General features: G+C 55.7%; 57 protein-coding genes, 1 pseudogene and 2 riboswitches (2 of these 60 running past the window's edge). Of the genes and pseudogenes, 35 read left to right on the top strand and 23 right to left on the bottom strand.

What is annotated here, in order from left to right; all coding sequences use genetic code 11:
- Positions 1-299: the final stretch of a peptidase MA family metallohydrolase gene (locus BMX91_RS04910; RefSeq protein ID WP_092050543.1), read on the top strand. 1,042 nt of this gene lie to the left of the window's left edge; the window shows 299 of its 1,341 coding nt (coding positions 1,043-1,341); its start codon lies beyond the left edge, outside the window; its stop codon occupies positions 297-299.
- Positions 299-703, top strand: a complete 405-nt coding sequence (locus BMX91_RS04905; protein WP_092050541.1) for an NUDIX hydrolase — start codon at positions 299-301, stop codon at positions 701-703. The genes BMX91_RS04910 and BMX91_RS04905 overlap by 1 nt, the downstream gene beginning before the upstream one ends.
- A gap of 180 nt (positions 704-883) precedes the next feature.
- Here BMX91_RS04905 and pepT read toward each other — a convergent pair whose 3' ends face one another.
- The 3 genes from pepT to BMX91_RS04890 all read right to left on the bottom strand — a co-directional run bounded on the left by pepT (position 884) and on the right by BMX91_RS04890 (position 3,832).
- Entirely contained in the window at positions 884-2,110 is a 1,227-nt protein-coding gene (gene pepT / locus BMX91_RS04900) for a peptidase T (RefSeq protein WP_092050539.1), read from the bottom strand.
- Positions 2,111-2,241: 131 nt separating this feature from the next.
- The gene (locus tag BMX91_RS04895; RefSeq protein WP_092050537.1) at positions 2,242-2,907 is read right to left on the bottom strand and encodes a lysoplasmalogenase; all 666 of its coding nucleotides are present in this window, start codon (positions 2,905-2,907) and stop codon (positions 2,242-2,244) included.
- Between the two features lie 43 nt (positions 2,908-2,950).
- Positions 2,951-3,832: a LysR family transcriptional regulator gene (locus BMX91_RS04890; RefSeq protein ID WP_092050535.1), complete on the bottom strand. Its 882-nt coding sequence runs from the start codon at positions 3,830-3,832 to the stop codon at positions 2,951-2,953.
- Positions 3,833-3,938: 106 nt separating this feature from the next.
- On the opposite strand from BMX91_RS04890, the gene BMX91_RS04885 reads away from it, so the two are divergent.
- Complete coding sequence (locus BMX91_RS04885) at positions 3,939-4,937, top strand: YeiH family protein (protein ID WP_245744250.1); 999 nt, start codon at positions 3,939-3,941, stop codon at positions 4,935-4,937.
- A 59-nt stretch (positions 4,938-4,996) separates the two neighbouring features.
- On the opposite strand, the gene BMX91_RS04880 is transcribed toward BMX91_RS04885, so the two are convergent.
- A complete protein-coding gene (locus BMX91_RS04880; protein WP_092050531.1) occupies positions 4,997-5,221 on the bottom strand; it encodes a DUF2187 family protein in 225 nt (74 codons plus the stop codon).
- Positions 5,222-5,619: 398 nt separating this feature from the next.
- Here BMX91_RS04880 and BMX91_RS04875 point away from each other — a divergent pair, with 398 nt between their 5' ends.
- The 6 genes from BMX91_RS04875 to BMX91_RS04850 all read left to right on the top strand — a co-directional run bounded on the left by BMX91_RS04875 (position 5,620) and on the right by BMX91_RS04850 (position 12,237).
- The gene (locus BMX91_RS04875; RefSeq protein ID WP_092050529.1) at positions 5,620-5,898 is read left to right on the top strand and encodes a YhdT family protein; all 279 of its coding nucleotides are present in this window, start codon (positions 5,620-5,622) and stop codon (positions 5,896-5,898) included.
- A complete protein-coding gene (gene panF / locus BMX91_RS04870) occupies positions 5,895-7,370 on the top strand; it encodes a sodium/pantothenate symporter (RefSeq protein ID WP_092050528.1) in 1,476 nt (491 codons plus the stop codon). Before BMX91_RS04875 ends, panF begins: the two co-directional genes overlap by 4 nt.
- Entirely contained in the window at positions 7,367-8,602 is a 1,236-nt protein-coding gene (locus BMX91_RS04865; protein ID WP_092050526.1) for a M20 family metallopeptidase, read from the top strand. The genes panF and BMX91_RS04865 overlap by 4 nt, the downstream gene beginning before the upstream one ends.
- Positions 8,599-9,684, top strand: a complete 1,086-nt coding sequence (locus BMX91_RS04860) for a tartrate dehydrogenase (protein WP_092050524.1) — start codon at positions 8,599-8,601, stop codon at positions 9,682-9,684. The genes BMX91_RS04865 and BMX91_RS04860 overlap by 4 nt, the downstream gene beginning before the upstream one ends.
- 3 nt (positions 9,685-9,687) lie before the next feature.
- Positions 9,688-10,434, top strand: a complete 747-nt coding sequence (locus BMX91_RS04855) for an SDR family NAD(P)-dependent oxidoreductase (RefSeq protein ID WP_092050521.1) — start codon at positions 9,688-9,690, stop codon at positions 10,432-10,434.
- A gap of 357 nt (positions 10,435-10,791) precedes the next feature.
- Positions 10,792-12,237 (top strand): aldehyde dehydrogenase family protein, encoded by a 1,446-nt coding sequence (locus BMX91_RS04850; protein WP_092050518.1) that lies wholly within the window; start codon positions 10,792-10,794, stop codon positions 12,235-12,237.
- A 161-nt stretch (positions 12,238-12,398) separates the two neighbouring features.
- Here the strand turns inward: BMX91_RS04850 and BMX91_RS04845 are convergent, their stop codons facing one another.
- On the bottom strand, positions 12,399-13,829 hold the full coding sequence (locus tag BMX91_RS04845) for an amino acid permease (protein WP_092050516.1): 1,431 nt from the start codon (positions 13,827-13,829) through the stop codon (positions 12,399-12,401).
- Positions 13,830-14,215: 386 nt separating this feature from the next.
- On the opposite strand from BMX91_RS04845, the gene BMX91_RS04840 reads away from it, so the two are divergent.
- The 6 genes from BMX91_RS04840 to BMX91_RS04815 are packed head-to-tail and all read left to right on the top strand — an operon-like array spanning position 14,216 to position 20,594.
- Positions 14,216-14,434: a hypothetical protein gene (locus BMX91_RS04840; protein WP_092050513.1), complete on the top strand. Its 219-nt coding sequence runs from the start codon at positions 14,216-14,218 to the stop codon at positions 14,432-14,434.
- Positions 14,431-15,939 (top strand): sodium:solute symporter family protein, encoded by a 1,509-nt coding sequence (locus BMX91_RS04835; RefSeq protein WP_245744248.1) that lies wholly within the window; start codon positions 14,431-14,433, stop codon positions 15,937-15,939. The genes BMX91_RS04840 and BMX91_RS04835 overlap by 4 nt, the downstream gene beginning before the upstream one ends.
- Before the next feature lie 23 nt (positions 15,940-15,962).
- Positions 15,963-17,582, top strand: a complete 1,620-nt coding sequence (locus BMX91_RS04830; RefSeq protein ID WP_092050511.1) for an amidohydrolase — start codon at positions 15,963-15,965, stop codon at positions 17,580-17,582.
- On the top strand, positions 17,579-18,631 hold the full coding sequence (locus BMX91_RS04825) for a C45 family autoproteolytic acyltransferase/hydolase (protein ID WP_092050508.1): 1,053 nt from the start codon (positions 17,579-17,581) through the stop codon (positions 18,629-18,631). Before BMX91_RS04830 ends, BMX91_RS04825 begins: the two co-directional genes overlap by 4 nt.
- Positions 18,632-18,690: 59 nt before the next feature.
- Entirely contained in the window at positions 18,691-19,320 is a 630-nt protein-coding gene (locus BMX91_RS04820; protein WP_092050506.1) for an FMN-binding negative transcriptional regulator, read from the top strand.
- Between the two features lie 17 nt (positions 19,321-19,337).
- On the top strand, positions 19,338-20,594 hold the full coding sequence (locus tag BMX91_RS04815) for a Zn-dependent hydrolase (protein ID WP_092050503.1): 1,257 nt from the start codon (positions 19,338-19,340) through the stop codon (positions 20,592-20,594).
- A gap of 75 nt (positions 20,595-20,669) precedes the next feature.
- Here BMX91_RS04815 and BMX91_RS04810 read toward each other — a convergent pair whose 3' ends face one another.
- A complete protein-coding gene (locus tag BMX91_RS04810; protein ID WP_092050501.1) occupies positions 20,670-22,310 on the bottom strand; it encodes a PucR family transcriptional regulator in 1,641 nt (546 codons plus the stop codon).
- A gap of 146 nt (positions 22,311-22,456) precedes the next feature.
- Here BMX91_RS04810 and BMX91_RS04805 point away from each other — a divergent pair, with 146 nt between their 5' ends.
- The 3 genes from BMX91_RS04805 to ald all read left to right on the top strand — a co-directional run bounded on the left by BMX91_RS04805 (position 22,457) and on the right by ald (position 26,710).
- Entirely contained in the window at positions 22,457-23,920 is a 1,464-nt protein-coding gene (locus BMX91_RS04805) for a CoA-acylating methylmalonate-semialdehyde dehydrogenase (protein WP_092050499.1), read from the top strand.
- 230 nt (positions 23,921-24,150) lie between these two features.
- On the top strand, positions 24,151-25,509 hold the full coding sequence (locus BMX91_RS04800; RefSeq protein WP_092050497.1) for an aspartate aminotransferase family protein: 1,359 nt from the start codon (positions 24,151-24,153) through the stop codon (positions 25,507-25,509).
- Positions 25,510-25,576: 67 nt separating this feature from the next.
- Positions 25,577-26,710: an alanine dehydrogenase gene (gene ald, locus BMX91_RS04795; RefSeq protein WP_092050495.1), complete on the top strand. Its 1,134-nt coding sequence runs from the start codon at positions 25,577-25,579 to the stop codon at positions 26,708-26,710.
- Positions 26,711-27,040: 330 nt separating this feature from the next.
- On the opposite strand, the gene BMX91_RS04790 is transcribed toward ald, so the two are convergent.
- Both BMX91_RS04790 and BMX91_RS04785 read right to left on the bottom strand, forming a co-directional pair.
- A complete protein-coding gene (locus tag BMX91_RS04790) occupies positions 27,041-27,691 on the bottom strand; it encodes a glycerol-3-phosphate acyltransferase (RefSeq protein ID WP_092050493.1) in 651 nt (216 codons plus the stop codon).
- Between the two features lie 73 nt (positions 27,692-27,764).
- A complete protein-coding gene (locus BMX91_RS04785) occupies positions 27,765-28,547 on the bottom strand; it encodes a YwqG family protein (RefSeq protein ID WP_092050489.1) in 783 nt (260 codons plus the stop codon).
- A gap of 140 nt (positions 28,548-28,687) precedes the next feature.
- A riboswitch (SAM riboswitch) is annotated at positions 28,688-28,800 on the top strand.
- A 128-nt stretch (positions 28,801-28,928) separates the two neighbouring features.
- On the opposite strand from BMX91_RS04785, the gene BMX91_RS04780 reads away from it, so the two are divergent.
- The 3 genes and pseudogenes from BMX91_RS04780 to BMX91_RS04770 form a co-directional block, all read left to right on the top strand.
- Entirely contained in the window at positions 28,929-30,218 is a 1,290-nt protein-coding gene (locus BMX91_RS04780) for an O-acetylhomoserine aminocarboxypropyltransferase/cysteine synthase family protein (RefSeq protein WP_092050487.1), read from the top strand.
- A 108-nt stretch (positions 30,219-30,326) separates the two neighbouring features.
- Positions 30,327-31,322 (top strand): homoserine dehydrogenase, encoded by a 996-nt coding sequence (locus tag BMX91_RS04775; RefSeq protein ID WP_092050485.1) that lies wholly within the window; start codon positions 30,327-30,329, stop codon positions 31,320-31,322.
- 93 nt (positions 31,323-31,415) lie between these two features.
- Positions 31,416-31,577 (top strand): annotated as a pseudogene (locus BMX91_RS04770) (SDR family oxidoreductase); the annotation flags it as partial.
- A gap of 370 nt (positions 31,578-31,947) precedes the next feature.
- Here the strand turns inward: BMX91_RS04770 and cysK are convergent.
- The gene (gene cysK, locus BMX91_RS04765) at positions 31,948-32,871 is read right to left on the bottom strand and encodes a cysteine synthase A (RefSeq protein WP_092050481.1); all 924 of its coding nucleotides are present in this window, start codon (positions 32,869-32,871) and stop codon (positions 31,948-31,950) included.
- A 193-nt stretch (positions 32,872-33,064) separates the two neighbouring features.
- Here cysK and BMX91_RS04760 point away from each other — a divergent pair, with 193 nt between their 5' ends.
- From BMX91_RS04760 to BMX91_RS04750, 3 genes are all read left to right on the top strand, one after another.
- Positions 33,065-33,847, top strand: a complete 783-nt coding sequence (locus tag BMX91_RS04760; protein WP_092050799.1) for an ABC transporter ATP-binding protein — start codon at positions 33,065-33,067, stop codon at positions 33,845-33,847.
- Positions 33,831-34,592, top strand: coding sequence for an ABC transporter permease (locus BMX91_RS04755; protein ID WP_092050479.1), 762 nt, complete (start codon positions 33,831-33,833; stop codon positions 34,590-34,592). The genes BMX91_RS04760 and BMX91_RS04755 overlap by 17 nt, the downstream gene beginning before the upstream one ends.
- A gap of 64 nt (positions 34,593-34,656) precedes the next feature.
- Positions 34,657-35,658, top strand: a complete 1,002-nt coding sequence (locus BMX91_RS04750) for an ABC transporter substrate-binding protein (protein WP_092050477.1) — start codon at positions 34,657-34,659, stop codon at positions 35,656-35,658.
- 58 nt (positions 35,659-35,716) lie between these two features.
- Here the strand turns inward: BMX91_RS04750 and BMX91_RS04745 are convergent, their stop codons facing one another.
- Together BMX91_RS04745 and BMX91_RS04740 are read right to left on the bottom strand one after the other, a co-directional pair.
- Positions 35,717-35,911 (bottom strand): PspC domain-containing protein, encoded by a 195-nt coding sequence (locus BMX91_RS04745; protein WP_092050475.1) that lies wholly within the window; start codon positions 35,909-35,911, stop codon positions 35,717-35,719.
- A 95-nt stretch (positions 35,912-36,006) separates the two neighbouring features.
- Positions 36,007-36,498: a QueT transporter family protein gene (locus BMX91_RS04740; RefSeq protein ID WP_092050472.1), complete on the bottom strand. Its 492-nt coding sequence runs from the start codon at positions 36,496-36,498 to the stop codon at positions 36,007-36,009.
- A gap of 8 nt (positions 36,499-36,506) precedes the next feature.
- A riboswitch (PreQ1 riboswitch) is annotated at positions 36,507-36,552 on the bottom strand.
- 169 nt (positions 36,553-36,721) lie between these two features.
- On the opposite strand from BMX91_RS04740, the gene BMX91_RS04735 reads away from it, so the two are divergent.
- Together BMX91_RS04735 and BMX91_RS04730 are read left to right on the top strand one after the other, a co-directional pair.
- A complete protein-coding gene (locus BMX91_RS04735) occupies positions 36,722-37,324 on the top strand; it encodes a copper resistance CopC family protein (protein WP_092050470.1) in 603 nt (200 codons plus the stop codon).
- On the top strand, positions 37,321-38,382 hold the full coding sequence (locus BMX91_RS04730; protein WP_092050468.1) for a copper resistance D family protein: 1,062 nt from the start codon (positions 37,321-37,323) through the stop codon (positions 38,380-38,382). The genes BMX91_RS04735 and BMX91_RS04730 overlap by 4 nt, the downstream gene beginning before the upstream one ends.
- 103 nt (positions 38,383-38,485) lie before the next feature.
- Here the strand turns inward: BMX91_RS04730 and BMX91_RS04725 are convergent, their stop codons facing one another.
- Together BMX91_RS04725 and BMX91_RS04720 are read right to left on the bottom strand one after the other, a co-directional pair.
- Positions 38,486-39,985, bottom strand: a complete 1,500-nt coding sequence (locus tag BMX91_RS04725) for a BCCT family transporter (protein ID WP_092050466.1) — start codon at positions 39,983-39,985, stop codon at positions 38,486-38,488.
- A 158-nt stretch (positions 39,986-40,143) separates the two neighbouring features.
- Positions 40,144-41,658, bottom strand: coding sequence for a BCCT family transporter (locus tag BMX91_RS04720; protein ID WP_092050464.1), 1,515 nt, complete (start codon positions 41,656-41,658; stop codon positions 40,144-40,146).
- A 159-nt stretch (positions 41,659-41,817) separates the two neighbouring features.
- Here BMX91_RS04720 and BMX91_RS04715 point away from each other — a divergent pair, with 159 nt between their 5' ends.
- A complete protein-coding gene (locus BMX91_RS04715) occupies positions 41,818-42,729 on the top strand; it encodes a DMT family transporter (RefSeq protein WP_092050462.1) in 912 nt (303 codons plus the stop codon).
- A gap of 41 nt (positions 42,730-42,770) precedes the next feature.
- On the opposite strand, the gene BMX91_RS15715 is transcribed toward BMX91_RS04715, so the two are convergent.
- Complete coding sequence (locus tag BMX91_RS15715; protein ID WP_177168271.1) at positions 42,771-42,932, bottom strand: hypothetical protein; 162 nt, start codon at positions 42,930-42,932, stop codon at positions 42,771-42,773.
- A 169-nt stretch (positions 42,933-43,101) separates the two neighbouring features.
- Here BMX91_RS15715 and BMX91_RS04710 point away from each other — a divergent pair, with 169 nt between their 5' ends.
- The 4 genes from BMX91_RS04710 to BMX91_RS04700 are packed head-to-tail and all read left to right on the top strand — an operon-like array spanning position 43,102 to position 46,372.
- Positions 43,102-43,794, top strand: a complete 693-nt coding sequence (locus BMX91_RS04710) for a response regulator transcription factor (RefSeq protein ID WP_092050459.1) — start codon at positions 43,102-43,104, stop codon at positions 43,792-43,794.
- On the top strand, positions 43,772-43,945 hold the full coding sequence (locus BMX91_RS15710) for a hypothetical protein (protein ID WP_177168270.1): 174 nt from the start codon (positions 43,772-43,774) through the stop codon (positions 43,943-43,945). The genes BMX91_RS04710 and BMX91_RS15710 overlap by 23 nt, the downstream gene beginning before the upstream one ends.
- Positions 43,945-46,188: an MFS domain-containing histidine kinase gene (locus BMX91_RS04705; protein ID WP_092050457.1), complete on the top strand. Its 2,244-nt coding sequence runs from the start codon at positions 43,945-43,947 to the stop codon at positions 46,186-46,188. The genes BMX91_RS15710 and BMX91_RS04705 overlap by 1 nt, the downstream gene beginning before the upstream one ends.
- Before the next feature lie 4 nt (positions 46,189-46,192).
- Positions 46,193-46,372 carry a hypothetical protein gene (locus tag BMX91_RS04700; RefSeq protein ID WP_092050454.1) on the top strand — a complete coding sequence of 60 codons (180 nt, stop codon included), beginning with the start codon at positions 46,193-46,195 and terminating at the stop codon, positions 46,370-46,372.
- Here BMX91_RS04700 and BMX91_RS04695 read toward each other — a convergent pair.
- The 3 genes from BMX91_RS04695 to BMX91_RS04685 form a co-directional block, all read right to left on the bottom strand.
- Positions 46,369-47,163 (bottom strand): alpha/beta fold hydrolase, encoded by a 795-nt coding sequence (locus BMX91_RS04695; RefSeq protein WP_092050451.1) that lies wholly within the window; start codon positions 47,161-47,163, stop codon positions 46,369-46,371. The two genes, BMX91_RS04700 and BMX91_RS04695, sit on opposite strands and share 4 nt — an antisense overlap.
- Before the next feature lie 250 nt (positions 47,164-47,413).
- Positions 47,414-47,926, bottom strand: a complete 513-nt coding sequence (locus tag BMX91_RS04690) for a hypothetical protein (protein ID WP_092050449.1) — start codon at positions 47,924-47,926, stop codon at positions 47,414-47,416.
- Complete coding sequence (locus BMX91_RS04685; RefSeq protein ID WP_092050446.1) at positions 47,923-48,324, bottom strand: hypothetical protein; 402 nt, start codon at positions 48,322-48,324, stop codon at positions 47,923-47,925. Before BMX91_RS04685 ends, BMX91_RS04690 begins: the two co-directional genes overlap by 4 nt.
- A gap of 123 nt (positions 48,325-48,447) precedes the next feature.
- On the opposite strand from BMX91_RS04685, the gene BMX91_RS04680 reads away from it, so the two are divergent.
- From BMX91_RS04680 to BMX91_RS04670, 3 genes are all read left to right on the top strand, one after another.
- The gene (locus tag BMX91_RS04680; RefSeq protein WP_092050444.1) at positions 48,448-49,485 is read left to right on the top strand and encodes a potassium channel family protein; all 1,038 of its coding nucleotides are present in this window, start codon (positions 48,448-48,450) and stop codon (positions 49,483-49,485) included.
- A gap of 354 nt (positions 49,486-49,839) precedes the next feature.
- Entirely contained in the window at positions 49,840-50,076 is a 237-nt protein-coding gene (locus tag BMX91_RS04675) for a hypothetical protein (RefSeq protein WP_092050441.1), read from the top strand.
- Between the two features lie 104 nt (positions 50,077-50,180).
- The gene (locus BMX91_RS04670; RefSeq protein ID WP_092050438.1) at positions 50,181-50,642 is read left to right on the top strand and encodes a DinB family protein; all 462 of its coding nucleotides are present in this window, start codon (positions 50,181-50,183) and stop codon (positions 50,640-50,642) included.
- A 221-nt stretch (positions 50,643-50,863) separates the two neighbouring features.
- Here the strand turns inward: BMX91_RS04670 and BMX91_RS04665 are convergent, their stop codons facing one another.
- The 6 genes from BMX91_RS04665 to BMX91_RS04640 all read right to left on the bottom strand — a co-directional run bounded on the left by BMX91_RS04665 (position 50,864) and on the right by BMX91_RS04640 (position 54,687).
- Positions 50,864-51,061 carry a hypothetical protein gene (locus BMX91_RS04665; RefSeq protein ID WP_092050435.1) on the bottom strand — a complete coding sequence of 66 codons (198 nt, stop codon included), beginning with the start codon at positions 51,059-51,061 and terminating at the stop codon, positions 50,864-50,866.
- Positions 51,062-51,109: 48 nt separating this feature from the next.
- Positions 51,110-51,739, bottom strand: coding sequence for a response regulator (locus BMX91_RS04660; RefSeq protein WP_092050433.1), 630 nt, complete (start codon positions 51,737-51,739; stop codon positions 51,110-51,112).
- Positions 51,736-52,854 carry a sensor histidine kinase gene (locus BMX91_RS04655; RefSeq protein WP_092050430.1) on the bottom strand — a complete coding sequence of 373 codons (1,119 nt, stop codon included), beginning with the start codon at positions 52,852-52,854 and terminating at the stop codon, positions 51,736-51,738. The genes BMX91_RS04660 and BMX91_RS04655 overlap by 4 nt, the downstream gene beginning before the upstream one ends.
- Positions 52,851-53,549 (bottom strand): cell wall-active antibiotics response protein LiaF, encoded by a 699-nt coding sequence (gene liaF, locus BMX91_RS04650; protein WP_092050428.1) that lies wholly within the window; start codon positions 53,547-53,549, stop codon positions 52,851-52,853. The genes BMX91_RS04655 and liaF overlap by 4 nt, the downstream gene beginning before the upstream one ends.
- A 118-nt stretch (positions 53,550-53,667) precedes the next feature.
- On the bottom strand, positions 53,668-54,318 hold the full coding sequence (locus BMX91_RS04645) for a PspA/IM30 family protein (protein ID WP_092050425.1): 651 nt from the start codon (positions 54,316-54,318) through the stop codon (positions 53,668-53,670).
- 24 nt (positions 54,319-54,342) lie between these two features.
- Entirely contained in the window at positions 54,343-54,687 is a 345-nt protein-coding gene (locus BMX91_RS04640; protein WP_092050423.1) for a lmo0954 family membrane protein, read from the bottom strand.
- Positions 54,688-54,900: 213 nt separating this feature from the next.
- On the opposite strand from BMX91_RS04640, the gene BMX91_RS04635 reads away from it, so the two are divergent.
- Positions 54,901-55,809, top strand: partial view of a thiolase family protein gene (locus BMX91_RS04635; protein ID WP_092050420.1) — the 5' portion only. The gene runs 231 nt beyond the window's last position; only the first 909 of its 1,140 coding nucleotides appear in the window; the start codon lies at positions 54,901-54,903; its stop codon lies off the right edge, out of view.

Here is a 55,809-nt window from a genome sequence, read left to right as displayed (position 1 = left end):
TGAGATTCTTCGACTATGCGCTGCTGGCCGAGCTGACTTTGTTGTTTCACCCTGAACAGGCGTCTGGCCTGGTTAAAGAAGCACTGAGCAACCTGCCGGAGGATGTCAACTCTTCTCATTTCATCAATCAGGTGGCAGAACCCTATGAATGGATCGCCGGCAATAACCCGGGTGAGGGTTACAGGATGCTGATCGGGGACGATCTTTTTTTCAATCAGGAGATCAAGGAAGCGCTTTTCGGGAAATGGCAGGAAGACTTTCAGGACGAGACATGGTGGGAGAGGAGCGGTGAGCAGTAATGTGGCAGGGAGCGGCGGCGATCTGTTTGGATGAAGAAGGACGGCTCCTGATGGTGCTTCAGGGAACACCTGAAGAGGAGAAGAAGTGGGCTGTGCCATCCGGAGGGAAGGAATCAGGGGAAACATTCGAATCTTGCTGCCTCCGTGAGCTGAAAGAAGAAACCGGGTACGTGGGAGCGGTTGTCCGGCCGCTATTCGTGAAGGCGGATGGGGCGGTTGAGGTACAGTATTTCGAAGTGGAGGTGACCGGAGGCTGCATGGAGATCTGTGATCCGGACGGTCTGATTCATGAAATCGCCTGGAAAGCGGCTGCTGAGATTGATGGCCTGGCACTTTCCTTTCCGGAAGATCTGCCGTTCCTGCTGTCTCTTTTTGAGGAAGCAGCAACCTCTCAAGCCAGGTGAATCCACAAACGTCAAAGGACCGCTCCGAAATGATCGGAGCGGTCCTTTGCCATTTGTGCTATGAAGCTTGGCGATGGATTTTCGCTTCTCAAGCATGGTCCGAAAACTGTGCAGCGACATGCCAATGATGATGACGGCGATTCCGCGAGGCGAGGATGCCAAGCGTGATCTCCGCCCCCCTTACGCGCGCTCTTCGTACAGCTTCACCATCTCGATAATGACATTCGACGCTTTTTCCATGTTGTCGGCGGAGATGAATTCATACTTGCCATGGAAGTTCTCGCCGCCTGTGAAGATGTTCGGCGTCGGCAGGCCCATATAGGACAGCTGCGAGCCGTCCGTGCCGCCGCGGACCGGGATGATGTTCGGTTCGATGCCGAGGTTCTTGAAGGCGTCGGATGCGATATCGACAATATGCATGACCGGCTCGATTTTTTCCGCCATGTTGTAGTACTGGTCGTTCAGCTCAAGTTCGACCGTGCCATCGCCGCACTGATTGTTCAGCTTGGCGGCTGTTTCTTCAAGCAGCTGCTTTTTCGACTCAAACTTTTCGCGGCTGTGGTCGCGGATGATGTAGGAGAGCGTGGTCTTCTCGACCGATCCGTCCACGTACATGAGGTGGATGAAGCCTTCGTAATCATCGGTTTTCTGCGGAATCTCATCCGCCGGCATCGCTGCCTGGAACTCATGGGCGATGAGGATCGAGTTGACCATCTTGTCCTTTGCGGAGCCCGGGTGGATGTTCGTGCCATTGAACGTCACTTTGGCTGCGGCCGCATTAAAGCTTTCGTACTGGAGCTCCCCGAGCGGGCCGCCGTCCATCGTGTAGGCGTAGTCCGCGCCGAACGCTTCGACGTCGAACTTGTGCGGGCCGCGTCCGATTTCCTCGTCCGGCGAGAAGGCCACGCGGAGCTTGCCGTGTTTGATGTCCGGGTTTTGCGCGAGGTATTCCATCGCGGTCATGATCTCTGCGATGCCGGCCTTGTTGTCGGCGCCGAGAAGCGTCGTGCCGTCTGTTGTGATGAGCGTGTGGCCCTTGTAGTTTTCCAGCTGCGGGAACACGGATTTGGCCATGACGGTAGTTTCGTTCAGTTTGATGTCGGATCCGTCGTAGTTGTCGAGGCGCTGCGGGCTGACGTTCTTGCCCGTGTAGTCCGTCGCCGTATCGACATGGGCGAGGAATCCGATCACCGGAAGGTCCTTGTCGGTGTTCGCCGGGAGCGTACCGAACAGGTAGCCGTTTTCGTCCAGCGTAATCTCGGTCAGGCCAATTTCCGACATTTCTTTCTCGAGCAGGCGAAGCAGGTCCCACTGGCCTTCTGTAGAAGGTGTCGTGGTGCTGGCCTCATTGGATTGTGTGTCGATCTTCGCATAGCGCACGAGTCGCTCGATCAGCTTTTCTTTCATTGCACGTTCCCCCTTGGTGTAGGATGAATTCCGAATAGTACCATTTTAGCACTTCTTACTTGGGAGAGGGAGCGTGCGGGAAAAGATCATGATGCCCCGGTGAGATTACACATTCGGCTTCCGGGATGACATTAGGCTAGCGCACGTTCATGATCCCGAGCGGCCAGTTTCTTGGCAGGACGCCGGGCGATGCTTGCGGCAATCAGGAATTGTGCGGCATAATACGGCACCATGACGAGCGCATCACGGCCGGCGAGCGGGATGGTGAAGCGGTCGATTGCGAGCACCGAATCGGAGAAGATGAACAGCAGGGCGCCTGCGATGGCGTATGCGTTCCCGGTTCGGACCGCGGTCCAGCCCATCGTCAAAATGACTACGATGTAGGCGATGACTGCCAGGCCGAGCAGGTCTCCGTCCAGAAGAAGCGGCCCCGCGACGATGCCGGCCATGACCAGGCCATAGAGGACCAGTGCGCTGCCCGCCGCCTTGGGCATCGGACGCACGGCAGCACGCCGGAACGCGGCGATGTAAAACAGATGGCCGATAAGGAACGTGACGAGCCCGGCGATAAACCAGTAGATGACGCCGTCGGCGACCATGCAGACGGCCAGGCCGGTGGTGACGACTATCTTATATCCGGCCGGCATCCGGTCATGCTGCATGACGGCGAACAGGATAATTAGCGCCATCGGGATCAGCTTCATCAGGATCTTGAAACCGACAGGCTCCGGCGGGATAAAGAAGATATAGGCGATACCGAATACGGCGATCAGCGAGGGAAGCAGGTAACGGTTCATGGATGGCCTCCTTTGATATCTGTCCGATTCGCCGGATACCCCTTTATTTCCTTCCGGCTACCTCCTTCAGAAATGCGGCTACCGCTGCGTGGCCAGCCATCGCCGGTGCATGCAGAATGGAGAACGTCCGCTTTTGGGGAGGCAGATGGGCATCCAGCTGCACGAGCCGGCCGGTCTCTATGCCGTCCTTGGCGGCATGGACGGACACGGCGGCGATGCCGAGTCCTGCGACGACCGCCTGGATGACGCCGCCGTTCGATCCGATAATCATCCTCCCGGGCTTTACATGTCCGAGGGAGCGGAGAAGGTGGTCGGTGTGCTCCCTCGTTCCGGACCCTTCCTCGCGGGTGATCCAGCGCGCCTGCTGAAGGTCCTCGGGAGAGACGTCTGCCATGCGGGCAAGCGGATGGCCGGTGCCGCAGACGACGATCAGCTCGTCTTCCATGAACGGGACGGCGGTAAGCCCGTCGAGCCGCACGGTACCCTCGATGCAGCCGACATCGCACCGGAACTCGCGCACTTTGGCCTCGACCTCCTCGGTATTGCTGATGGAGATGATAACTTCCAGCTTCGGATGCGCGGCGAGCAGATCTTCCAGCAGGCGGGGGAGCACGTATTCGCCGATCGTGTAGCTGGCAGCGATGGTCAGCGTGCCGGTGAGCTCGCCGCTTTGCCGCATCATGTCTTCCTTCGTTTCCTCCGCAAGCGCCAGCAGCTGTCTGGCTTTCTCATAAAGCAGCCGTCCGGCCGGCGTGATGCTGAACTGCTTTCTTGACCGGATAAATAGCGGCGTTCCGAATTCTTCTTCCAGCTGCCGGATGTGCAGGCTTACCGTCGGCTGGGCAAGGTTCAGTGCCTCTCCGGCTTTCGTGAAATTCTTGCGCTCAGCTACTTCCGTGAAGGTCTTTAGTTGTTCCAGAAGCACATCCCCACTCCTTCCATTACGTTTTCTGATTGATTCTATTATAAAGATTCATTTTAATGATTGACGCCTGAAGCCTATAATGGACGTAAGGAAAGGGGCACCATTGATGAATAAAGGATTCTGGACAGGAATCGGCCTGACGCTCCTGCTTGCGGTCATCGCGGAGCTGGCGGCCGGACTCCCTTATATTTCGCTGATCGGGCCGCTTGTGTTTGCGATCCTGCTCGGCATGCTGTGGAATACATTTCTCCCCGTAAGGGACGAATGGGGTTCCGGACTTAAATTCGCTTCGAAAAAGCTGCTCCGGGCGGGCATTATCCTGCTTGGGATGCGGCTGCACCTCGGAGATCTTGCGGAGGCCGGCTGGACCGCTTTCGGGCTTGCGGCAATCAGTGTGGCTGTCGGAATCGGTGCGGTCTGGGGTGCGGCAAAGCTCCTGAAGTCCGACCCGTCGATCGGGTTCCTCACCGCGGCCGGCACAGGCATCTGCGGAGCGGCCGCGATCGGCGCGGTTTCTTCTCAGGTCAAGTCCAAGCCGGAGGAAACCGCGGTGAGCGTAGCGATCATTTCAATCGTGGGGACGCTGTTCACATTCGCCTATGCGCTCCTGCACCCGGTCATGGGCCTGACGGAAAAGCAGTACGGCCTGTTTGCCGGAGGTTCGCTGCATGAGATTGCAAACGTCGTCGCTGCCGGGGACGCGGCGGGCGCAGAAGCGCTCGACTATGCACTCGTCGTCAAGCTGACTCGTGTGGTCCTTCTCGTCTTTGTCGCCGCTGGTATCGGCATTTATGCAGCCCGCAAGATGCGGAAGGAAGGAGAACAGGGGAAACGTCTGACGTTCCGCGAGCTTCCCATTCCGTGGTTTATCGTCGGCTTCCTCGCCGTCAGCGCGATCCATACGACAGGGATCGTACCGGAAGCCGTCGCCGCGCGAATTGTCGACCTCGCCTATCTCCTGCTGGCTATGGCGATGGCGGGCATCGGCCTCGGTGTAAGCTTCCAGGCGTTCCGGAAAGCCGGATTCAGGCCGTTCGCCGCCTGTCTGATCGGTTCGGTCGTACTGGCGGGGGTTGTCTACGCCTATGTAGCTATGTTCGGCTGAAACAAAAACAGCGCGCCGCCTGCCCATAACGGGCAGCGGCGCGCTGTTTTTCTGTAAACTTACTCAAAGACGTGATAGTTCTTGTGCGACACGACGGTGCGGTCGGACGGCACACCAATCGCTTCGGCGTCATCTTTCGTGATCTGCACGATGACCGAGTTTTCGAGGATTTTTTCGATCTTCCCGATCACCTCATGGTCATTGCGGACGAAAGAAATTACCTCGCCCACTTTACGTGCCGCGACAAACGGCGACTGCTCCTTCTGCTTGGCAGGAAAAGCCATCCTCATTCACCCCTTTGAAATTCTCGATAAAAAAGAAAAAGCCCGGGTCTGATCCCAAGCGCGAGTACGGGGGCGGCGAGATTGCCGACCCTCCAGACAGGTTGTCCACTATCATTATAGCATACTTTGTATAATTTTGCTGTTTCCTGCTACAAAGCAATATTTTCCGGTTTCAGAACTACACCTGGACACATTGTCAAATGAAGGACAACATTTTTCGACACATAGTCAGGCGAATCAGAATATTCGATTCTATAGTATTAAAAGAAGGCAGGAATGGCACGAGGAAGTGTGGGGGGTCCCTTTTGATGGGACAGAAAATTAAGTAGAATCTACATACATTCAATTAAAATCCAATCCGGCCGGGTTCAGAAGTGGATTGGGGAAGGGGGAACAGCATGGAGAACAAAGATAAAACAGACTGGCGGTTTAAGGTCGCCAACCGGGAGGCACTGATCGGCTGCGGACTTGCGCTGCTTAATTTTGTCTGGTGGTTCGGATTCGCCTACGGGATGGGGTCGAGGCCGGTAGAGGAGTATTCATACATATTGGGCATGCCGGACTGGTTCTTCTACAGTTGCGTGGTCGGGTTCCTCCTGATCACGGCACTGGTCATTTTTGTCGTAAAAGTGTTCTTTAAAGAAGTTCCGTTTGAGGAAGAGGAGGAATTGCGATGAATTGGGAAGTCATCATTCCGCTCCTCGTTTTCCTGGTTATCATTTTCTTCATAGGAATCTGGTCCAGCCGGAAGGGAGCCAAGGTTTCAGGCGGGGACTTCCTGCAGGATTACTTCCTGGGCGGCCGTGAACTCGGCGGCTTTGTGCTCGCGATGACGATGGTCGCGACTTACGGCAGTGCATCGAGTTTCCTTGGCGGCCCGGGCACGGCCTACACGATGGGCTTCGGCTGGGTGCTCCTTGCAATGTCGCAGATCGTTACGGGTTATTTTGTCTTGATGATTCTGGGAAAGAAATTTGCAATCATGGCGCGCCGGTATCAGGCGCTCACGCTCGTCGACTTCCTGAAGGCCCGCTACAACAGCGGGCCGGTCGTGATCCTTTCCGCGGCAGCAATCATCATCTTCCTGTTTTCGGCCATGGCTGCCCAGTGGATCGGCGGGGCGCGCCTGGTTGAGTCGCTCACAGGGATGAGCTATCACGCGGCGCTCTTCATCTTTGCCATATCGGTTCTTGTTTACGTGACCATCGGCGGATTCCGTGCGGTCGCCGTGACGGATGCGGTGCAGGGGGCCGTCATGGTCGTCGGCACGATGGTCCTTCTTGCGGGTGTCATCATCGCGGGTGGTGGCGTAACGAACATCATCAATGATCTTATCTCAGAAAACCCGAACCTTGTCACGCCGTTCGGGGCGGACGGGAATCTCGGAAAAGCTTACGTATCTTCCTTCTGGATCCTGGTCGGTGTTGGCGTCGTAGGACTTCCGCAGATTGCGGTCCGCTCGATGTCCTACAAAAGCTCCAAGTCCATGCACCGTGCGCTGATCATCGGCACGGTCGTCACCGGAGTCATCATGCTGAACATGCACCTGATCGGTGTGTTTGCGAGGCCGATCATCCCGGGCATCGATGTCGGGGACAAGGTCATTCCACTGATAGCGATGGACGTCCTGCCGGCCTGGCTGGCAGGGATTGTGCTTGCAGCGCCGATGGCAGCCATCATGTCCACAGTCGACTCGCTTTTGATCCTCGTTTCCTCGACTGTCGTGAAGGACGTCTATCTGAACTATATCAAGCCGGACGCCAGCATAAAGGCAATCAAGCGTGCGAGCTTCGGGGTAACGGCTGTTCTGGGAATCATCGTCTATATCCTGGCGCTCGATCCACCTGATCTGCTCATCTTCCTGAACCTGTTTGCGTTCGGCGGACTCGAGGCAGCATTTATTTGGCCGATTGTTCTCGGGCTCTACTGGAGTTATGCCAATAAGTACGGGGCAATCGCCTCGATGATCACAGGCATCGGCAGTTATATCGCCATCCACTTTTATAACGGGGCGAACGGAAATTTGTTTGGTGTGCATACTGTGACGCTGCCGGTTCTCCTGTCATTCATCGCCTTTATCATCTTCAGCCTGATCATGAAGCAGGAAGCCTACAACTATGAACGCATCAAAAAAGGGGAGATTGCATGACAACCGATATGAGAAGCGTGACTTATCTGAGAGACCGCGAGGCGGTCATCCGGCTGACGCAGGAGCTCGTCCGGATCGAAAGCGTCTACCGAGGCGAGGGAATCCCCGGCGGCAATGAAGAAAAGGTCGCGAACTATGTGGCCGATGTGCTCCGCAGCTATGCCATCGAGACACATGTGGAGGAAGTGGTTCCCGGGAGGCCGAATGTCATCGGGATCGTGGACTCCGGCAAACCGGGTCCGACACTGCTATTCGAAGGGCATACCGATGTCGTGACGGAAGGGAACCGGGAGGCCTGGACCCATGATCCGTTCGGCGCTGAAATCATCGGCGGCCGCATGTACGGACGGGGCACGAATGATACGAAGGGCAACCTGGCCTGCATGATCACCGCCGTCCACTCGCTTCTTCAGGACGGAGAAGAATTCCGCGGAAAAATCATCCTTTGCATTCCGTGCGACGAGGAAGGCATGATGATCGGCATCAAGGACTTTATCAAAAAGGGCTGGGCGGACGGTGTCGACGGCGCCATCATCTGCGAGCCGGAGGAAAACAACGTCTGCATCGCCCAGCGCGGCGCGATGCGCATCCAGGTCGACATGTATGGGAAGATGGCCCACGGTGCGATTTCCTGGAGCGGGATCAACCCGAACTGGCGGATGGCCCGCCTGATCGTCGAACTCGAAAAGCTGGAGAAGGCGGAGCAGGAACGGCTGGGAGAGGACCCGTACCTGAAATGGCCGTCGATTACGCCGACGATTCTGCAGGCGCCGGTCAAGGGGGACGCGCAGATCAATGTCATCCCGGATCATTGCCGGATGACGCTTGATATCCGGACCGTGCCCGCGCAGGACCACGCCGGGCTCCGAGGTAAGATCGATGCCATTATCGAAAACCTGAAGGCGGAAGACCCTGACTTTAACTGTGAACTGACTATTCTCGATGACCGCCCGGCTACATCGACGTCCAAGGATGAGCCGGTCGTGCAGGCGATCTATGATGCGGTGCAGCATGTGACGGGGAAGGAGCCGGTCTACAACGGCGTACCGGGCGCGACAGACGGCACTTTCCTCCACGTACACGGTGTCCCGATCGTGACGATCGGCGCGGGTGACCGGGACATCCCGCACCAGATTGACGAATACGTGGATATCGAGGAGCTCGCCGAAACGACCGCAATCTACCGGGAAGCGGCACTGCGCTTCTTGAACCGGGAAGGGGCGGAATCATGAAGACTTATCAAATTGCAGTCATTGCGGGAGATGGAATCGGGCCGGAAGTGATGGATCAGGCGCTCCAAGTGCTTGATGCAACGGAGCAGCAGGGCGGCTTCAGGATCGAGCGTGAAGAGTTCCCATGGAATTCGGAGTACTACCTCGAGCACGGAAGAATGATGCCGGAAGACGGCATGGAGACGTTGAAATCGTTTGACGCCATTTTGTTCGGGGCGATCGGTGATGCGCGTGTTCCTGATGAAGTGACCATCTGGGAGCTGATCATGCCGATCCGGAAACAGTTCCGGCAGTATGTGAACTTCCGTCCGGTCAAATCGCTGCCGGGCATCCCGTCCCCGCTTGCACAAGGCGAGGATATAGACTTTGTCATCTTCCGCGAGAATGCAGAAGGCGAATACTCCGACAGCGGCGGGCGGCTCTATGCGGGCCAGGAAGGCGAAATCGCCGTCCAGAATACCATCATGACCCGTGCGGGCGTCGAACGGATCGCACGGGCGGCAGGCCGCTATGCGGAAGAACGAGGGCTGAAGAAAATCACCAGTGCCACCAAGTCGAACGCCGTGATCCACGCGAACAAGCTGTGGGACGAGCATGTCCGCCGGATTATGTCCGAGGAATTCGGCGGACTGGAGTTTGAGCAATATTATGTGGACGCGCTCGCGGCATATTTCGTCCAGCGGCCGCAGACGTTCGAGGTGGTGCTCGCATCGAACCTGTTCGGGGACATCTTGTCGGATCTCGGGTCGGGACTTGTCGGCGGGCTCGGTCTGTCGCCGTCCGGAAACATCAATCCGGAAAAAGACTACCCCTCCATGTTCGAACCGGTCCACGGTTCTGCGCCGGATATCGCCGGAAAGGGCATTGCCAATCCGGTCGCGCAGATCTGGTCCGCAGCTCTGATGCTTGAGCATCTGGGCGAGCGAGAGGCCGGCGGAAGGATCCTGGAGGCGATTGAAGAGGTGCTGGCGGAAGGCCGTGTCCGGACCAAGGACATCGGCGGAGATGCGACGACAGCCCAGATGGGGGAAGCCATCCTCCTGGCGATGGAAAAGAAGACAAGCGTGAAAGCGGAGGGATGACGGATGAGGCTCGAAGGGAAAACGGTCATCGTGACAGGCGCCGGCGGCGGCATGGGCCGGGCGATCGTGAAAAAGCTGATCGAAGAAGGCGCAGCGGTCGGGGGAATCGACCTGAAGCTGGCATCGATGGAGGAATTGTCGCACGAGCGGTTCACCCCGTTTGAAGCGGATATCCTCGATGAGGAAGCGATTGCCGGCGTATTCCGGGACATGCACGAAAAAACCGGCCGCATCGACGGACTCGTCAATGCGGCGGGCATCGCGCAGCCCGCGACGCCGATCACCGATGTATCGGTCGCAGACTGGCATCGCCTGATGGACATCAATGCGACCAGCTTGTTCATCACGTCACGTGAGGCTGCCCGCTATATGAAGCAGGCGAAAAGCGGCTCGATCATCACGATCGCCTCGGTATCCGCGGTCCGCCCGCGGCCGGGCCTCCAGTCGTACATCGCATCCAAGGGGGCTGCCGAAAGCTTTACCCGCGCGCTGGCCATTGAACTGGCGGAAGACGGAGTGCGCGTCAACACCATCCATCCGGGACCGGCTGACACACAGATGCTGGCCAAGTTCACGGCAAAGGATGCGGACGTATCGGATACGAGGGAAAGCATTTTCGCTTCAAGCGTCCCGCTCGGCCGGCTGATCCAGCCGGAAGACATCTCGGGCGGCGTCGCCTACCTGCTGTCGGAAGACGCCTCGATGGTGACCGGTACGACACTGCGCATCGACGGCGGAAGAGGTCTCTGATAGCGGTTGGAGCTCGGCTATTTGGAGTAAGGAGCCGTCATTTGGAGTAAAGAGTGGCAACTTGGAGTAAGGGCCGGTTAATTGGAGTAAAGGCCGGCCAATTGGAGTAAGGAGCTGTCATTTGGAGTAAGGAGCGGCAACTTGGAGTAAGGGCCGGCCATTTGGAGTAAGAGCCGGTTATTTGGAGTAAGCGGCAGCAACTTGGTGTAAGAGCCGGCCACTTGGAGTAAGCGGCGGCCATTTAAAGTTAGGACTGGCCCCTCGGAGTAAGGGGTCGTCAATTGGATTGAGAACCGGCCAGTTGGAGCAGGGTTGCACTGGCCGGTTCATGCTTTCATCGGAAAGGGGATGAGTGAGATGAAACGGATCAGAATGCTGATTGGTGGAGACTGGATAGGGGGAGACGGGGATGAATGGCTCCCGGTCGTCAACCCGTCGGATGGGACCCAAATTGCAGAGATTGTCAACGGCACGGCGGAGCATGTCGATGCGGCGGTCCGTGCCGCATCGGAAGCGTTTGAAAGTCCGGAGTGGAAGGCGTGGAAGCCGCATGAGCGGGGAAACCTGCTGATCGATCTGGCACGCCATATCCGCGAGCATGCCGAAGAATGGGCGGAACTGGAATGCCGGGACGTCGGCAAGCCGATGTCACAGGCACGCGCCGACGCCGAGGCGGCCGCCAGGTACTTTGAATTCTACGGCGGTGCGGCCGACAAGGTGATGGGAGATACGATTCCCATCGAAGACGGCCTGCTGAATGCGACTGTGCTCGAGCCGATGGGCGTGACTGCGCATATCATCCCGTGGAACTACCCGCTGCAGATTATCGCGCGGAGCGTCGGGGCGGCGCTCGCGACAGGGAACGCCATCGTCGTGAAAAGCGCGGAGGATACCCCGATGACCGCCCATGCGCTTGCCGAATGGTTTGCCGAAAGCCCGCTGCCGAAGGGCATCTACAACCATGTGACCGGTCTCGGTTCCGGAGCGGGAGCGGCCCTGTCCGCACACCCGGGCATCAACCAAATCACCTTCACAGGGTCTGTCCCGACCGGCATCTCGGTCATGAAATCTGCCGCGGAAAACGTCGTGCCGGTCACGCTCGAGCTCGGCGGCAAGTCGCCGAACATCGTCTTTGCAGATGCAGATGAAGAAAAGACGCTTGACGGGGTGGTCCGGGCGATCATCCAAAACGCCGGCCAGACCTGTTCGGCGGGGTCTCGGCTGCTCGTCCAAGAGGATTATAAAGAGGAATTCCTATCCAAGCTTAAGGCGCGCTTCGGCGAACTCCAAGTCGGCCGCGGCGTGGACGACAAGGACATCGGCCCGATCCTGAACAAGCGTCAGTTTGACCGCATCATGGAGCGGATCGAAGAGGCGAAGGCACAGGGCAAGCTGATTTCCGGCGGACATCCGGTGAAAGTGGAAGGCGGCGAAGGAGGGCACTACATTGCTCCGACCATCATCGACGGCCTCGACCATGACTGCCCGGCCGCACAGGAAGAAATCTTCGGCCCGGTCCTTTCCGTCTTCACGTTCAGTGATGCGGAAGACGCCATCCGCCTGGCGAATGATACGGAATACGGCCTCGTCGCGGGTGTCTGGACAAAGGACGTCGACGTCGCCCACACTGTTGCTTCACGAGTGAAGGCCGGCCAGGTATTCATCAACAACTACGGAGCCGGCGGCGGCATCCAGATGCCGTTCGGCGGCTACAAAAAGAGCGGCATCGGCCGCGAAAAGGGCTTTATCGCACTGCGGAACTATGTGCAGGTAAAGAACATTGCTGTGAAGTTCGGGATTTGAATACAAGCGGAACGGCCGGGTCAGATTCCGGCCGTTTTTTTAATGAGTCGCCACCAATGGGTTCCCGTGTTCCTGCCAATCCCTCCTGAACTCCTACCAATCAGTGTCGAGTTGCTCCCAATCAAAAACCCCCTGCGCCGCAGGGGGGTTCCACTATAACCTTATTTAGGCGAACGCTGCACATGAGCCGGAGCCTGTCCGAGGCCTGTTGCTTCCTGCTTCCTGCGGTAGAACAGGAAGTAGATGCCGACAACACCCAGCGCAACCAGTGTAGTGAGGATGACCTGGATCTGCATCGAAGGGATAAAGAACATTGCCAGGTAGATGCCTGCAACTGCAATGATCGTCGCATACGTCAGGTAAGGGAACAGCCACATTTTGACCGGCAGGTGGCCTCGTTCCTGCTCGAGCCGTTTCCGCATGCGCAATTGCGAGACACTGATGATCAGGTAGACGAGAAGGGCGACCGCACCGGACGAGTTGATCAGGAACAGGAACACCTTGTCCGGCGAGATGAAGTTCAGGATACACGCAACATAAGAGAATACGGTGCTGAACAGGATCGCGCGTACAGGGACGCCTTTTTTGCTGAGCTTCAGGAAGAATTTAGGGGCATCTCCCTTTTTGGCCATCCCGAACAGCATCCGGGAGTTTGCATAGAGTGCCGAGTTCAGGCAGCTGAGCACCGCGGTCAGAACAACGAAGTTCATGATTTGCGCGGCCGCCGGAATGCCGATATGGTCCAGTACGGCAACGAACGGGCTGACAAGGATGTTCGCTGAGTTCCATGGCAGGAGTGTTACAACAACTGCGATCGAACCGATATAGAAGATAAGGATCCGCCAGACAACGCTGTTGGTCGCCGTACGTACGGAACGTACGGGATTCTCTGATTCACCGGCAGCGATGGCGACGATTTCGGTCCCCATAAATGAAAAGATGACAACGGTAATTCCGAGCATGATCGCGCCGAAGCCGGATGGCATAAATCCGCCTTCCCCGAGGAGGTTGACTGTACCCGGAGCCTCGATGCCCGGGTACCATCCGAACAGGACAGCTACGCCAAGGACGAGGAACAGTGTGATGGCGACGACTTTGATGAGGGAGAACCAATATTCGAATTCACCGAACGCCTTGACGGAGAACAGGTTCGTCGCAGTCAGGGCGACTGTCAGAATCAGGCTCATCAGCCAGATCGGGAAGTCCGGAATCCAGTACTGGATAATGGCCGCTCCGGCAAGCGCCTCGATGGCGATGACGACGACCCAGAAAAACCAGTAGAGCCAGCCGATCGTGAATCCTGCCCACGGTCCGATGGCTTCATTCGCGTAGGTCGAGAACGAGCCGCTCGTCGGATATGCGGCGGCCATCTCACCAAGCATCCTCATGACGAGGACAACAATGAGGCCTGCAAATGCATAGGAAAGGATGGAGCCCGGGCCGACGGAGTTGATGACCGCCCCGCTCCCGATAAAGAGTCCCGCACCGATCACCCCCGCGATGGAGATCATCGTGATGTGGCGGGTTTTCAAGTCTGATTTCATGCCCGACTGCGCATCAGCGCCGGGTTCTGTCTGGTTCTGTAAGGTCATTTGAAATTCCCCTTTCAAACTTAAGCGCTTACAGGAAGCGCTTTCAAATGTTGCTTGAAGATACTGACTTCTCTTTATCATAGTTGAGCCTGAGTACTGAAGGAATAGACAGGACGTCAAATACATCGGGGGAGGGGGTGACGGAATGTAAAAACACCTCAAAATATCGCGATCACTGGACATTTCTCAATATTTTCCCTTATTTGGATTCGTTGCTTCATGCAAAGTAGACAATGTGTCCATGAACCCAGATGGATTGTTAGACATATGAACAGAAGAATCAGAATCTTCCGTTCTGTACGATATGGGTACAAGGCGTTTCGCTTTTTTGAAAGCGTTGTCAAAAGGTGGGGGCACTAGGGGAAAAACGATTAGGGGGGAAATGCATGAAAGCAACATTCAGAACACCAAAGACTTACAAAGGGTGGATTGGTCTATTTTCGATTTTGATCATCGTGCTATTGGGGAGCTGGCCGGTTATTCCGCTGCTGAATCATGAAACGATTTTATTCGGTATGCCGATTCTGATGGTTTGGTCGGTCATCCTGATTTTCCTCACCACCGGAACTCTTATGGCACTCAATAAGATGGGGGTGAATGAATGATGGCACAATGGATTCCATTTTTAATTACGATTTCCTACATGGTCATTGCGGTGTGGTTGGGCTTTGGGGCAGGCAAGGGACGCAACATGAACAAAGTGGAAGAATGGGGAGTTGCAGGCCGAAGTCTTGGTCCGCTCGTCATGTATCTGCTTGTAGGCGCAGGGGGAATCAGCGCTTACACATTCATGGGAGCGCCTGGTTGGGCCTATTCTAAAGGCGTTCCTGTTCTGTACGTTGTCGTTTATCTGACGTTTATGGGGATTACCGCCTGGTATCTCGGTCCAAAAGTGTGGGACCTTGGCGTGAAGTATAACCATGTGACGCAGGGGGCAGCGATCACGCACCGTTATGAGAGCCCTGCCTTGGGAGCACTCGCTTCCTTCGTCACTTCGATTGGGGTTCTTGCATATGCCGTTCTTCAAACTACAGGATCGGCTTATATCTTGAATGTCATGAGCCACGGCAAGATTCCGGTGTGGCTGGGCGTAATTTTGTCACTGGGCGTCATTTCAATTTATCTGTTCAAGAGCGGCCTGCGTGCAATCGGGATCACGAATGCGTTTCAGGGCGGGCTCATGTTTGTTGTTTCCTGGGCATTCGGGCTTTGGGTGGTCAAACAGTTTACGGGCGGCTATTCATTCGGTCCGGTGTTTGAACGGGTCCGGGATGAAGCTCCGCAATTCCTGACACTCCCGGGCAATTTGGGCGATATGGGCTTTGCGTTTTGGACGACATCCATCCTGATCTCCATGGTTTCAGTCTGGCAGACACACTGGATTCAGTGGATGGGTGCCAATACAAAGAAATCGATCCGCACCGCGGCCACGATGCTCCCGACCTACTACATCGTGTGTATCCCGATGCTGGTGGTAGGATTCATCGGCATCTTCGTCTACCCGTCGCTGGCTCAGGCGGACACCGTCGCAATCCAAATGGCGATGGACAGCATGCCTGTTGTCATCGCGGGACTTCTGGGAGCGGGAACATTGGCGGCGGCCATGTCCTCAAGCGAGCCGTGTATCCACGGGACTGCACTTAGCTACAGCAAGGACATCATCCAGCCGATCTTTAAAATTTCCGATGAGAAGGCAGGTAAAATGACACGCTGGCTCATCTTCCCGATCATGGGTCTGATCGTAGCGCCAATCTCGATCATGCAGCCTGCCAGCCTCGTCTACATTCTTCTGATCGGCTATGGTTTCATCGGTCAGGCATTCCCGGCGCTGGTCGGAATGTTCTTCTGGCCGCGCGCAACGAAGCAGGGCGCATTCTGGGGTCTGGCAGCCGGCTTTGTTGTGACACTGGTCTTCTCGGTCTGGTTCCCGCATCCATTAGGCATTCATGCCGGAATTTGGGGACTCTTCGTTAACCTGCCGATCTTCTTCATTGTCTCCCTCTTGACTGAGCCTGTCTCCAAGAAGACGGTTGAAGAGTTCTTCCCGGATATGGTGGATGATCTTTACGAAGAAGTATCGGAAACTACAACGAAACCGGCATCTATCTGACGACATGGAAGGGGAAATGCATCATGGCAAAGGAACTGTTTATCAACGGTGAGGTCATTACCGTCAACGAAAAAAACGAAGTTGCGCAAGCTGTTGCCATAGAGGACGGCAGAATAACAGCCGTCGGCACAACAGAAGAAATCCTGAAGTTGCAGGACGTGGGAGTGGAGATAACCGATCTCAAGGGGCGCACGTTAATGCCCGGAATCATCGAGTCTCACATCCACACGACAATGTACGGAGCGAACGTTCTTGCTGTATCCTGCAAGGATTCTGGTATTCGAACAATCTCGAACTTACTGGACAAGCTTAGGGAGCAGGCGGCTTCTGTTCCCGAGGGACAATGGGTCCGTGCATGGGGCTTCAATGAGAACTCCATCGAGGAAGGCCGTTTTCCGACACGGGAAGAGCTGGACAGTGTCACAGACCGGCATCCGGTGATGGTGGTCCGTGCTTGCGGCCATATCTCTGCAGTCAACAGCCGGGGACTGGATGTCGGCGGGATCACCCGTGATACGCCAGATCCGGAAGGCGGAACCATCAGCCGGGATGCTGATGGTGAGCCTGACGGGCGCCTCATTGAGAATGCCCACATGAACCTGTATCAGCGTGCTGCCCATACCCGTGATGAGATCCGGGACGCCCATAAGGTCGCCTCCCGCCATTTTGCGGAAAAAGGGATTACAGCTGTCCATGATGCAACCGGATATGGCATTGATAATATCGAGGCGTTGCGTGAGGATGCCGAAGAGGGGGTCATCGCACAGCGTGTCTATGCGATGGTCGGGGCATTGAACAACCCCGATCAAGTCGTCAGGCACTACCTGGAGAAAGACATCCGGACCGGAGACGGAAACGACCGGTTCAGATACGGTCCGGTCAAGGTATTCCTGGATGGCTCAAGCAGCGGGCCGACTGTCTGGACGACGGAACCTTATACGAGTGATCCGGAAAACTATGGCATTCACTACATGACACAGGCAGAGCTCGATGAATTGTTCATACCTGCCCACGAAAAAGGCTGGCAGATCACAGCCCATGCGCAGGGTGACGCGGCCATCGATCAGTTGCTGAACACGATTGACAAGGCTCTTCAGCTTCATCCGCGCGAAGATGCGCGCCACCGCATCGAACACGCCGGACTTGCAAGAAAAGACCAGGTTCAGCGGATCAAGGAACTGGGTGCCGTCCCGACACCCAACCCTGCATTCTTCCATGAATACGGGGATGGATATCTGAAGAACTACGGTGAGCGTGCACAGGGCATGTATCCGCTCGCAAGCTACCGCGAAGCCGGCGTTCCGGCAACACTGACAGCAGACTGTCCGGTTACGGATTTTAACCCGATGAGGGGCATTCACAGTGCTATTACAAGAAAGGCGCCGTCCGGCCGGATAGTTGGGGAGGCAGAGCGGATCGGACTGATTGATGCCATCCGGTGCTGCACGATCAATGCGGCGTACTCCGGTTTCAGCGAGGACAGCACGGGATCCATCGAACCCGGTAAATTAGCGGACCTCGCCATCTTGGACCGTTCGATTCTAAATGCTGAAGTTGACGATATTCCAGAAATCCTGGTCGACCGGACGATCATTGGAGGAGAAACTGTCTTCGAACGGAGCGAAGAGGCGATCAGGTCATGAATGATACCCGGACGGTCCGGAAAATACGTCTGAGTGGTTCGCCTTATGAGATCGGTCGCGGCCACGGGGAGCAGGGAAAGAGAGAGATCGGAAAAAGCCTGGAAACATATGAGGCTCTTTTCCTCGGATATACTGGGATGTCTTGGCATGATGCCTGTGAAAAAGCACTTCTGCACCATGATGCGATTTCGGCATTCCGGCCCGAATACCTTGAAGAAATGCAAGGTGTTGCGGATGGTGCCGGTGTCAGGTTCGAGGATATTCTCGCACTAAATGCTAGAAGTGAGATCGCACTTACGGCTACCCCGGATGGTTGTACTTCATTCGCTTGCAAAAAGGGGAGCGAAGTCTGGCTCGGTCAGAATTGGGACTGGAAAAGCAGCCAGACCGACTCCCTCTTGGATATTGAAATTAGTCAGGAAGGGAAGCCCTCGGTGCGGATGATCACGGAAGGCGGCATCATTGGGAAAATCGGTTACAACAGCGCCGGCGTTGGTGTTTGTCTGAACGCACTCATGACAAGAACCTGGCAGCCGAAAGTGCCGATCCACCTCGGGCTGCGCGCTGTTTTGGACTCCCATACTTTCGAGGAAGCTTCTGGAGCAGTCAGGAATGGAAGAATGGCCTCCCCCGCCCATTTCCTCATCGCCTCCAAAGGCGGTGAGATGGCAGGGACAGAAGTGTCTCCTGTTCATACTGCAGCCATCCCGGCTGAGGATGAAATGGTGATTCACACAAACCACATCTGCGATCCGCGGATGCAGGAGGCGGTGGCTGACTTCCCGATACCGGATTCTGCTCCAAGGCTGGACCGGATCAAAGAGCTGATGAAGGGGTTGGAAGAAAAGGCAAGTGCTGAACAATTGTTCGGCATGCTGTCAGACCACGACAACTATCCGGACTCCATCTGCCGGCACGTCAATCCGTCCCATCCGGAGCACATGCAGATGGAAACAGTCTTCAGCATCGTCATGAACCTTACCACCGGATCATTTGAGTATCGCGTAGGAAGGGCATGTGAAGCAGGCGCCGGTTCAAGCAGTTTCTGAACCGGTGCTCTTCCTTTTGTAAGTGAATTGCCCGATTCTACGGAAAGGAGCAGAGTGCCGTGTATATCCCTCCGAAGTTTAAGATCACTGATGAAGACATGAATGTCCAAGTGATCCATGAACATGGTTTTGCCACTTTGTTCTCACAGCATGACGGAGTGCCATTTGCCGCTCACTTACCGCTAATGTTAAGCGAAGACCAAACATCCCTTTATGGACATTTCGCCCGTCAGAATCCGCAATGGAAAGACATTGCCGGTCAAACAGTTCTGGCCGTTTTCCATGGACCACATTGCTACATTTCGCCTTCCTGGTATGAGACGAATCAAGCAGTGCCGACGTGGAATTACGTGACGGTACATGTCCTGGGAGAAGTCGAGCTGCTTGAACACGGGAGTGAATTAACGAAACACCTGAATGATATCGTTCTTAAATATGAGGCGCCTGACAGTTCGTACAGGCTGGACGACGCGGGTCTGGATTTCATCGATGGAATGACCAAGGGTGTCCAAGGATTTAAAATCAACATCAGCAACATCGAAGGAAAGGCAAAGTTAAGTCAAAACCATCCTTTACATCGACAAAAACGGATCATCGAACAGCTTGAGAAAAGCACGGATTCTGATGAGCGGAAAATCGCAGCATCCATGAGGACAAACTTAGAAGCCAGATCCGTCTCTTTAGATTAGTTATTGGGGGAGATTATTTGGAAAAGATCGATCGCAAGCGTCTGCAAAGCCTGCTGGAACAGTTCAGTTCGTTTGGAGCAACCGAGAAAACTGGAGTGACCAGGCTTTCCTTGTCCAAAGAAGATATCGACGCACGTGGTAAGTTCGTTGAAATCAGTGAAGAAATCGGGTTGTCGGTGAAGGTCGATGACATGGGAAATCTATATGCGACGCTTCCCGGCAAAGAAAATCTGCCTCCGATTGCAATGGGCTCACATTTGGATTCGGTTGTAAAAGGGGGACGGTTCGACGGTACACTGGGCGTTGCGGCAGGATTGGAAGTTGCCCGGACACTCGTCGAACGGAATATTGAGCTGAATCATCCGATTACCGTGATTAACTTTACAAACGAAGAGGGTGCCCGGTTTGATCCTGCGATGATGTCTTCCGGAGTACTGGCGGGTAAGTTTGAAAAACAGGACATGCTTGAGTCTTCGGACACAGAAGGTGTGAAATTTGGCGATGCACTTAAGCAAAGCGGTTATGCGGGTGACAGGGAGAACCGTTTGAACGAAGCGTCGGCATTCCTTGAACTGCATATCGAACAGGGACCGGTCCTTGAACATATCGGCCGGGAGATCGGCGTAGTCGAAGGGGTAATGGGGATGGTTTGCTGTGAGATTTCCTTGAAGGGCGAATCGAACCATGCAGGAACCACACCGATTCCGATGAGGAAAGACCCTATGTTTGCTTCAGCGAAAATCATTGTGGATCTTCAGGAAGAGCTCAAGAAGCTCCCGGAGGATCTTGTCTATACAATCGGCAGGATCAATGCCACTCCGAATGTCCACACGGTCATACCTAATGAAGTTACATTCACACTGGAAGCACGCCATAAAGATATGGATGTGATCCGCCATGTGGAGGGAATCATTGACAATCTGCCTGCCTTCATCGATCAGTGTTCGCTAACATCCAGGAAGTTATGGGGACGCGATACAGTGATCTTTGAAGAGTCTGTTGTCAACACTGTCTCTGAAGTGGCAGAAGGACTTGGCTTCAACAGTCACAGAATGTACAGCGGGGCCGGACATGATGCACAGTTCATCGCAAGTTACATTCCAACGGCGATGATTTTTGTTCCGAGTGCAAAAGGCTATAGTCACCGTGAGGATGAATACACATCTTTCGAAGAATGTGCAAAAGGTGCTGATGTTCTTTTGAATACAGTATTAAAGCTGGATCGGGAGAGCGCTCCGCAAAAGAAAAAGGTGTTGGAAGAGAATAGGGTCTAACAGAAATAACGGGGATGTCCTGATCAAACAGACATCCCCGTTGTTTTATGGATCCAATCGACTTGCCTGCCTGGTTTAATGAACCGGCATCGGCTTTTCCGTTTCGTTCCGTTCCAGCATCCGGTATGCCTGTATCGCCACTTCAAGCGCGAGCCGGTTGGCCGGGTCCATGAAGTTGCTGCCGAGCAGCGCCTCCAGCTTGCCGATCCGGTGATAAAGGGTCTGGCGGACGATGAACAGACGATCCGACGCCTCTTTCTTGACGCCGCCGCATTCCAAATAGACGACCAGCGTCTCGAACAGGCGGCTGTCATGGCGGGCGTCATGCTCAAGCAACGCTCCCAGATAATCGTCCACATAGGTCTCGAGTTCTCCGCTCCGCTTCAGCAACAGCAGCAGGCGGTGGATACCGAGCCCTTCATAGAACTCCGATTCCGTGATGCCTTCATCCTGGAGGCGGATGACGTCCTCGCTCTCCCGGTAAGCCTTGCGGATGTCCGAGATGTCCTGGTACGTCTTTCCGATACCGAAGCGGCTCCCTTCGAACTGCTGGGGCTGCATGTTCCGGAAGTCCTGGATCAGCGGCTGGAACCGGCTGGCCGATCGGCTCTGCTGCTCCTCCGAGATGAAAAAGGCGATGACGACCATTTCGTTTTCGCCGGAGGTGATCGCGGGGAAAAATCCGTGCCGCTGGAACAGGCTGCGGATAAGCAGCGCCCGCTGGACAAGCTCTTCTTCAAGAAGGTCCTGCGACGGGAAGGGCGGCTTTTCCGGCATGCGGATGCTGAATATCCGGTAGTACATATTCCTGCCTCGCGCCGGAAGAACGGCCCTGACCGTGTCCGGATCTGCCCGCCGGCCGGTGATGAGGTCGCGGACGACCTTGTCCTCCAGGTTCTGCTTCCGTTCCTCGACCGTCCGGTTGCGCAGGAGCACCTGCGAGATGGCGAGGCCCGCGCGGTCCAGGATCAGGAAGTAGAAATCATCCCGGAGCGGCTCGTCCATGCCGAGGAATAGGCGTCCCCATACCTGTCCGGGGCCCCGCACAGGCACGGAGGCGTAGCGGCCGGCGGGTGTATCCGCGTAGCGCCCGCACGCTTCCAGTCCGCCTTCTGAATCCACCAGTGCCCGGAGCAGCGCCTCGCTTTCCTTCGCCTCGGAAGGATAAAAGTAAGGGGCGGGCCGGTCGGCTATAAAGATCGCCTCTCGCCGGAAGTATTCATGGAGCTCCTGAAGGATCTTCAGGATTCCGTTGGACGTGAGGGACAGTTCGATAAAGCGTCCCGAAAGGCGGTCCAGTTCGGAAATCATTTTATGATGCCGGTTGATCAGCGCCGTGTGGAGGTCCTGTGTGATATCAACAAAGCGGATCACTTCATCGAACACGATAATCGGGAAGCCGCGCCTGTCCGCCAGATCGATGACTTCAGGGGCGACCTTCCGGGACGGGTCCCCCAGTTCGATGCACAGTGCGGACGCGCCCAGCTCATCCAGCCGGCGGATATAGTCCAGTTGTGTGTCCAGGTCGAGTGTCATGCTGATGCCGGTCGTCAGGATCAGCTCGCCGCCGTTGATGAGTTCCTCAAATTCGCGGACTTCAAGAATGTGGGACCAGCGGATCTTCCGTGAAAGGCCGGATGCCCCCGCGGCCAGTTTGGCTTTGTGGAATGACTCGCGCTGCAAAATTTCCCCGACAGTCAGTTCGATGTCTTTCATGATCAGCCTTCCTTCCGTCAAATCTGTTCACCAGTCTATTTGACACATTGTCAAATGACAAACATTCTGATAGTTTGTACAGTAGATTATGAAGTGAACAGTTCGAACCGTCAATATGGTGATTTACCTATGAGGAGGAGTTATCCATGGAAACAGCAACCGTAAAAACGCAAACGCTTTCAAACTACATTGGTGGACAATGGGTCAAATCGACTACCGAGAAATATGAGGAAGTTCCGAACCCGGCAACGGGGGAAATCATCGCCGAAGTCCCGATTTCCACAAAGGAAGACCTCGACAAGGCGGTAGCCGTGGCGAAAGAGGCATTCAAGACATGGAAGAAGACGCCGGTTCCGCAGCGTGCCCGGATCATGTTCAAGTTCCAGCAGCTGCTTGTTGAGAACTGGGATGAGCTCGCGCGCCTCGTTACGATTGAGAACGGCAAAAGCTTCACGGAAGCGCACGGCGAAGTGCTGCGCGGCATCGAGTGCGTCGAGTTCGCGGCGGGCGCGCCGTCCCTCATGATGGGACAGCAGCTTCCGGACATTTCGAAGAACATGGAATCCGGGATGTACCGCTATCCGATCGGCGTCATCGGCGGCATCACGCCGTTCAACTTCCCGATGATGGTGCCGGCATGGATGTTCCCGCTCGCAATCGTCGCAGGGAACACCTTCATCCTTAAGCCGTCCGAACGCACACCGCTGTTGGCTAACCGCCTGGCGGATCTCCTTAAGGAAGCAGGCCTTCCGGATGGGGTGTTCAACATCGTCCACGGCGCTCACGACGTCGTCAACGGTCTCCTGGAGCACAAGGACGTTCCGGCGATTTCCTTTGTCGGCTCCCAGCCGGTCGCGGAATATGTCTACAAGACAGGTACGGCTCACGGCAAGCGTGTCCAGGCACTGGCAGGCGCGAAAAACCATTCGATCGTCATGCCTGACGCTGACCTCGACAACGCCGTCAAGAACATCACAGGCGCGGCATTCGGCTCCGCCGGCGAGCGCTGCATGGCAGCTGCGGTTGTGGTCGCTGTCGGTGACGTCGCAGATAAGCTTGTCGACCGCCTCAAACAGGCTGCGGACGACATCACAATCGGCAACGGACTTGAAGACGATGTGTTCCTCGGCCCGGTCATTCGTCCGGCCCACAAGGACCGCACAATCGGCTATATCGAATCCGGTGTGGAAGAAGGCGCGAAGCTCGTACGCGACGGCCGCAACGACAAATCCCGCTCGGAAGGCGGCTACTTCGTCGGGCCGACAATCTTTGATGACGTTACTCAGGAAATGAAGATCTGGAAAGACGAGATCTTCGCACCGGTCCTCTCCGTCGTCCGCGTCGAGACGCTGACAGAAGCGATCGAGTTTGCGAATGCGTCGGACTTTGCTAACGGTGCATGCCTGTACACAGACAGCGCATCGGCAATCCGCGAATTCCGCGACGACATCGATGCCGGCATGCTCGGCGTCAACCTTGGCGTCCCGGCCCCGATGGCCTTCTTCCCGTTCTCGGGCTACAAGAAGTCCTTCTACGGAGACCTCCACGCCAACGGCAAAGACGGCATCGAGTTCTATACAAGAAAGAAAATGCTCACGCAGCGTCACTGATAGAAAAGCGGAGCGGGCCTGTTCAGACCCGACAGGCATAAGACGGAATGCGGAGCGGGCCTGTTCAGACCCGCAAGACGAATAAGGTTCAACGAAAGACCAACGGGGGATAACGAAAGACCAATGGGGGAGACCGGAAGACCAAACAGTGTCCACGAAAGACCAGCAAGCAGCCGCCCCCGTGGCGGCTGACTTCTAATAATGAGTTCTTACCGAAAGGGGATAGCACGATGACCGTTGTAAAAACGGAAGCCCAAACGCTCGTCGAAAAAGACCGGCAGAACGTCTGGCATCATATCTCTCCGTATGTGGAGAAAAGCCCGCCGATGATCTGGGCAAAAGGGGAAGGCGCCTGGGTGACGGATCATGAGGGGAACCGTTACCTGGACGGCATGTCCGGTCTCTGGTGCGTCAATGTAGGATACGGACGCGAGGAGCTGGCGCAAGCGGCCTATGAGCAGATGAAGGAATTGTGCTACGTGCCGATGACGCAGAGCCATGAGCCGGCGATTGAGCTCGCAGCCAAGCTGAACGAATGGCTCGAGGACGACTACATGATCTTTTATTCCAACAGCGGGTCCGATGCGAACGAAGTGGCGTTCAAGATCGCCCGACAATACCACCAGCAACAGGGGAATGCCTCGCGCTACAAGTTCATCAGCCGTTACCGCGCCTACCATGGCAGCTCGATGGGTGCGCTTGCCGCAACCGGGCAGTCGCTCCGCAAATACAAGTATGAGCCGCTCGCGCCGGGCTTCCTGCACGTAGCGCCGCCGGACAACTACCGCCGCCCGGAAGGCATGAGCGTTGAGGACTACAACATCATGCGTGCGGAAGAGCTTGAGCAGAAAATTGTCTGGGAACAGGAAGAAACGGTTGCAGGGGTCATCATGGAACCGCTCATCACGGGCGGCGGCATCCTCATCCCGCATCCGGTTTACCTGGAAAAGGTACAGGAGATCTGCAATAAGCACGGCGTCCTCCTGATCATTGACGAAGTCATCTGCGGATTTGGCCGCACGGGCAAGAAGTTCGGCCACCAGAACTTCGGCGTGAAGCCGGACATCGTGACCATGGCTAAAGGCCTGACAAGTGCCTACCTGCCGCTATCGGTCACCGCGGTGCGCAAAGATATTTATGAGACCTTCAAAGACAGCGCGGATAATAGCCATTTCCGCCATGTAAACACATTCGGAGGCAACCCTGCAGCATGTGCTGTGGCGCTGAAGAACCTGGAGATCATCGAGCGGGAAGGCCTCGTTGAGCGGGCGGACCGCCACGGCGAGCGTCTCCGTGCGGAACTGGCACAGCTTGATGAACACCCGTATGTCGGAGAGGTCCGCGGAATCGGCTTCCTTCTTGGTATCGAGCTGGTCGAGGATAAGAAGACCCGCGAACCGGCAAGTGCCGCGCGCATCGGCAAGATCATCGCCGACTGCAAGGCGAACGGCCTGATCGTCGGGAAAAACGGTGACACGGTTGCGGGACACAACAATATCCTGACCCTGTCCCCGCCGCTTGCCTGCACGGACCAGGATGTCGACTTTATTATTTCGGTCATCAAGAAGGTTTTTGAAGAGAATCGTTGAAATAAATGAGTTGGGGATTAACTAACCGGGAGGCGGCTGCCTCCCTTTATAATGGAGGGAAATGGAAATGAGAATCGGTATACCTAAAGAGATCAAAAACAATGAAAACCGCGTTGCAATGACGCCTGCAGGAGTTGCGACACTGGCCACTGCCGGCCATGAGGTGATCATCGAAAAAGGAGCGGGACTCGGTTCCGGCTTTACCGATGAGGAGTATGCCAACGAAGGCGCGGTGATCGTAGAAACTGCGGCAGATGCGTGGGCTGCCGAGATGGTGATGAAGGTCAAGGAGCCCCTGCCGGAAGAGTACGGCTATTTCCGTGAAGACCTGATCTTGTTCACGTACCTTCACCTGGCTGCGGAACCTGAACTTGCTGCAGCGCTTCTCGAGAAGAATGTCACCGCCATTGCCTATGAAACCGTCCAGCTGCCGAACCGCTCGCTGCCTCTTCTTTCGCCGATGAGCGAAGTGGCAGGCCGCATGGCGACACAGATCGGCGCACAGTTCCTGGAGCGCATTCACGGCGGGAAGGGTATCCTCCTTTCCGGTGTACCGGGCGTCCAGCGCGGAAAGGTCACCGTCATCGGCGGCGGCATGGCGGGCGCGAACGCAGCCCGCGTTGCAGTTGGCATGGGGGCGAAAGTTACCGTTATCGACTTGAGCCCGGAGCGTCTCCGCCAGCTGGACGACCAGTTCGGCAACGACATCCAGACACTCATGTCGAATCCGTTCAACATCGCTGAAGCAGTGAAGGACGCAGACCTCGTCGTCGGTGCCGTGCTGATCCCTGGTGCCAAAGCGCCAAAGCTCGTCACGGAAGAGATGATCAAGTCGATGCAGCCGGGCTCCGTACTAGTCGATATCGCAATCGACCAAGGCGGGATCTTCGAAACATCCGACCGCATCACAACACATGATGCTCCGACTTACGAAAAGCATGGAGTAGTCCACTATGCCGTCGCGAATATGCCTGGCGCAGTGCCGCGCACATCCACGATGGCGCTCACGAACGTCACTGTTCCGTATGCTCTCCAGATCGCCAACAAAGGCTGGAAGCAGGCAGCACTCGACAACGAACCACTCCGCAAAGGCTTCAACACACATGCCGGCCGTGTGACTTACAAAACAGTTGCAGAAGACCTCGGCTACACGCACGCTGATCTTCTCGACCTGGTCGAGCCGGTTGCACAGCACAACTAATTGAACATGAAGAGGGGGATCTGTCTTGGACAGGTCCCCTTTTTAGTATGAGTGCTAATATTACTGGTGATGAACTGAAATTTCCTCTTGGGCAACTGTGACCGCCAACAGCCACAGATGTTGATTTCGTCATTCATCCGTCCGGTCTCGTCATTCATCTAACCAATTTCGTCATTCACCCTGATAATCTCGTCATTCAGATCCTGAAAGCGGACGAATGACGAAATTGAGCCGGCGAATGACGAAACCAAGTCCCAGAATGACGAAATTGAGCCCACGAATGACGAAACCGCGGGAAGCAGATTCCTAAGACAGAGCGGATCCCTACTCTCAGGCCGTCTTCTTCTTCCCGAACACCGACGACACCCGTTTTTCCTCGCCGGCCCTCATCCTGCGGAAGTTCTCGAGATGCTTCCATATCGCCATCGCGAACAGCCCGGCAGCGATCAGGTCCGGTCCGATTCCCGCAGCAAAAACGACGGCAGTCACGGTGAAGGTGACATACAGCATGAGGACCCCAAACACGAGAAAGTCGGTTGCGAGAGAAACAATGATGAGAAGAGCGAGCCCTACGATTCCAATTTTCCAGTCAAAGCCGAGGAGCACACCGATGACTGTAGCTGTTCCCTTGCCCCCATTAAAGCCCATATGGAACGGGAAATTATGTCCGAGGATTGTCGCGGCCGCCACCGCGAAAACAAGCAGTGCGCTTGCTTCAGGACCGAGTCCGGCCGAGGTGGCGATGCCCCTGGTGAGAAGCACAGCCGCGATGCCTTTCCCGATGTCGATGGCGGCGACGAGTGCGCCATATTTCTTGCCAAGTACGATGGCCGCATTTGATGCACCGGCGTTTTTGACGCCAGTTTCTTTCAGGTTTACACCGGACAGCCGTCCGGCAATGGTGGATCCGTGGATATTGCCGATCAGGTAGCCGGCAATCACCGCAACGGCAATCCATAACCAGCCCATGGATTCGGGCATGTTTTCAGCCTCCAATCTTGGTGGGTGCCTTATATTAAGGTTCATTCAGCCTAATATAAGGCGGATCAAGTCATCATCCGCTCTGCATGATCATATGCGAACGGTCAAATCGCTTTTCAGCAAGGTCTTCTTTCCGGATGCAGAAGTACAGCATGCCGAGGTCGCCCCAGACGGCACCCAGGTCGTCATCGCTGTCCATCTGGAAAAGCAGGATATAGTCATCCGCCGCTTTCCCGGCTTCGTCCCAGTCTTCGATTGCATCACCATAGTGGGCGATTTCAGCGAACACAGGGTTCTGCACGGCAAACGGATGGCCGAGCACCTGGTGGTGGGGAGCCCCTTCTTCCAATAGCTCAAAGATAGTCTCGCCGGTGTCGTCGTCGAAGTCCATCCCGATGATGGCATCGGCATCCAGCGTTTCCGCGGCGTGGAAGACGGCGGCGAATTCCGGAAGCATCCGCTCTTCCGGCACATCACGCCGTTCAAGTCTGGTCGGATCTTCATGATAAAGGACCTTCCAGCCGCTTCGGTCCGTCTCATCGCCGCCCCATGGCTGTTCCACGGTGTCATAGAAGAAAGACAGGATGCCTGTGTCCGGAAGGGGGCGGGCGTCTCCGGCAAGCGCGGCGTCCGACAGGTTGATCTGCGCAATCAGCGTAAGCGGCTTCCCGTCTTTGGACGGGATCTCCACATCAGGCGGAAGGTCCGGCGCGCCTCCGAACTTCGATGCGCCGGGTGCCAGCGTCCCGGCGGCGTCTTCTTTATGCAGTCGGAAGCCGGGCTTCGTCAGTTCAGAGAATGGCGCAATGTATTTGGCCAGTCCATTTGCTTCCAGCTTATCTCTCCAGGTTTTCATAGAATCCCTCCCGAACGGCAGTCTCCTAAGTTAACGGATGAGGAGGCGAAAACGTTTCATGTTTTTTCTGAAAAATACACTTGACTTTGCCCGCAGCACAGTCCTATACTGTTTACCAGATGGAAAACAAAATCAGAATACTCTTATCAAGAGCGGCGGAGGGAATAGGCCCTGCGAAGCCCGGCAACCGGCAGACCATGTCTGCAAAGGTGCTAATTCCTACAGGTCCGGGAGCGGATCTGACAGATAAGGGGAGGCATGCGGCGTGTTCGCATCGGCCCTCTTCCTATCAGAGAAGAGGGTTTTTCATTTTTCCGAAAAGACAAAACCTCCTCTCCTATCGTGTTTCCATCGAAACCATACCTTTAGGAGGAAATCAATATGACAAACTTCAAACCAGAAACGATTCTCGTGCACGGAGGCCAGGAGCCGGATCCGACAACAGGCGCGATTGCAGTACCGGTCTACCGCACGACAGCTTATGCATTCCGTGACACGGAGCACGCGCAAAACCTGTTCGCCCTGAAAGAGTCAGGCAACATTTACTCCCGCATCATGAACCCGACAGTAGACGCGTTTGAGAAGCGTATCGCGGAACTGGAAGGGGGCACGGCTGCCGTCGCGCTTTCTTCCGGAATGGCGGCAATCGCGTTCTCGATCCTGAACGTTGCACAGGCCGGTGACGAAATCGTCTCCGCGGCAAACCTGTACGGCGGGACATACAACCTGTTCGCGGTCACACTCCCACGCTATGGCATCAACGTGAAGTTCGTCGACTCGACAGACCCTGAAAACTTCCGCGCGGCGATCACCGACAAGACAAAGGCGATCTTCGGCGAAATCATCGGCAACCCGAGCCTGAATGTCCTTGATGTGGAAGCTGTTGCGAACATCGCGCATGAAAACGGCCTGCCGCTCATCATTGACTCCACATTCGCTTCGCCTTATGGCTCGAACCCGATTGAGCATGGTGCGGATGTTGTCGTTCACTCCGCAACAAAATGGATCGGCGGACACGGCCGCGGTGTCGGCGGCGTAGCTGTTGACGCGGGCAAGTTCGACTGGACACAGGGACGCCACCCTGGCTATACAGAGCCGGATGAGACTTACCACGGCCTCCGCTACGGCATCGATACGGCGCAGGCGGCATTCGCAACACGCCTCCGCGTGCAGCTGCTCCGCGACTTTGGCCCGACACTCAGCCCGGATAATGCATTCCTCTTCCTTCAGGGACTTGAGACGCTCCATCTCCGCATCCAGCGCCACAACGAAAACGCCCAGAAAGTTGCGGAGTGGCTGAAGGATCACCCATCTGTCGAGTGGGTCCAGTACAACGGCCTCGAAGAGCACCCGTCGTACGAACTCTCCAAGAAGTACCTGAAAAGCGGCGCCGGATCAGTCGTCATCTTCGGCATCAAAGGCGGACGCGAAGCGGGCCGCAAGCTGATCGACAACGTGAAGCTGTTCTCGCATGTCGCAAACGTCGGTGATGCACGCTCGCTCATCATCCACCCGGCATCCACAACGCACCAGCAGCTGTCGGCGGAAGACCTGAAGAAAACAGGCACAACTGAAGAACTCGTACGCCTCTCCGTCGGTCTCGAGAACGTCGAAGACATCATCGCCGACCTGAAGCAGGCCATTGAGGCAGCGGCGCCAGTCAAAGCATAAAACGATGTAGAATGTTTATACAATTTTAAATTTTCCCGCCCCGGGGGTTTCCTTACGGGGCGGAACTTGTTATATTGGAAGGAATCTTTATGTCGGAGGTGTTCGCCCATGGCTCCAGTGAAAGCGGCCATCCTTGGATTCGGTACGGTCGGCCAAGGCATTTATACAATCGTGAATGAACGGAAACAACAACTCGAGAAAACGATCGGTACCCCGATTGAAATCGCAGCCATCCTCGTCCGCGATTTGGATAAAACCCGCCCGGAAACTCCGGGAGTCCTCATTACCGACCGGTTTGAGGAGATCCTGGCCATCCCGGATCTGAAGGTCGTTTTCGAAGCGATCGTCGGCGAAGAGCCGGCACGCACCTATCTGGAGCAGGCGATCGCCGCCGGCTGTCATGTCGTAACTGCGAATAAAGTGATGTATGCCAAAGCCGCCCCTTCACTTGAACGGCAAGCCAGGGAGCAGGGGACCGGCATTGGATATGAGGCGACCGTCGCAGGCGGCGTCCCGGTGATCAAGACGATCGATAACCTGAATCTTTCCAATGAAGTGACCGGCATTCAGGGCATTCTGAACGGAACTTCGAACTTTATCCTGACGAAGATGCGCAAGGAATCGTGTACCTTCGAGGAGGTTCTGAAGGAAGCGCAGGAACTCGGCTATGCCGAGGCGGACCCGACCAATGACGTGTCCGGCTTCGATGCCTTCTGCAAGCTGATGATTCTGAGCGGCCTGTCGTTCGGTGAGCAGCCGGACTGGGAAAACGTGCCGATGGAAGGCATCGATGCGCTTTCTCTTGACGAAGTGATCGACGCAGACCGCCAGGGCCTCCGCTACCGCCATATCGCGGATGTCCGCAGAGGGGAAGACGGCTCCATCCAGGCATCCGTCGGCCCGGTGCTGATCGGCCCGGACCATCCGCTGTACGGCATCGACGGCGTCGACAACGCCGTCGCCATCGAAACGGCCTACGCCGGAACGCTCACCGTCATCGGCCCTGGGGCAGGCATGCTGCCGACCGCGAGCGTGATGGTCGAGGACGCAGCGGTGCTGCTGCGGAAACACGCCACCTTTCGCGAACTCGTGACCCGTTCATAAAAAAGCGATGCCCTTCTTTTGGGGGCATCGCTTTTTGGTGCAAGTTAAATTCCGGTCAGACTGTTTGAGAAGTTTATGGATGTACTGGGCACTAAAAAAGGTGAGGCATTAGAACAATTCGCTTCCACGATTTCATTGGGCCGTACCCAAGAACCCCAAGATGTTGCCAACCTGGTTGCATTCCTGGCTTCCGAAGACGCCAGCTACATCACCGGACAGGCGATCTTGACGGACGGCGGGATCGTCTACAGATAATCATCGGCCAGAATAAATACTGAAACGTCAAGAAAGCCTCGGCATGCGCTGAGGCTTTCCTTTATATTAATCGGTGTTCAGGAGGTTAGCTGAAGCTGGCCCGGGTATGGTGCCGTTGAAGTGGAAAAGTAAAATCACCACGCCCGCGAACTAGCAGAGGCCGTCACAAAGAACGGCGTCTGTGCTCAAAAGCGCCAGCGCTGGGCGACGAGGGTCCGCAACGGAAAGCCGAGTTTGAAGAATACCCTTCTGAGTTTGAAGAATACCCGCCCGAGTTTGAAAAATAGCCCCCTGAGTTTGAAGAATACGAGCGGGCGGCTGTTCGCCGGCCACAAAAAAGGAGATCCCCGGTAAATTCGGGGATCTCCTTTTATTCAGGAAACAGGTCAGACGACAGGTACCTCTCGCCGGTGTCCGGGGCGAGACAGAGGACGTTGGCGCCTTTCGGCAGCTTCTTGGCGATCTGGACGGCGAAGTGGGCGGATGCCGCCGCGGAAGCACCAACGAAGATGCCTTCTTCCGCGGCGAGGCGACGTGCCATGACTTGCGCGTCGCCGTCTTCGATGAGGAGGATCTCGTCATAAACGTCCCGGTTAAGGATGGCCGGGACAAATCCCGGGCCGGTGCCAGGAATTTTGTGCGGGCCGGGTTCTCCGCCGGACAGGACGGGTGACCCCTTCGGCTCGACGACATAGATCTTCAGGTCCGGGATCTGTTTTTTCAGTTCTTCTCCGGTTCCGGTCACGGTGCCGCCGGTGCCTGCCGTCAGGACGAAGGCATCCAGCTTGCCGTCAAATGCATCCAGGATTTCAACGGCGGTCGTGCCGCGGTGGGCATCCGAGTTTGCCGGGTTCTCGAACTGCATCGGGATGAACGCGTCCGGAATGTCCGCAGCCAGCTCTTCCGCCTTGGCGATGGCGCCGTTCATGCGTTCGGCTGCAGGCGTCGAATACACTTCCGCGCCGTATGCCTTCAGGATTTTCACCCGTTCCGCGGTCGCGTTGTCAGGCATCGTCATGATGCACCGGTAGCCTTTGGCCGCGCATACCATGGCGAGGCCGATCCCCGTGTTGCCGGACGTCGGCTCGATGACTGTGCTTTTTCCGGGAATCAGCTTGCCGTCAGCTTCGGCCCGCTCAATCATGTTCAATGCTGCGCGGTCCTTTACGCTGCCGCCGGGATTAAATGATTCCAGCTTAATATATACATTCGCACCGTCCGCGTCGGGAATTTTATTGAGCCGGACGGCGGGGGTGTTGCCGATCAGGTCCAAAATGGACTGGACGATTTTCATGGCAGATTCCGCCTTTCCTACATACGATGGAGTTAATTCCTATTTACAAAGTATAGTTTAAAAAAATAATGCAGGCAACTCGTCTGATTTCCAAGATGCATCCATTGACATCTTGATGTTTTGAGGTATGATTATGCTTAAAACTTAGTAATTCGATATGGATTATAATTTTAGATTAGAAGGAAGTGCAATGATGTTCCTTAAGATAGATGGAATACAAAAAAGCTTCGGAAAGGAAGGCCGGCGCGAACAGGTGCTTAAAGACATCAGCGTCGATGTCCGGGAAGGCGAATTCGTATCGCTGCTTGGGCCATCCGGCTGCGGCAAGTCGACGCTGCTGAACATCGTCGCCGGTCTGAACCGGCCGGATTCGGGTGTCCTCCAGCTGGACGGCCGCGACATCGTCAAGCCGGGCAAGGAGCGGGGCATGGTATTCCAGCAGGCGGCGCTGTTTCCCTGGCTGACCGTTGAGGAGAACGTGATGTTCCCGCTGAAGGGCATGCCTAAAGAAGAAGCGCGTGAAACCGCCAAGAAATATCTCCGTCTGGTGCAGCTTAGTCAGTATGCGGGCCACCATCCGCATGAGCTGTCGGGCGGCATGCAGCAGCGGGTGTCAATCGCGCGTGCGCTGGCAATGGATCCTGCTGTGCTCCTCATGGATGAGCCGTTCGGCGCGCTGGATGAGCAGACCCGGATGCGGCTCCAGGGCGTGCTCGAAGAGATCTGGATCGAAACGAAGAAGACGATAATTTTTGTCACGCACAGCATCCAGGAAGCCGTCCGGCTTTCAGACCGCATTATCGTCATGGGCACCCATCCTGGCCGCGTCCTGCAGGACATCGAGGTCAAACTGGAGCGCCCGAGGGAAGGCCATCTTAAAGAGATGGCAGCCTATGAGGAATCGATTCTCGGAATGCTGAAGACGGAAAACGACAAAGTCGAAGAAGAGGAACAAAACAATGCGGTTGGTTATTAAGCGTCTCGTCTTCTTCGTCTCCCTGTTTCTGATTTGGGAACTCGCTGTCCGGCTGTTCCAGGTGCCGGCAGTCCTCCTGCCGGCTCCGACCGACGTGTTCCGTGCGCTCGGCGAAATGATTGCGGACGGCACGCTGTTCCGCGACCTGGGGGCAAGCTTCATGCGGCTACTCGTCGGCCTCGCGATCGCCCTCCTGATCGGGCTGCTGCTCGGCATTCTGCTCGCGAAGTCGAAGACGGCCGACGAAACGCTCGGCTCACTTATCCTTGCGCTGCAGAGCATCCCGAGTATCGTCTGGCTGCCGCTTGCAATCATGTGGTTCGGCCTGAACGAAAAATCGGTCATCTTCATCATTGTCCTCGGTGCGGCGATCGTCATGACGATCAACGTGCGAACCGGCATCCAGAACGTCTCTCCGATTTATCTGAAGGCTGCGCAGACGATGGGCGCGTCCGGACCGGATCTGTTTTTCCGGGTCATGCTGCCGGCGTCGGTACCGTATTTCGTCACAGGTACCCGGCTTGCCTGGGCATTCGGCTGGCGCGCACTCATGGCCGGTGAGCTTCTCAGCACCGGCCCGGGACTTGGCTATACATTAAAATACGCTTCCGACTTCGGCCGGATGGACATGGTGCTCGGCATCATGATCGTCATCGGCGTCATCGGTGTCACGGTCGACCTGCTCCTGTTCCAGCGCTTTGAGCAGCAGGTCAGGGTGAAGTGGGGGCTTGAACCGTCCGCGTGACGGAGTTTGTGCGCTAAGGAATTTCAATTATTAATGAATAACCGGGTCAGGACCCGGAAAGGGGATGTTGGATTTGAAGAAATGGTGGCTTGGAGCATTGATGCTCGGCATCATCACGCTGCTCGCGGCATGCGGGGGCGGAGACAATGCAGGAGGCGGGGACAAGGAGAAGATGGTCATCGGCTACTTCCCGAACATTGACCACGCGCCTGCAATGGTCGCAAGGGAAAACGGCTATTACGAAGAAAAGCTCGGCGATGACGTTGAGCTCGAGTACATCACGTTCCCTGACGGCGGCACATTCATGGCTGCACTCAAGTCGGGAGAAATCGATGCCGGCCTCGTAGGCCCCGGACCTGTCCTGAACAACTTCTCTAACGGAGCGGAAGTGAAAGTGCTCGCGGGCGCATCTTCCGGCGGCACGGTCGTCGTCGCCAGCGAGAAAAGCGGCGTCGAATCGGTCGAAGACATGGCAGGCAAGACATTCATCACACCGGGTATCGGATGCACGCATGATGTTCAGTTTGAAACGTACCTTCAGCAGCTTGGCAACGATGAGCTTGCATCGTCCCGGATCGGCGGCTCGCTTAATCACGTGACCGGCAACCCGGCGTCCTACCAGGCGATGTTCGAATCCGGCAAGGTCGATCTTGCAGCGGTTCCTGAGCCATGGGCTTCGATCCTCGTCGACAACGGCGCGAAAGTCATCATCAGCACGGAAGACATTGCATACGGGGAAAGCCTCCCGAATACGGTCCTCGTTGCCAACAACAAACTGACGGAAGAAAAGCCGGAACTTGCGGCGAAACTGCTTGAAGCGCACAATGAATCGGTTGCGTATATCAACGACAACCCGGAAAAAGCACAGAAAATCGCGATCGACTCCATCAAAGACCTGACAAACCAGGAGATGGATGCGAAAATCGTTGAACAGGCGATGAGCCGCATTACGTACACGACGGACGTCAATGAAGCAGTCCTCAAGGAATTCGGTAACTCTTCCTATGAACTCGAGTTCCTGAAGGAAGCACCTGAATTCGACGGTCTTGTCGCGGATAAGGAATAACCAAAAAAGCGATGCCCCCGGCGGCATCGCTTTTTTCATCTCTTAGGCAACCTGACGATCAGTCCAGCTGTTTGTCCGTCGGCATCACGATGGCCGCGATCAAGTAAATCAGCCAGGTGATCCCGGAAGTGAAAAATCCGGATAGGACAGTGACGATGCGGAGGATGCTCACATCGATTCCGAACCGTTCACTAAGACCGCCAAGAACACCCGACAGCTGTTTTTCCCGTGTAGATCGGTAGAATCTTCTCATCGGATCACTCCTTCTGATTATTATACGGATGAGCACGCGTACAGTTCCCTAAACATAAAATAAAGCTCCGGCAGGCCGCCGGAGCTTTAAATGGATCAGTCTTCAATCATTCGGTTGAAGTCGAGCCGTTTGTTCAACGCATTCATGACCGGCACACCGACAATCATGACGACAAATTCGCTGATGGCGAGCGTGGCGTAGGTGAACCAGAACGGAAAGCCGAGTGCAAGCTTCAGTTCGATCGCGATGATGAACATCGTGAACGTGAAGACGAGCGTGTTGGCGACCATGCCTTTCACACGACCCTTGACGAACTTGCAGAGAACGACTGTGATCGCAAGCGAGATCAGGGAATGGGCCACGCCAAACGTCAGGTCATACCAGCCGAGCGTCGATAATAGCAGGTTCGAGATGAACACGCCGAGGACAATTCCGATCAGGTATTTCTTGTTGAATACGACGAGGTGGTTAAACATCTCGGATACCCGGAACTGGATATTCGTGAAGCCGAACGGCGCGATAAGCGCCGTGACGGCGAGGTATAATGCGGCAATGACGGCATTGACAGCCATCGTTTTGACTTTCATCTATTTTCTCTCCCCTAGTTTTGTTTTCGCGGGATGGTTACGAACCGCGCGGGAAAAAAGCCCGAAGTTCAATCTTATTACAGGTTTTTCATCAGGTCAACGGGAAAGAGTGGAAGTGCGGAAAAGCGTCCGATGGGTTTCTGCTTGTCGGATCCGGCAGTCTGTTTTAGAGTGACGTTAAGTTGCCTCAAAAAACATCAACCAACTGAAAGTAGGGGAAAGCATGAGAAAACTGTTGCTCACTATTTTATTTGTAATGATTTTGCCATCCGGGGTTTTGGCGCATTCCCATATGGAGACATCGGTGCCGGAAGACGGGGCGACGGTGACGGAACCGCTTGAAGAGATCGTACTGACATTCAGTGCCGGCATCGAGGAAGGCAGCAAGCTGGTCCTGACGGGAGGGGAAGGCGAAACGGAATTCGAGGAGATGGTCGTAGAAGGAGACCGGCTGACGGGTATCCTGACCGCTCCGTTGCCGGACGGGGAATGGACACTCGGATGGGAGGTCATCAGTGAAGACGGCCATCCGATCAGCGGCGAGCTCTCCTTCACCGCCGCGGCCGGCATCACTGCGGAGGGAGAGCAGCCTGCCGGCGGCAACGCGGAAGAGGCTGCCGGACAGGAGGAAAGCAGCGGGGAAGAAGAAATCTCTGTGGAAGAAGAGGCCGCAGAGCAAGAAGAAGCAGTCTCAGGAGAAACGGCTGATGACGTCACGGAGACTGCTGACGAAGAAAGCGGCAACGGGATGATGACAGGCGTTCTTATTGCAGTCGTGCTGATCCTGATTGCGGTCATCTTCTTCTCACTCCGTAAGAAACGATGATTGCTTATACCGCGCTGTCAGATTTCCTGCTTTATCTGGTGATGGCCTTTTTGACGGGTGCGATTGCCCTTGAGTTCGTGCCGGACGGACGGAAGCCGGAAATCCGTATCACCGGACGGCAAAAGATGGTCGCTGCCGCCTTCATACCGGTGCTGGCCGCAGCACCGGTCGTCCAGCTGGCCATAATGCTGGCACCGGCAGGGGAGCGCCTGTCCGCCTTCCTGGATATCGCTGCACGATTCCGGGCCGGACACACCTTTTTGGCGATTGTGGTTCTGGCCGTTCTGCTGATCGCGGCCATCGGCTTCAGGGCCAATGCCTCCATACAGGCCGTTCTGATGGCTCTGGCATTTATCGCCATTGCATACGGCAGCCATTCAGCGAGCACCCACGGACAGCCCGGATTGACCGGCCACGCGGTGCATCTGGCAGTGCTATCCGTCTGGGCCGGTATTTTGCTCAACATCGCCTGGCGTCCATCTGAAACGATGAACTGGCGGGCGTTTCTCCGGTGGTTTACGCCATTTTCCGTTGTGCTGATGGCCATCATTATCGGAACCGGAATATTCCTCATGCTGTTTGTCGTCAGGGCTGAAGACTATGCTTCTTCGTGGATCCTGCCCTATGGACAGATGCTTCTCCTGAAGCATCTGAGCATCTTGCCGCTGCTTGCGGCGGCAACGGTGAACGGTTTCCTTTTACGGTCGGAAAGGCCGGCGATGCATTGGCTGAAAACAGAAAGCCTGCTCCTCGGCTTTGTCCTGCTGTTCACCGCCTTCATGAGCAAGCTGGCTCCGCCCCATGACGTGAACTCGACGTTCGCCAGGGAAGGTGCAGCCCCGCTGGCCGAATGGCTTTCCGGTCCGGCGGGATCCTTAATCCGTGCCCGGTTGGATCCGAATCCGGAAGGTCTTCTGTTGCTGGTCATCGCCATGCTCCTTCTGCTATTGCTTCAGATCGGCGGCCGGCGGGAGCTTCCGAAGTGGCTGGTCGCCGCATCAGGAATAGGATTTGTAGCAGCTGCATATGCGGGTCTGATGATGGTTACTGCTTTCTGAAATCACCGGCCGATTCTGGACTAAAACAGCGGAACGCCCACTCCATCCGGGGAGCGGGCGTTCCGTTTTTTCTTCTTTGATTGCAGGCTGTGTGGTGCTGAATTTATTTTCCTTTTGCGAGCTTTTCCATCCTTCTGCGTTCTTCCTTCAGGGCCTTCAAGATTCCGATGGTCATGAGGATCATGACGAAGGAGAAAGGAAGGGCGGCGATGATGATGGTGTTCTGGATCGCCTGAAGGCCGCCGACATACAGCAGAAGGATCGCAATGGCCGACTGGGCAATTCCCCAGACGAACTTCACCTGATTTGGCGGCGTCAGTGAGCCTTTGGTCGACTGCATCCCAAGGACGAAGGTGGCCGAGTCTGCCGAGGTGATGAAGAACGAAGCGATAAGAAGAATCGCGATGACCGACAACACGATGGACAGCGGAAGCTGGTCAAACATGTTGAACAGGACCAGTTCCGACGACAACGCGCTCAAGTCTGTGCCAGAGTCATGGACAGAGGCCGCCGTCGAGCCGAAAGCTGCAAACCAGAATGAAACAAATAACGTCGGGATGATAATGACGCCAAGCAGAAATTCACGGATTGTCCGTCCGCGGGATATGCGTGCGATGAACATGCCGACGAATGGAGCCCAGGAAACCCACCATGCCCAGTAGAAGATGGTCCAGCCATCGACGAAGCTGCGGTTATCTTCGGCAAGCGGTGCGGTCCGGAAGCTCATTTCCAGCATATTCACGAGATAAAGTCCGAATGTTTCCGTGAAGATGTTGAAAATCATAAGTGTAGGACCGACCACAACAACGATGATCAGCAGAATAACTGCCAGCACCATGTTCGTGTTCGACAGGTACTTGATCCCCTTGCTGAGTCCCGACCAGGCGGAAATGATGAATAGAATGGTCACGGCCACGATGATGGCGAATTGGGAAGTGAATCCGATCTCGATCCCGAATAGGTGATTCAGCCCTGCGTTAATTTGGACAGCACCGAAGCCGAGGGAAGTCGCAACACCGAATGCAGTTGCAAAAACAGCGAGCACATCGACGACAACTCCCCATGGGCCGTTCATCTTATCACCGAAAATCGGCTTCAATGTTGACGAAATTAACCCGGGTTCGTCTTTACGGAACTGGAAGAAGGCGAGTGCCAGTGCGGTAATGCCGTACATGGCCCAGATCGGCGCGCCCCAATGCAGGTACGAATAGGTCAGGCCTTCCTTCAGGGCCGCGCCTGTACCCGGCTCTTCCGTCGGGGGATTGACCACATAATGGGAGATCGGTTCGGACGCGCCGTAGAAGACGAGTCCGATGCCCATTCCGGCAGAAAACAGCATGGCCACCCATGTGGCTGTTGAAAAGTCAGGACGGTCGGTGTCCTTTCCGAGCCGGATTCTGCCGTAAGGGCTTACTGCGACAATAATTGCGAGAATAAGGAACGCGGCAAACAGCAACAGATAATACCAGCCAAATGCCGTGGAGACAAAGGACTGGATGTTGGTTGTAACCTGTTCATACGTTTTGGGCGCGATGACGCCGAAGACAACAGTCAGTGCGATAATGGCGACAGTTATATAAAAGACATTTGAGACTTTCTTCATGATTCCCCCTATGAATAATATGGCCTGACAATCAGCTTACCACCATACCAGACTTTCGAAACAAAGGCAAAACGATTTATCTGAAATTTTTTTATTCGTACACCTCAGAAAAGCTGCCCGCTTCCCCTTTTTGTCGGAAAGCGGGCATGTTTTTGCCGTCATTTGTTACGGATCTGCTTTCCTTTTGCAAGGTCTTCCATACGGCGTCGTTCCTGTTTAAGTGCCTTGTAGGTACTGTACACCATCAGAATCAGGATGACCGAAAACGGCAGGGCTGCAATGATGATCGTGTTCTGGATGGCCTGAAGTCCGCCGACATATAAAAGAAGGGCGGCGATTCCGGACTGCGCCACGCCCCACATCAGCTTGACCTGGTTTGGCGGGGTCAGGGATCCGTTCGTTGACTGGATGCCGAGGACGAAGGTCGCCGAATCCGCGGACGTGATAAAGAACGATGAAATCAGCAAGATGGCGATGAGGGACAAGATGATCGACATCGGGAGCTGGTCGAAGACATTAAATAGTACAAGTTCTGTTGCGAGCCCGCTCAGATCGGTTCCCGAATTGTGGACGCTGGCTGCCGTTGTTCCGAAGGAGGCAAACCAGAAAATCGAAAACAGTGTCGGGACAAAGATGATGGCCAGCAGGAATTCCCGGATCGTCCGGCCCCTCGAGACACGGGCGATGAACATGCCGACAAACGGTGACCAGGAGATCCACCATGCCCAATAGAAGATCGTCCAGCCTTCAACAAAGTCCCGGTTGTCCCCTGATAGAGGAGCGGAGCGGAAACTCAGCTGGATCAGGTTCTGGAAATGGGTACCGAGTGTTTCCGTGAACAGGTTCAGGATCATCAGTGTCGGGCCAACAATGACTACGAAAATCAGCAGAAGCACGGCGAGCACCATATTCGTGTTGGACAGGTACTTGATCCCTTTGCTGAGGCCTGACCAGGCGGAGATCATGAACAGGACGGTCACGACCGAGATGATCGCGAACTGCGCAGGAAAGCCGACTTCTACGCCGAATAGATGATTCAAGCCCCCGTTAATTTGTACAGCACCGAAGCCGAGTGACGAAGCGACCCCGAATGCGGTAGCGAAAACGGCGAGCACGTCGACAGCGATTCCCCAAGGGCCATTCATCTTGTCGCCGAAAATCGGCTTCATTGTTGCAGAAATTAAACCGGGTTCATTTTTGCGGAACTGGAAAAAGGCAAGCGCGAGAGCAGTAAGGCCATACATGGCCCAAGGAAGAATACCCCAATGCAGATAGGTCGACACCAGGCTGTCCTTAAGGGCGGCTTCCGTGCCGGGTTCTTCTGTAGGCGGATTTACAGCGAAATGAGTCAGCGGTTCGGCTGCCCCGTAGAAGACGAGCCCGATTCCCATGCCGGCGGAAAATAGCATGGCCAGCCAGGTCGGTGTTGAGAAATCAGGACGGTCGGTGTCTTTCCCGAGCCGGATCCGTCCGTACGGACTCAGCGCGAAAAACAGCGAGACGAGTACCAATGCGGCCATGAGAAGCAGATAATACCAGCCGAAATTGGTAAGTATAAAGGCCTGGATGTTGCCTGTGGCCGTTTCATACTGTTCCGGCATCACAACGCCGAACAGGACCGCCATGGCAATCAAAGCGAGAGTGATATAAAAAACTTTCGTGACTTTTTTCATGGTTCCCCCTTATCAAAACGATTTATTATGAACACAGTTACCCACCCTAACAAAATAAGAAACCGATTGCAAATGGGCAACAGGCAAAAAGGCTGGTTCGTACGGCCGTTCGGTTGTGATATAGTCATATCAGAATAATGGGATAAAGGAGGGGTCGACTTGAATTTGCTGCCGTTTATCAGTGTGCTGATTGGCGCGATTTTGTGGGGGACAACAGGCACGGCTCAGTCCTATCTTCCCGAAAGCGTCCATCCGCTGACTGTTGGAGCGCTCCGGCTTGCCGGCGGCGGCCTGATCCTCCTGTTTTTCGCAATCGCGATGCGCCGGGTGAACTTCGGTGAGTGGCCATGGCGGGCGACGCTGGTCGCAGCTGTCGCGATGGCGCTTTTCCAGCCCTTTTTCTTCGGTTCAGTCCGTCTGACGGGTGTCGCGGTCGGTACAGTGACGGGTATCGGCAGCGCGCCGGTGTTTGCGGGACTGATTGAATGGATCATCCTGAGACGCCGGCCATCCAGGAGATGGGTGATGGCCACAGTGCTTGCTGTCGCAGGATGTGCACTCCTGCTTCTGACAGGCGATGACGTTTCCGTCAATCCGTCAGGTGTCCTGCTGGCCTTGGGTGCCGGGCTGACATTTGCCGTCTATTCGATGACCAGCAAGATCGTGCTGGAATTTGCGAATCCCGCCGCGGCGGTCGGTGTCGTCTTCACGATCAGCGCATTGCTGCTGTCACCATTCCTCTTCATCTATCCGTTGGATGGCCTCCGGTCCCAGGAAGGAATCTCGGTCATCGTTTACATCGCGGTCGCCGCGACGGCGGTCGCATACTTGCTCTATTCCTCCGGCCTGAAGGAGCTGCCGGCAGCAACGGCAGTCACGTTGGCGCTTGCCGAGCCGCTTACCGCAGCGATCCTTGGCGTCGCGATTGTCGGCGAAGAACTGAACTTCTTTGCGTGGATGGGTGTCGGTTTGCTGCTGGCGGGGCTCATCGTCCTTACATTCGGCAAGCGCGGTACGGATGAGGAGCGCACACCGTACTTCCGCAAGCAGATCCGCGAGGAAAAGGAATAGTCGTTGTAAAAAAGGGCAGCCGTCCCGGACGGCCGCCCTTTTCAACTTTCTTCTTTTTTAGTGCTGCGGGGTTTCTGTTTTTTCGCGGCGTCATTCTGCCCGATGACACCCAGGTCATCGATGCTGATGTCATAGCCGTAACCGTATTCCTCGCGGTTTTTCGTGCTGCCGGGCTTGTTGTGCTCTTTCTTATTTTTGCTCATGATGCACCTCCACTTCCAGAATGCCCGGGGAGGGAATGTTTCATTCATCGGTGCCGCCGGGTGAGGACCTGCTCCGCATTTCTTCCTTAAGAAAATCTTCATTTTTCCCCTTTATTTTTCTTCAGTTTTCCGCGGTACAATAAAATCAACATGAAAGGGGCGGCTCTTTATGGAACGGTTTAAGGTGCTGGTCGTCGACGATGACAAGGAAATCCGGGACGGCATCGAAATTTATCTGAAGAACGAAGGCTACGATGTGCTCAAGGCGGGCGATGGATCGGAAGCGCTCCGGCTTCTGGAGGAAAATGAAGTGCATCTGATCATCCTCGATATCATGATGCCGGAAATGGACGGCATCCAGGCGACGTTCCGCATCAGGGACTCGAGGAACATCCCGATCATCATGCTGAGTGCGAAGTCCGAAGAGACGGACAAGATCCATGGGCTGTCGGTCGGGGCTGACGACTATGTGACAAAGCCGTTCCACCCGATGGAACTGATGGCGCGCGTGAAGTCGCAGCTCCGCCGGTATGTCCGTCTGGGCACGTATACAGACACGGGCGGCGAAACCCGTGTCGGCGGGCTGACGCTGAATCCGGAGTCCAAGGAATTGCTGGTGGACGGTGAGCCGGCAAAGCTGACACCTATCGAATATCGGATTACCGAATTGCTTATGCAAAATGCCGGACGGGTGTTTTCGATCAATGACATCTATGAGCGGGTGTGGAACGAACAGGCGTACAACGCCGACAATATCGTCGCCGTCCATATCCGGAAAATCCGCGAGAAGATCGAGGCAGACCCGAAAAATCCGAGATACCTGAAGGTGGTGTGGGGCATTGGCTATAAAATCGAAAAGTGACATCTGGCTATCCGTCATTGCTTTGGTGCTTGCGGCTGCTAGCCTCATCTACTGCTCGGGATTTATCGCGGACTTTTTCGACAGCCGTGGTGTGGACGCGGCGGAGACGATCGCCCGGCTCCGTAATGTTCTGAAAGGAAGTGTGCTCTGATGCCCAAGGGTAAGTGGACACAAGCCGTCTGGCTGGCGCTTGCCGCATTCGTTTTGTTTTCCGTGATGGTGCTGATCGAGGCGGGGCCGCGGATCATCGGGAAGTCGTACACCGAGACCGAGGAATTCCGGAGCAGCATGGACTTCTTCTACAACCAGATTGGGCCGTACGTCCTGAATCCGGTCGAGCCGGAAGAGGCCAAGAAAAGCATCGGGGTCACGGAAGAGGAGATGGATGAACACCGGTACCGTTTCGGAAACCTCGAAGATCAGCTGGCGTCGATCAGGGACCAGTATGAAGGCAGGATCGGTGCGGCGGAGAGTGCGGACGAAAAAGAGACACTTGCTGCGGAGCGGGACGAAAAGCTTGAGGACATCCGGCAGAACTTCCTGGATGACGAACATGTCGCGGAAAAGGTCCGCGCTGAAAAAGGCCGTGTCATCGATGAGTATATGAAGACGCTCCGGGAGAACCGGCCGTCGTTCGAGAACCATGTGCGCCATGTCTACTACGAGCTGACAGACACGGCAACCGGCAAGACCTATACGAGCGGCAATATCCGTGAAGAAGCGGCTTACAAACGGACATTCAACGAGAAAGACGGCTATCTGCGGGCGTCACAGATTACGGGGGACCTGGACTATACGGGTGAAGCAAGCAGCCTGATTCCGGATGAAGTGAAAACTTTCGAGGGAACGGTGATTGTCCCGAAGTCTGTGCTGAACGAAGCGGCGGGCCGGGGGATCAGGGATGAGGTTTATCTGAATGATGACCAGCTCGCCTGGGGGTATACCGTGTTCAAAGCGGAACAGCGTGCGTATGTGGGGGTCTGGCTGGCGGGACTTCTTGCCCTTGCGCTCCTGCTTACCGTGTTCCGGCTCCGGCCTTCGGTCTGGAAAGGGAACGCGCTGTCGCAGAAGTTGGAACGTTTCCCGATTGATGTGTTGACGGCGGCTGCAGCAGTTGCATCGCTCATCGCGCTCACATTCGCTGAATATATGAAAGAAACCTTCATGAATTTTGTTCATCATACAGGCAGTTTCATGTACTCGGAACTGGCCGTCAACGCAATGTTCTTCGCGCTGGCGCTTGGTGTCGCAGTGTTTCTGATCCTTCATGTTGTCCGGCGGTTTTCGGACAGCGGACGGATCGGGCAGGATCTGGAGCGTGCCTACATCCGGAGAGCCGCGGATGATCTGCGGGCGTTCTTTTTGAACCGGAAACTCGGTACGCAGGTGATGTTCCTGCTCGTTGTGATTTTCCTTGCCGGCCTTGGATTCGGGGGCGTCTTCCTGTCGTTTATGCTGGGGCTCAATGTCGGCTTCGGACTAAGTGCCATCTGGCTGTTCCTCTTCTTCACGGTGGCCCTGCCGGTGCTGTTCTTCATGATCCGGCGGACCGGTTATCTGAACCGGATCATTGATGCGACCGGCCGGATGGCGGCAGGCCGCCTGGCCGAAGAGGTTCCGGTAAAAGGAACGAGTCTGTTCGCAAAGCATGCTTCGGACCTGAACCGGCTCCGGCAAGGCGTCCGGCTATCCATGTCCGAACAGGCAAGAAGCGAGCGGCTCAAGACAGAGCTGATCACCAATGTCAGTCACGACCTGCGCACGCCGTTGACCTCGATCATCACCTACACCGATCTGTTGAAGAAACCGGATCTGACGGCCGAGGAACGTGCGGAATACGTGGATGTCCTCGACCGCAAATCCCAGCGGCTAAAGACGCTCATTGACGACCTGTTCGACGTCTCCAAAATGGCGAGCGGCAATGTGGAGCTGAACCGCCAGCGCGTCGACCTCGTGGAACTTGTCCGGCAGGCGATTGCAGAATACGACGAGGAGATCGCAGCGTCCCCGCTCGACTTCCGGGTAAGTATCGCTGACGGCCCGCTCACGGTGTCGGTTGACGGCCAGAAATGGTGGCGCGTCATCGACAACCTGATCCAGAACGCGCTTAAGTATGCGATGCCGGGCACGCGGGTGTATGTCACGCTGGACGAAGCGAGCGAAGTGTCTCAGGAAGTCCGCTTCACGATCAAAAATGTTTCGAAGTATGAACTGGGTGACAATGCGGATGAACTGTTCGAACGCTTCAAGCGCGGCGACGCCTCCCGCCACACCGAAGGCTCCGGTCTTGGCCTTGCCATCGCGCAGTCGATTGTCGACCTGCATGAAGGCCGGATGACGATCGAAATGGACGGGGACCTGTTCAAGGTGACGGTTGCCGTTCCGAGAGCGTGAGGGGATGAATGACGAAACCGGTGCGGCGAATGACGAGATTAAAACCCTGAATGACGAGATTGCGCAGCCGAATGACGAGATTATCGCCGTGAATGACGAAATTAAGCGGCGGATAGTGGATTCAGAAGACGCACGACAAGGAAAAGCGCTCCTGCAGGTGGCTCTGCAGGAGCGCTTTTCCTAGTTCTCGGTGCTTCTAATAAACCTTCTAAGTAGCTTGTTAAACTTGTCATGTTCTTCCCAGAAAAGACCATGACCGCTGTAGTGAAACGGAACAAGCTGTGAATTCTTTATTTGCCGGTTAAGATCCTGGGCTTGTGCATAAGGGATCACCTTGTCGTGAACACCATGAACAATTAAGGTTGGGGCGTGGATCTTTGGCAAATCGGAATCAAGCTTTTCATCTCGCAATGTAATGATGATCGCTGCCGTTGACCAGCCTGCTGCCTGAAAGCCCAATTGGAGAAACCACTCAGAGAATGGAGGTGTAATGTATTGGAAGAAAAAGTTCTCTGTCACTTCCCGCATCATCTTGGGACGGTCATTTAGCGCCTGATTAAGGAACCTGGCTGCAGTCTCTGAAGAAAATCCTGTAGGAGCGGCAGCATCAATCAGGACAAGGTTGGATACACCGTAACCATGATGACGGGACATATACCGAATCGCAATGGCTCCACCTGTGGAGTGACCCGCAAGAGTGAACTGATCCAATTGAAGTGCATCCACCACTGCACGGATATCATCCGCCAGCCGGTCAAAACCGTATCCGCTTATTGGCTTATCTGACTTTCCGAATCCTCTCCAGTCAATTCCGATACAGCGGAAACCCTTATGGGGAAGAACGTTAAATTGATATTCAAACTGCTGATGGCTTAAAGGCCAGCCATGCAGGAAGACGATCGTCTTACTGCCCTCAGGATTAATATCTTCAACATATAATTTTACACCCGGTTCAACAGAAACATAGTAGCCCACACCGATTCCCCCTAATAAAGCATTCCAAATAAGGTATTCATTTGGGCAAATGATGTGACTGCCTATTCCTCAGATCGCATATCAGTATGTTTTCTGGGGCAAGCCGTGTTTTTCTTTAAATACAAAGATTTGATTGAAGGATGTACGGTCAGGAAAGAACACGCTCATCATCTGCAGGGATGAAAGATGGATGGGCAAACTCTCGCCCTTATAAAAGGAGCTTTCGGCATCGGGCCGAAAGCTCTTTTTCTTATAAGATGGCCTGCAGCAGGGCAGGAAAATCACCCGGCAGTTCCTTCATGTAGACGATGAACATGAAGAAGAGCCAGACAAGTGCAGGAACCGCAAGGCTCTTAAGGGCAGCGGGCCATCCGGGTTTCGGTTTTTTCCTGAGCAGCCGGTCCGCTATGAACCCGAGAAGGGCCGCCGCCACGCCGTAGCCGAGAGCTACCAATCCGAATGCGGCATGCAGTACGCCGGAAATCACCGGCTCAGCCCAAGGCTTCCGGAATCCGCGCGAAAGGCGCGCCGCAAGAAAGTCTGCAAGCAGTGATGCCGGCACGCCGACCAAAAAAATGACCGGGAAGCTGTACATCAGGTAGATAGGGACGGTCAGCGTGAAGGCATTCAGGAAGCCGCCGGGTGTTGCCGGGAATTCCCCGAACGGATCTGGTGTGAGGAGGCCGAGGAGGACGGCGAATACAGCGCCTGCCAGGGAGGCGGCGATGATTTTCCGTCGGAGCGGCCCGCCTGCAGCCGTCATTCCGCTTCCTCGATGATCAGGCCGTCGTCACTGAACACCGCGTGTGCCCAATCCTTGCCCTCTTCCAGCTCGACGGGCTTCGTCTGCCTTGCGCCGATTCCGGTCCCGTCCGTGCTGACTGACAGTGCGAATGCAGTCGTTTCTTTCCATTCCCCGGGCTGTATATCGAACCAGATGACTTCACCATTCTCAAACTGGCTGCCGTCTGCGTTGACCACATTTTCACCCGGCACCTTCTCGCCGTTTTCATAGCGGATCAGCTGGACGTGACGGTACTGGCCGCCGGTCTGCATTTCCACCGATAGGCCGCTGCCGTGGTCCGCGGCCGTTTTCGGCGCGCCGCAGCCGGAGAGCAGTAACATCATGGCAACTAAAGCGGCCGGCACGAGTTTTTTCATCGGCCATCCCTCCCAAGTCTGTGTTTTCCAATAATAGGACGGACGGTCCGCCCGAGGGTTGCGGTTATCGGCACGTCTCCCGGGGTAAAAGGAAAAGACCAGACCCCGGAAAGAAGGATGATTATGTTCAGGAAAAAATGGCTCGACATTCCGACCGGCTACCGGCGGCTGCTATTTCTCAGTTTGTTAGTCGTCCTCTTGGTCGGGGTCGGGGTTGTCGGGTTCATGCATTACGAGAGCCTGTCATTTTTCGATTCCCTATGGATGACGATTATTTCGGTCATGACGATCGGCTATGGGGACATGTATCCCGTGACCGATGAAGGCCGGCGTTTTGCGTTGCTGATCGTGCCGTTCGGTGCAGGAGTTGTAACGTACGGGCTCGGCACCGCTGCGTCGTATCTGATTGAAAAACAGCTGTCTGAGAAAGTGTGGGATAAGCAGATGGATCATGAAATTGATAAGCTCGAGGACCATATCATCGTATGCGGATTCGGCCGCGTCGCCCAGCAGGTATACCGTGAACTGCGCAATATGGAAGAGGAACTGAAGGTTTTGTACATACATGACAACGAAGACGAGCTTCTCGAGGTTGTGGACCAGGGAACGCTTCGTCTGATCGGCGATCCGACGGACCGGGACATTCTTGAAAAGGCGCGAACGGACAAGGCCCGCGGGCTGATCGCTGCTCTCGACAGCGACGCGGATAATGTCTTTATCACGCTGACGGCAAAAGGGATGAGCGACGATATCGAGGTCGCGGCCCGCGCCGAGAAAGAAGGTTCCGAGGAAGTGCTGAAGCGTGCAGGGGCCACCCGTGTCATCAACCCCTCAAGCATCGGCGGCCGTGAGCTTGCGCTGTCCGTCGTGAGCCCGTCCGGCATTGATTTTATCAATGACCTCATGATGGCAGAGAAAAAGGAGTTCGTCGTGGGCGAGGTCGTTTTGGGAGAAAAGTGTCCGCTTACCGGAAAGTCAGTGGAATCATCGAACCTGCGCCGGGAGTTCGGCATCACGCTGCTCGCCATCGGAAGGGAAGAAGGCGTCCTCAGCAACCCTGACCCCGATGAGGAGTTCAGGGTGGGGGACAAGCTGATCGTCGCCGGCAATCAGGAAAGCATTGCTTCGCTCGACGGGAAAGTGAACGGGATTATTGAATGATGCATTTCACGTCATCAGGGTCCTTTTGTTCATTTCCGGAGCTGCAGGTTTAAAGGGCTGTGTGGAAAAGGAATAGTCTAACACGATTTCCCGTCTCCCTGATGTCGGTTTATTGAGTTTCCGTAAATTTGAAGTTTTAGGCAGGAATTTAAATGGAAATCACGAAAAGGATAATAACAAGTCAGGTGATTGCTGCAGACAGGGGAGACTGGGAACAATCCGGCTCGCCGCCCGTCAATTTCCGGGCCCGGCCGGGGCATCCGGCGTGTCGCCGGTAAGGACGGACATCCGTCCGCCTAATCATCCAAGGACTGACGGCTTGCAGCCAGGTCAGCCGGGAAAGGAGCGGAAACCATGACTAGACATGAAAACTATCCGAACGCGCGAGACTATGATCCGCAGCGCGGGGATCGCAACGAAGGCGAACTGCCGCTGGCCGACCCTTCCGAATCCAACTCGACTGACGTCTTCCGTGAAAACGAAAATGAAGACGTCGGCAAAGGAGAGCCATCCGCATTCGAGGGTGACGAAGGCCTTGATAAAGGCTATAACGACACCGCCCCGAATGAACGGTATCCGGGTAAAGAATAAATCAAAGCCGCTGACCCGTCACGGTCAGCGGTTTTGTATGTTTCAGTTCAAAAAATCCTGCGGTTCGTCCACAATGGAGACAGTACCATGAAGGAGGAATTCAGATGGCAACAATTAAACAGATGAAATTCGCGCGAGGCTATACACTCGGCCAGCTTAAACAACTGGAAGGGGCAGACTGGGACAAGCTTCACCCGGGCTTCAGCAACAACGTCCGCTGGAACGCGGGCCACATCTTCGTCTCACTCGAGAACTTCACGAAGATGATCAATCCGGACTTTGAGATCGTCCATCCGGAATGGGTCGGCCTGTTCAACACAGGGACCAGCCCGGAAGGATGGGGCGAAGGCGTCCCGTCTAACGAAGAGATTCTGAGCGCGCTAAAGGGACAGACAGACCGCATCGCAGCAGCGCTTGACGGCCAGCTTGAGGGCCAGCTCGGCCACCCGCTTGAGATTGCCGGGCACAATATGGACACAGGGGAAAAACTCCTGCAGTTTTCCGTCTGGCACGAAGGCGTACACGGCGGCATCCTGAACGCCATGGTACATTTGTCGAAAGCATAATTGAATACGAAAAAAAGCCGCTTCCGGCAGGGGAGCGGCTTTTGTTATGCAGCGGGGGGAGAGTTTCGGGACATACGTGGAGGGGACCGAGACATTCATGAAGAGTTTCGAGACATTCGTGCAGCGAATCGCGACACTCAGCGTGACAATCGCGACACTCAAACTGCGAATCCCGACACTCGCACGCCCATTCGCGACACTCAAGCCGCGAATCCCGCCACTCACTCTCTGCGCCCGCCGCCTCTCCGCCGTATCCAGAAAATCACGAGCGCGCCGGCGATGCCGATGACCGCGATGATGATGACCATCATCCACCGGAACGGAAGCGCGGGGAGGACGATATTGAGAAACAGGATGACGGCGATCAGCAAGATGACCGCCACCGGGATGAATGCGGAATTCTGGTTGTTGTTGTTCAATCACATGCACCTGCTTTCCGCGGCCGGCAAAGACGTCCGCGGATTTTCTTATTCTGCGAGGCCGTTCTGGTAGGCGTAGACCGCGGCCTGTGTGCGGTCGTCGACGCCGAGCTTTGAGAGGATGTTCGAGACATGCGTCTTGACGGTCTTGAGGGCGATAAAGAGTTCGTCTGAGATGTCCTGGTTCGTCTTGCCCTTCGCGATCAGCAGGAGGATTTCCATCTCCCGAGCGGTCAGTTCGTCATGCGGCGCGCGCTCCGTGCCGCGCATGCGCTGCATCATCTTCGTCGTCACTTCGGGCTCGAGCACCGTCCGGCCGCCAAGCGTGTCGCGGATGGCATCTGCGATGCGCGACGCCTTCGACGTCTTCAGGATGTAGCTGGACGCGCCGGCCTCAAGTGCCGGGTAGACCTTGTCATCGTCGAGAAAGCTTGTGACGACCATAATCTTCGCCTCAGGCCATTCCTTAATGATGGCGGCCGTCGCCTCTGCGCCGTTCATCTCCGGCATGACCATGTCCATCAGGATGATGTCCGGCCGCAACTGGAGTGCGAGGTCGGCCGCCTCGCGCCCGTTCGAGGCCTCGCCGACCACTTCCATGTCCGGCTGCACCTGAAGGTAGGCAGATACGCCGATTCGCACCATTTCATGGTCATCCGCGAGCAGTACACGGATCATCTCGATTCCTCCGTTTCTTCAGATGGTGTTGCGGCCTCCGGCTCGATTTCCTTTAGTGGAATCGGAGCGGTGTCCGCTTCTTTTTCCGGCTGGCCGTCTTCTTCGGGGCGGGTCACCGGAAGCTTCACTTCGACAATCGTTCCCTGCGAGGGCACTGAGACGATCTTGCATGTGCCTCCGATTTCAATGGCGCGTTCGCGCACATTGCGCAGGCCGTAGGAGCCGCTTTTGCCGTCGCCGTCCCGGAACCCGATGCCGTTATCCTGAACGCGGAAAATCGCTAGTCCGTCCCGCTCGACGAACAGCACATCGAGTTCGGTCGCTTTTGCGTGGCGCAGCGTGTTCGACAGTGTTTCCTGGGCGATCCGGAACAGATGGTCTTCGGCTCCCTTGGACAGCGGAACGTCCTCTATGCGCCCGCGGATCGTAAAGTGGACCTTTTCATCCAATTCGTGAAGGAGGCCGCGGAGCCCTTCCGAAAGTGTCTTGTTGTTGAGCGGTGCGGGGCGCAGATGGAGGAGCAGCGCCCGCATCTCGAGCTGTGCCTGCTGAACGGTTTTTTCGACCTGTTCGAGCGTGCGCGAGGGGGCGCCGGTCTCTGCGCGTTCCCGTTCCGCCATCGCGGACAGGAGCATCGAGGCGGCGAAAAGCTGCTGGGAGACGGAATCGTGCAGCTCGCGGGCAAGCCGCTGACGCTCCTGCACGAGCCGTTCCTGGACCATCTGCTCCTGGTTTTCCGCCCGCTTGTCGGAAATCTCCTTCAGACGTTCGCGTTGTGTTGTGAGAAGTTCCTCCACTTCACCGACTGCCCGCTCGGTGGGACCCGGGAGTTTACGCTGCTTTTTGCCGGGTGCCGTCTCGAGCAGGCCATACAGTCGCTGTTCGACGGCGCGGATGTTCGTGCGGATGATCCCGGACGCCCAGAAGGCGAGCATCCATCCGGCCGCAATGGAGCCCGCAACGATCCAGACCGCAGCCGGGAGGCCGTATTGCTCCTCTTCGATCAGGAACCACCAGTCGTCATCCGGCATGCCGAGAAGCAAGAACACAATCCCCGCCGAGATGGCGAGGAACAGAGTGGAAAGGGTGACGGCGCGTGTGATCAGGTGCCTCATTTGCGCGACACCTCCAAGTCCCCGAGCCAGGAGGAGACTGTGATGATCAGCTCCGCAGCCGGGCGCTCTTCCGTCCCGTAGCCGTCTTGCATATGGAGCTGTTCATTGAAAATACGGTTCTGGTGGCGGCCGAACAGCCGGGAGTCGCCGAGAAGTGAGGTGTAGTGGACGCGTACGGGAATTTCATACGGCACGTCGATCTTTACCTTGCCGATGCCCTGCCGGATCGAGATGAACGACGTCCCTTTCGGAAGCACGGTTTCTGTCACGTCAACATGGATGTCGCCGAAAATCCCCTGGATGTGGACATCTTCCCACTCGTAGGAGCTGAACGGCGTCGATTGTACGGAAAACAGCCGGTTTTTCAGGATGCCGTTCGGAGTTTCTTTTCTGGCATCCCGGAGCGGCCGGGTGATCTCCTCTGCCGGTACGCCTTTCCACAGGCTGATGAAAATGTAGGCGAGCACGGCGAGAATGAGCAGCCGGAGGCTCCAGAGGGAGAGGATCGCAATCCCGAGGAAGAATAAACCCGTCCAGAGGATCCATTTATTGCGGTGGCGGAAGCCATAATACGCCAGCCATCCGCCGAGAATGACAAAGATGATGTTGCCGTCTCTGAAAAAGGCGGCTTCAATGAACACGAGCAGCACGAAGCTGATCACGATAAACCGGAGCTGGTCGGCCGATGGATGCATGGCGGGTTCCTCCTTTCGGGTGGTTTTAGTTAAAGCGGACATGTATATCCGCGTAATGCACAAAAGAAGGGGGAGGTCCCCCTTCCTATCTTACAAAATCCAGGCGCTAATGTCCCTGTCAGACCGTTTCTTTGTCGGCTTTTCCTGTGTTTTCTGCCTGTTCGATGATCGCAAGCGCGTCCAGCCGGCGCTCCATCGTGTCATGGCTGTGTTCTTTCTCGATCTTGTCGCCGAGCTGCTCGACATACGCCTTCATCTCAGTGTAAGGTGCCATCCCGCTGCTTTCATCCTGGATAACGCGGTCCATGCGGCGGTGGGCACGCGTCACGTTTTCCTTGCCCATCAGCTGGAGCTGGCGCACTTTCATGTCCTTGATCTTGTGCTTCATCTCTTCATACTTGCGCTCAAGGCCGATCAGTTCGGCATCCGTTTCGGCAAGCGTGCGGTCGAGTTCGTCGACGCGGTTGCCATAGGCGCGGATTTCGTCCTGGGCGAAGGCGACCAAGTCTTCAACGCCCGCTTTCTCGGCAATCCCAAGCTGGTTGCGGCGCTTCTCAAGCATGGTTGCCGCTTCTTTCCGCTCTTTCTCAAGCTCTTCCTTCAGTTTTGCCTGACGGTCAAGCAGCCGGCCTGTTGCTTCGGTCTGCTTTTCCGCCTGGCGGAGATATTCATTCAGAAGGGAGACGGGGTTCTTTTCTTCCTTTTTGTCCAGCACCTCATGAAGATCGGCCTGGACTGAGTATTTGATGCGGTTGAACAGTGAGTTCATAACGTTTTCCTCCTTGTTGGGAACTTATTTCGTGATGTTCTTCCATTCGCGTTCGAAATTGGCGAACGGGTCGCCGTCTTTTTCGAACAGGACGGCTTCACGGGCATTCCACTTCTGGTACACATACCAGAGAGCTGCAATTGCGAGCAGGCCGATGAATGCCGGGATGTTGCCGATGGCTGTCAGAAGGCCGATGATGCCGACCGCTGCCCAGCAAAAGCGTGCGAAGTCGGAAGTGCTCCGCTTGTAGTAGTGGTAGCCGGCATACATGATGGCGGCTGAGATGGCGAGACCGATGATCGCGCCGAGGTTGGCAAGGACGGTGATCCCTGCGACGATTCCGATGGTGATGAGAAGAAATTTCTTCAAGGTTTCCGCCTCCTTTCGTTGTTAACCTTATTGTAGTCGGGGACAGGGTTTTTCCGAACGGACCGGATGTTGATTTCCGTCTAGGTCCGGAGGCTGATTTTCACTCGGACCGGCAAGTCGATCCGGACGCCGAATGATATGGACGATGAGAACGTTTTCATGATACGATTCTTTCAAGAATAGTCTTTCTATTGTGATAAAGGGGGAGAGAGAATGAGAGAAGTCGTGATTGTCGAAGGCGTGCGTACGGCAGTCGGCCGGCGCAAGGGGGCGCTGTCGGAAACACGTCCTGACGAGCTGGCGGCGGTTGTACTGGAAGAACTGGTGAAGCGTGCGGGTGTCGGGAAGGACCGGGTGGAAGATGTAATCCTCGGCTGCGTGACGCAATCCGGGGAACAGGGCGGCAACATCGCCAGGACCTCCGCTCTGATCGCGGGATTCCCGATCGAGGTGCCGGGCGTCACGATCGACCGCCAGTGCGGATCCAGCCAGCAGGCGGTACACTTCGGCGCGCAGGCGATTGCCGCGGGCGATATGGACATCGTTATTGCAGGCGGCGTCGAAAGCATGACGCGCGAGCCGATGTTTTCGAATGTCGGGGACGCCAGGCCGAGCGAAAAGCTGACCTCCCAGTACGAGATCATCAACCAGGGCCTGTCTGCTGAGCGCATCGCAGAAAAGTGGGGCATGAGCCGCACGGAGCTGGATGAATACAGCGCGAGAAGCCACGAGCGCGCATTTGCGGCAATCGGAGAAGGCCGGTTCAGAGATGAGGTTGTACCTGTGGAAACGGCGGACGGCAACGTGTTCGATACGGACGAAGGCCCGCGGGAAGGCTCGACTCCGGACGTGCTCGGAGGGCTCAAGACCGTGTTCAAGGAAGACGGAGTGATCACGGCGGGTAATGCCAGCCAGATGAGCGACGGCGCATCTGCGGTACTCCTCATGTCCCGAGAAAAGGCGGATGAGCTCGGACTCAAGCCGAAGGCCAGGATTGTCGCGCGCTCGGTTGTCGGATCCGATCCGACACTGATGCTGACGGGACCGATTGCTGCAACGGAGAAAGTACTGAAGAAAGCCGGCCTCTCGATCGGGGATATGGACACCTATGAAGTGAACGAA

Origin of the sequence: Bhargavaea ginsengi (genome assembly GCF_900109165.1) — a bacterium.
GTDB lineage: Bacteria > Bacillota > Bacilli > Bacillales_A > Planococcaceae > Bhargavaea > Bhargavaea ginsengi.
The sequence above is the reverse complement of the archived record's forward strand: the minus strand, read 5'-3'. Positions and strand labels throughout refer to the sequence as shown.

Excerpts from the sequence above, each read along its gene's own strand:
- BMX91_RS04905 (WP_092050541.1), top strand. The coding sequence starts at position 299 with ATGTGGCAGGGAGCGGCGGCGATCTGTTTGGATGAAGAAGGACGGCTC.
- pepT (WP_092050539.1), bottom strand. The coding sequence starts at position 2,110 with ATGAAAGAAAAGCTGATCGAGCGACTCGTGCGCTATGCGAAGATCGAC.
- BMX91_RS04895 (WP_092050537.1), bottom strand. The coding sequence starts at position 2,907 with ATGAACCGTTACCTGCTTCCCTCGCTGATCGCCGTATTCGGTATCGCC.
- BMX91_RS04885 (WP_245744250.1), top strand. The coding sequence starts at position 3,939 with ATGAATAAAGGATTCTGGACAGGAATCGGCCTGACGCTCCTGCTTGCG.
- BMX91_RS04880 (WP_092050531.1), bottom strand. The coding sequence starts at position 5,221 with ATGGCTTTTCCTGCCAAGCAGAAGGAGCAGTCGCCGTTTGTCGCGGCA.
- BMX91_RS04875 (WP_092050529.1), top strand. The coding sequence starts at position 5,620 with ATGGAGAACAAAGATAAAACAGACTGGCGGTTTAAGGTCGCCAACCGG.
- panF (WP_092050528.1), top strand. The coding sequence starts at position 5,895 with ATGAATTGGGAAGTCATCATTCCGCTCCTCGTTTTCCTGGTTATCATT.
- BMX91_RS04865 (WP_092050526.1), top strand. The coding sequence starts at position 7,367 with ATGACAACCGATATGAGAAGCGTGACTTATCTGAGAGACCGCGAGGCG.
- BMX91_RS04860 (WP_092050524.1), top strand. The coding sequence starts at position 8,599 with ATGAAGACTTATCAAATTGCAGTCATTGCGGGAGATGGAATCGGGCCG.
- BMX91_RS04855 (WP_092050521.1), top strand. The coding sequence starts at position 9,688 with ATGAGGCTCGAAGGGAAAACGGTCATCGTGACAGGCGCCGGCGGCGGC.
- BMX91_RS04850 (WP_092050518.1), top strand. The coding sequence starts at position 10,792 with ATGAAACGGATCAGAATGCTGATTGGTGGAGACTGGATAGGGGGAGAC.
- BMX91_RS04845 (WP_092050516.1), bottom strand. The coding sequence starts at position 13,829 with ATGACCTTACAGAACCAGACAGAACCCGGCGCTGATGCGCAGTCGGGC.
- BMX91_RS04840 (WP_092050513.1), top strand. The coding sequence starts at position 14,216 with ATGAAAGCAACATTCAGAACACCAAAGACTTACAAAGGGTGGATTGGT.
- BMX91_RS04835 (WP_245744248.1), top strand. The coding sequence starts at position 14,431 with ATGATGGCACAATGGATTCCATTTTTAATTACGATTTCCTACATGGTC.
- BMX91_RS04830 (WP_092050511.1), top strand. The coding sequence starts at position 15,963 with ATGGCAAAGGAACTGTTTATCAACGGTGAGGTCATTACCGTCAACGAA.
- BMX91_RS04825 (WP_092050508.1), top strand. The coding sequence starts at position 17,579 with ATGAATGATACCCGGACGGTCCGGAAAATACGTCTGAGTGGTTCGCCT.
- BMX91_RS04810 (WP_092050501.1), bottom strand. The coding sequence starts at position 22,310 with ATGAAAGACATCGAACTGACTGTCGGGGAAATTTTGCAGCGCGAGTCA.
- BMX91_RS04805 (WP_092050499.1), top strand. The coding sequence starts at position 22,457 with ATGGAAACAGCAACCGTAAAAACGCAAACGCTTTCAAACTACATTGGT.
- BMX91_RS04800 (WP_092050497.1), top strand. The coding sequence starts at position 24,151 with ATGACCGTTGTAAAAACGGAAGCCCAAACGCTCGTCGAAAAAGACCGG.
- ald (WP_092050495.1), top strand. The coding sequence starts at position 25,577 with ATGAGAATCGGTATACCTAAAGAGATCAAAAACAATGAAAACCGCGTT.
- BMX91_RS04790 (WP_092050493.1), bottom strand. The coding sequence starts at position 27,691 with ATGCCCGAATCCATGGGCTGGTTATGGATTGCCGTTGCGGTGATTGCC.
- BMX91_RS04785 (WP_092050489.1), bottom strand. The coding sequence starts at position 28,547 with ATGAAAACCTGGAGAGATAAGCTGGAAGCAAATGGACTGGCCAAATAC.
- BMX91_RS04780 (WP_092050487.1), top strand. The coding sequence starts at position 28,929 with ATGACAAACTTCAAACCAGAAACGATTCTCGTGCACGGAGGCCAGGAG.
- BMX91_RS04775 (WP_092050485.1), top strand. The coding sequence starts at position 30,327 with ATGGCTCCAGTGAAAGCGGCCATCCTTGGATTCGGTACGGTCGGCCAA.
- cysK (WP_092050481.1), bottom strand. The coding sequence starts at position 32,871 with ATGAAAATCGTCCAGTCCATTTTGGACCTGATCGGCAACACCCCCGCC.
- BMX91_RS04760 (WP_092050799.1), top strand. The coding sequence starts at position 33,065 with ATGTTCCTTAAGATAGATGGAATACAAAAAAGCTTCGGAAAGGAAGGC.
- BMX91_RS04755 (WP_092050479.1), top strand. The coding sequence starts at position 33,831 with ATGCGGTTGGTTATTAAGCGTCTCGTCTTCTTCGTCTCCCTGTTTCTG.
- BMX91_RS04750 (WP_092050477.1), top strand. The coding sequence starts at position 34,657 with ATGTTGGATTTGAAGAAATGGTGGCTTGGAGCATTGATGCTCGGCATC.
- BMX91_RS04745 (WP_092050475.1), bottom strand. The coding sequence starts at position 35,911 with ATGAGAAGATTCTACCGATCTACACGGGAAAAACAGCTGTCGGGTGTT.
- BMX91_RS04740 (WP_092050472.1), bottom strand. The coding sequence starts at position 36,498 with ATGAAAGTCAAAACGATGGCTGTCAATGCCGTCATTGCCGCATTATAC.
- BMX91_RS04735 (WP_092050470.1), top strand. The coding sequence starts at position 36,722 with ATGAGAAAACTGTTGCTCACTATTTTATTTGTAATGATTTTGCCATCC.
- BMX91_RS04730 (WP_092050468.1), top strand. The coding sequence starts at position 37,321 with ATGATTGCTTATACCGCGCTGTCAGATTTCCTGCTTTATCTGGTGATG.
- BMX91_RS04725 (WP_092050466.1), bottom strand. The coding sequence starts at position 39,985 with ATGAAGAAAGTCTCAAATGTCTTTTATATAACTGTCGCCATTATCGCA.
- BMX91_RS04720 (WP_092050464.1), bottom strand. The coding sequence starts at position 41,658 with ATGAAAAAAGTCACGAAAGTTTTTTATATCACTCTCGCTTTGATTGCC.
- BMX91_RS15715 (WP_177168271.1), bottom strand. The coding sequence starts at position 42,932 with ATGAGCAAAAATAAGAAAGAGCACAACAAGCCCGGCAGCACGAAAAAC.
- BMX91_RS04710 (WP_092050459.1), top strand. The coding sequence starts at position 43,102 with ATGGAACGGTTTAAGGTGCTGGTCGTCGACGATGACAAGGAAATCCGG.
- BMX91_RS04705 (WP_092050457.1), top strand. The coding sequence starts at position 43,945 with ATGCCCAAGGGTAAGTGGACACAAGCCGTCTGGCTGGCGCTTGCCGCA.
- BMX91_RS04700 (WP_092050454.1), top strand. The coding sequence starts at position 46,193 with ATGAATGACGAAACCGGTGCGGCGAATGACGAGATTAAAACCCTGAAT.
- BMX91_RS04690 (WP_092050449.1), bottom strand. The coding sequence starts at position 47,926 with ATGACGGCTGCAGGCGGGCCGCTCCGACGGAAAATCATCGCCGCCTCC.
- BMX91_RS04685 (WP_092050446.1), bottom strand. The coding sequence starts at position 48,324 with ATGAAAAAACTCGTGCCGGCCGCTTTAGTTGCCATGATGTTACTGCTC.
- BMX91_RS04680 (WP_092050444.1), top strand. The coding sequence starts at position 48,448 with ATGTTCAGGAAAAAATGGCTCGACATTCCGACCGGCTACCGGCGGCTG.
- BMX91_RS04675 (WP_092050441.1), top strand. The coding sequence starts at position 49,840 with ATGACTAGACATGAAAACTATCCGAACGCGCGAGACTATGATCCGCAG.
- BMX91_RS04670 (WP_092050438.1), top strand. The coding sequence starts at position 50,181 with ATGGCAACAATTAAACAGATGAAATTCGCGCGAGGCTATACACTCGGC.
- BMX91_RS04660 (WP_092050433.1), bottom strand. The coding sequence starts at position 51,739 with ATGATCCGTGTACTGCTCGCGGATGACCATGAAATGGTGCGAATCGGC.
- BMX91_RS04655 (WP_092050430.1), bottom strand. The coding sequence starts at position 52,854 with ATGAGGCACCTGATCACACGCGCCGTCACCCTTTCCACTCTGTTCCTC.
- liaF (WP_092050428.1), bottom strand. The coding sequence starts at position 53,549 with ATGCATCCATCGGCCGACCAGCTCCGGTTTATCGTGATCAGCTTCGTG.
- BMX91_RS04645 (WP_092050425.1), bottom strand. The coding sequence starts at position 54,318 with ATGAACTCACTGTTCAACCGCATCAAATACTCAGTCCAGGCCGATCTT.